Annotated in this window: 41 protein-coding genes and 2 pseudogenes; 13 read left to right on the top strand and 30 right to left on the bottom strand. The window is 38.1% G+C overall.

From position 1 onward, the window contains the following. Nucleotides 1–307, top strand: a 307-nt coding sequence (locus PLA12_05340; GenBank protein HOQ31921.1) for a phosphohydrolase, incomplete at its 5' end; no start/stop codon positions are given. 5 nt (nucleotides 308–312) lie between these two features. Here the strand turns inward: PLA12_05340 and PLA12_05335 are convergent. Then, entirely contained in the window at nucleotides 313–2679 is a 2367-nt protein-coding gene (locus PLA12_05335; protein ID HOQ31920.1) for a LysM peptidoglycan-binding domain-containing protein, read from the bottom strand. A gap of 123 nt (nucleotides 2680–2802) precedes the next feature. Here PLA12_05335 and PLA12_05330 point away from each other — a divergent pair, with 123 nt between their 5' ends. Beyond that, the gene (locus PLA12_05330) at nucleotides 2803–4977 is read left to right on the top strand and encodes an ATP cone domain-containing protein (protein HOQ31919.1); all 2175 of its coding nucleotides are present in this window, start codon (nucleotides 2803–2805) and stop codon (nucleotides 4975–4977) included. A 37-nt stretch (nucleotides 4978–5014) separates the two neighbouring features. On the opposite strand, the gene guaA is transcribed toward PLA12_05330, so the two are convergent. From guaA to PLA12_05295, 7 genes are all read right to left on the bottom strand, one after another. Further along, nucleotides 5015–6562 (bottom strand): glutamine-hydrolyzing GMP synthase, encoded by a 1548-nt coding sequence (gene guaA / locus PLA12_05325; GenBank protein HOQ31918.1) that lies wholly within the window; start codon nucleotides 6560–6562, stop codon nucleotides 5015–5017. A 6-nt stretch (nucleotides 6563–6568) separates the two neighbouring features. Continuing rightward, entirely contained in the window at nucleotides 6569–8041 is a 1473-nt protein-coding gene (guaB, locus tag PLA12_05320) for an IMP dehydrogenase (GenBank protein HOQ31917.1), read from the bottom strand. Nucleotides 8042–8206: 165 nt separating this feature from the next. Next, nucleotides 8207–9142 (bottom strand): thermonuclease family protein, encoded by a 936-nt coding sequence (locus tag PLA12_05315; protein HOQ31916.1) that lies wholly within the window; start codon nucleotides 9140–9142, stop codon nucleotides 8207–8209. A 150-nt stretch (nucleotides 9143–9292) separates the two neighbouring features. After that, nucleotides 9293–11308 (bottom strand): glycoside hydrolase family 3 N-terminal domain-containing protein, encoded by a 2016-nt coding sequence (locus PLA12_05310; GenBank protein HOQ31915.1) that lies wholly within the window; start codon nucleotides 11306–11308, stop codon nucleotides 9293–9295. A gap of 381 nt (nucleotides 11309–11689) precedes the next feature. Further along, the gene (locus tag PLA12_05305) at nucleotides 11690–12301 is read right to left on the bottom strand and encodes an anaerobic ribonucleoside-triphosphate reductase activating protein (GenBank protein ID HOQ31914.1); all 612 of its coding nucleotides are present in this window, start codon (nucleotides 12299–12301) and stop codon (nucleotides 11690–11692) included. 39 nt (nucleotides 12302–12340) lie between these two features. After that, complete coding sequence (locus tag PLA12_05300; GenBank protein HOQ31913.1) at nucleotides 12341–14479, bottom strand: ribonucleoside triphosphate reductase; 2139 nt, start codon at nucleotides 14477–14479, stop codon at nucleotides 12341–12343. Nucleotides 14480–15116: 637 nt separating this feature from the next. Beyond that, on the bottom strand, nucleotides 15117–15797 hold the full coding sequence (locus PLA12_05295; GenBank protein HOQ31912.1) for a hypothetical protein: 681 nt from the start codon (nucleotides 15795–15797) through the stop codon (nucleotides 15117–15119). Nucleotides 15798–15916: 119 nt separating this feature from the next. On the opposite strand from PLA12_05295, the gene xseA reads away from it, so the two are divergent. From xseA to PLA12_05275, 4 genes are read left to right on the top strand one after another with little or no spacing between them, the layout of a single operon-like run. Beyond that, nucleotides 15917–17287: an exodeoxyribonuclease VII large subunit gene (gene xseA / locus PLA12_05290; protein HOQ31911.1), complete on the top strand. Its 1371-nt coding sequence runs from the start codon at nucleotides 15917–15919 to the stop codon at nucleotides 17285–17287. Between the two features lie 2 nt (nucleotides 17288–17289). After that, on the top strand, nucleotides 17290–17667 hold the full coding sequence (locus tag PLA12_05285; GenBank protein ID HOQ31910.1) for an exodeoxyribonuclease VII small subunit: 378 nt from the start codon (nucleotides 17290–17292) through the stop codon (nucleotides 17665–17667). Continuing rightward, complete coding sequence (locus PLA12_05280; GenBank protein ID HOQ31909.1) at nucleotides 17667–18569, top strand: polyprenyl synthetase family protein; 903 nt, start codon at nucleotides 17667–17669, stop codon at nucleotides 18567–18569. Before PLA12_05285 ends, PLA12_05280 begins: the two co-directional genes overlap by 1 nt. Nucleotides 18570–18596: 27 nt before the next feature. Continuing rightward, complete coding sequence (locus PLA12_05275) at nucleotides 18597–20306, top strand: hypothetical protein (GenBank protein ID HOQ31908.1); 1710 nt, start codon at nucleotides 18597–18599, stop codon at nucleotides 20304–20306. A gap of 2 nt (nucleotides 20307–20308) precedes the next feature. On the opposite strand, the gene PLA12_05270 is transcribed toward PLA12_05275, so the two are convergent. Genes PLA12_05270 through PLA12_05240 form a run of 7 tightly spaced genes read right to left on the bottom strand, consistent with a single transcriptional unit; the run spans nucleotide 20309 to nucleotide 30577 of the window. Next, a complete protein-coding gene (locus PLA12_05270) occupies nucleotides 20309–22534 on the bottom strand; it encodes a hypothetical protein (GenBank protein HOQ31907.1) in 2226 nt (741 codons plus the stop codon). Between the two features lie 7 nt (nucleotides 22535–22541). After that, nucleotides 22542–24740 carry a hypothetical protein gene (locus tag PLA12_05265; protein HOQ31906.1) on the bottom strand — a complete coding sequence of 733 codons (2199 nt, stop codon included), beginning with the start codon at nucleotides 24738–24740 and terminating at the stop codon, nucleotides 22542–22544. After that, nucleotides 24733–26304 carry a hypothetical protein gene (locus PLA12_05260; protein HOQ31905.1) on the bottom strand — a complete coding sequence of 524 codons (1572 nt, stop codon included), beginning with the start codon at nucleotides 26302–26304 and terminating at the stop codon, nucleotides 24733–24735. The genes PLA12_05265 and PLA12_05260 overlap by 8 nt, the downstream gene beginning before the upstream one ends. Before the next feature lie 39 nt (nucleotides 26305–26343). Further along, the gene (locus tag PLA12_05255) at nucleotides 26344–27333 is read right to left on the bottom strand and encodes a glycosyltransferase family 2 protein (protein ID HOQ31904.1); all 990 of its coding nucleotides are present in this window, start codon (nucleotides 27331–27333) and stop codon (nucleotides 26344–26346) included. Beyond that, nucleotides 27302–28066 (bottom strand): class I SAM-dependent methyltransferase, encoded by a 765-nt coding sequence (locus tag PLA12_05250; protein ID HOQ31903.1) that lies wholly within the window; start codon nucleotides 28064–28066, stop codon nucleotides 27302–27304. Before PLA12_05250 ends, PLA12_05255 begins: the two co-directional genes overlap by 32 nt. Continuing rightward, a complete protein-coding gene (locus PLA12_05245) occupies nucleotides 28059–29417 on the bottom strand; it encodes an ATP-grasp domain-containing protein (protein HOQ31902.1) in 1359 nt (452 codons plus the stop codon). Before PLA12_05245 ends, PLA12_05250 begins: the two co-directional genes overlap by 8 nt. Beyond that, on the bottom strand, nucleotides 29414–30577 hold the full coding sequence (locus PLA12_05240) for a DegT/DnrJ/EryC1/StrS family aminotransferase (GenBank protein HOQ31901.1): 1164 nt from the start codon (nucleotides 30575–30577) through the stop codon (nucleotides 29414–29416). The genes PLA12_05245 and PLA12_05240 overlap by 4 nt, the downstream gene beginning before the upstream one ends. A 93-nt stretch (nucleotides 30578–30670) precedes the next feature. Here PLA12_05240 and PLA12_05235 point away from each other — a divergent pair, with 93 nt between their 5' ends. After that, complete coding sequence (locus PLA12_05235; GenBank protein ID HOQ31900.1) at nucleotides 30671–31720, top strand: SGNH/GDSL hydrolase family protein; 1050 nt, start codon at nucleotides 30671–30673, stop codon at nucleotides 31718–31720. A gap of 43 nt (nucleotides 31721–31763) precedes the next feature. Here the strand turns inward: PLA12_05235 and rfaE2 are convergent, their stop codons facing one another. After that, nucleotides 31764–33233 (bottom strand): D-glycero-beta-D-manno-heptose 1-phosphate adenylyltransferase, encoded by a 1470-nt coding sequence (rfaE2, locus tag PLA12_05230; protein HOQ31899.1) that lies wholly within the window; start codon nucleotides 33231–33233, stop codon nucleotides 31764–31766. A 285-nt stretch (nucleotides 33234–33518) separates the two neighbouring features. Between rfaE2 and groL the strand changes: the two genes are divergently transcribed. Continuing rightward, the gene (gene groL / locus PLA12_05225; GenBank protein HOQ31898.1) at nucleotides 33519–35135 is read left to right on the top strand and encodes a chaperonin GroEL; all 1617 of its coding nucleotides are present in this window, start codon (nucleotides 33519–33521) and stop codon (nucleotides 35133–35135) included. 222 nt (nucleotides 35136–35357) lie between these two features. Here groL and PLA12_05220 read toward each other — a convergent pair whose 3' ends face one another. Continuing rightward, nucleotides 35358–36695, bottom strand: a complete 1338-nt coding sequence (locus tag PLA12_05220) for a serpin family protein (protein ID HOQ31897.1) — start codon at nucleotides 36693–36695, stop codon at nucleotides 35358–35360. A 34-nt stretch (nucleotides 36696–36729) separates the two neighbouring features. After that, entirely contained in the window at nucleotides 36730–37884 is a 1155-nt protein-coding gene (locus tag PLA12_05215; GenBank protein ID HOQ31896.1) for a uroporphyrinogen decarboxylase family protein, read from the bottom strand. 383 nt (nucleotides 37885–38267) lie between these two features. Here PLA12_05215 and PLA12_05210 point away from each other — a divergent pair, with 383 nt between their 5' ends. After that, on the top strand, nucleotides 38268–39548 hold the full coding sequence (locus tag PLA12_05210; protein ID HOQ31895.1) for a Gfo/Idh/MocA family oxidoreductase: 1281 nt from the start codon (nucleotides 38268–38270) through the stop codon (nucleotides 39546–39548). 26 nt (nucleotides 39549–39574) lie between these two features. On the opposite strand, the gene PLA12_05205 is transcribed toward PLA12_05210, so the two are convergent. Together PLA12_05205 and PLA12_05200 are read right to left on the bottom strand one after the other, a co-directional pair. Continuing rightward, entirely contained in the window at nucleotides 39575–40966 is a 1392-nt protein-coding gene (locus tag PLA12_05205) for a C45 family autoproteolytic acyltransferase/hydrolase (protein ID HOQ31894.1), read from the bottom strand. Nucleotides 40967–41095: 129 nt separating this feature from the next. Further along, nucleotides 41096–41241 (bottom strand): annotated as a pseudogene (locus PLA12_05200) (transposase). A 162-nt stretch (nucleotides 41242–41403) separates the two neighbouring features. Here PLA12_05200 and PLA12_05195 point away from each other — a divergent pair. Next, nucleotides 41404–41637, top strand: coding sequence for a hypothetical protein (locus PLA12_05195; GenBank protein HOQ31893.1), 234 nt, complete (start codon nucleotides 41404–41406; stop codon nucleotides 41635–41637). A gap of 454 nt (nucleotides 41638–42091) precedes the next feature. Here PLA12_05195 and coaD read toward each other — a convergent pair whose 3' ends face one another. From coaD to PLA12_05150, 9 genes are all read right to left on the bottom strand, one after another. Further along, on the bottom strand, nucleotides 42092–42580 hold the full coding sequence (coaD, locus tag PLA12_05190) for a pantetheine-phosphate adenylyltransferase (GenBank protein HOQ31892.1): 489 nt from the start codon (nucleotides 42578–42580) through the stop codon (nucleotides 42092–42094). A gap of 160 nt (nucleotides 42581–42740) precedes the next feature. Then, complete coding sequence (locus PLA12_05185) at nucleotides 42741–43136, bottom strand: zf-TFIIB domain-containing protein (protein ID HOQ31891.1); 396 nt, start codon at nucleotides 43134–43136, stop codon at nucleotides 42741–42743. 125 nt (nucleotides 43137–43261) lie between these two features. Beyond that, nucleotides 43262–44779: a hypothetical protein gene (locus PLA12_05180; GenBank protein ID HOQ31890.1), complete on the bottom strand. Its 1518-nt coding sequence runs from the start codon at nucleotides 44777–44779 to the stop codon at nucleotides 43262–43264. Nucleotides 44780–45170: 391 nt separating this feature from the next. Beyond that, nucleotides 45171–45806 (bottom strand): hypothetical protein, encoded by a 636-nt coding sequence (locus tag PLA12_05175; GenBank protein HOQ31889.1) that lies wholly within the window; start codon nucleotides 45804–45806, stop codon nucleotides 45171–45173. After that, a complete protein-coding gene (locus tag PLA12_05170; protein ID HOQ31888.1) occupies nucleotides 45800–46144 on the bottom strand; it encodes a hypothetical protein in 345 nt (114 codons plus the stop codon). Before PLA12_05170 ends, PLA12_05175 begins: the two co-directional genes overlap by 7 nt. A gap of 1069 nt (nucleotides 46145–47213) precedes the next feature. Beyond that, nucleotides 47214–47591 carry a hypothetical protein gene (locus PLA12_05165; protein ID HOQ31887.1) on the bottom strand — a complete coding sequence of 126 codons (378 nt, stop codon included), beginning with the start codon at nucleotides 47589–47591 and terminating at the stop codon, nucleotides 47214–47216. Nucleotides 47592–47768: 177 nt separating this feature from the next. Further along, nucleotides 47769–49328 carry a hypothetical protein gene (locus PLA12_05160; GenBank protein HOQ31886.1) on the bottom strand — a complete coding sequence of 520 codons (1560 nt, stop codon included), beginning with the start codon at nucleotides 49326–49328 and terminating at the stop codon, nucleotides 47769–47771. Nucleotides 49329–49336: 8 nt separating this feature from the next. Beyond that, nucleotides 49337–51712, bottom strand: a complete 2376-nt coding sequence (locus PLA12_05155) for a neutral/alkaline non-lysosomal ceramidase N-terminal domain-containing protein (GenBank protein ID HOQ31885.1) — start codon at nucleotides 51710–51712, stop codon at nucleotides 49337–49339. Between the two features lie 714 nt (nucleotides 51713–52426). After that, nucleotides 52427–53521: a trypsin-like peptidase domain-containing protein gene (locus tag PLA12_05150; protein HOQ31884.1), complete on the bottom strand. Its 1095-nt coding sequence runs from the start codon at nucleotides 53519–53521 to the stop codon at nucleotides 52427–52429. A 74-nt stretch (nucleotides 53522–53595) separates the two neighbouring features. Here PLA12_05150 and thiS point away from each other — a divergent pair. The 3 genes and pseudogenes from thiS (at nucleotide 53596) to PLA12_05135 (ending at nucleotide 56922) form a co-directional block, all read left to right on the top strand. After that, nucleotides 53596–53811: pseudogene (gene thiS, locus PLA12_05145) on the top strand (sulfur carrier protein ThiS). A 2-nt stretch (nucleotides 53812–53813) separates the two neighbouring features. Beyond that, entirely contained in the window at nucleotides 53814–54479 is a 666-nt protein-coding gene (thiE, locus tag PLA12_05140; protein HOQ31883.1) for a thiamine phosphate synthase, read from the top strand. A gap of 184 nt (nucleotides 54480–54663) precedes the next feature. Beyond that, nucleotides 54664–56922 (top strand): PEP/pyruvate-binding domain-containing protein, encoded by a 2259-nt coding sequence (locus PLA12_05135; protein ID HOQ31882.1) that lies wholly within the window; start codon nucleotides 54664–54666, stop codon nucleotides 56920–56922. A 4-nt stretch (nucleotides 56923–56926) separates the two neighbouring features. Here the strand turns inward: PLA12_05135 and PLA12_05130 are convergent. Then, nucleotides 56927–57242: hypothetical protein (locus PLA12_05130; protein ID HOQ31881.1), on the bottom strand; the 316-nt coding region annotated here is incomplete at its 5' end.

Genomic DNA, 57242 nt, shown 5'->3' with positions numbered 1-57242 from the left:
GCAATGTTCCGATTCCTTTACCTACCCTAAAAAACCTTGGAAGCAAAGGAAAGAGGATTTTATTGCCCGTTGTTATTCAATGTCAACAGATGTAAAACTTATTGTTGCATGTGATAAATGGCACAATTTGTATTCACTGTATCATGATTATTGCAGAGAGGGTGATAATATCTGGTCGCGTTTCAACGGGAAAAAAGAAGGGTCTCTCTGGTATTATCGGGAAATTATTCAAGCGTTGAAAAAAGACTGGCAACACTCCATCCTTTCCGAGTTGGAATTTTACCTTATGCGTTTATTAGAAAAATAAAATGTTTAGTTAAATCCTATTTTAGGGACATGCGGAACTTTCAATTTTCTACCTGCGGGCAGGAGATACGGTTTCTTTAAGTTATTGAGTTGGATAATTTCTTCTTTGGTTACACGCATATCCCGTGCTATGGAATCCAGGGTATCGCCATATTTCACTGTGTATATAATAGTTTCTTTTGTAGGAGACGAATCTTTGGGTGCCTCCTGTGTAGCCGTTTCTTCGCTCTTCGGTTTTTCCTCTGTATCTGTAGTTACAGGTATTGTTTGTGTCGCGGGGGTGTTTTCTTCATTTTTCGCCTCAGGTAAAGTTAAAGGAGCGACTGATTTGTCAGTAGGGGAGGTTTTCGGTTTTTCCTGTGTATCGGGTGCTTTCTGTTGGGGTGGTTTTTCCTCTGTCCCTTGAGCCACATACACAACTAAATTTAATCCATACTTAATCAAGTTGGGGTCCTGTATCCCGTTCCAAGCCATAAGGTCTTTGGGCTTTACTTGATACTTTTGGGCGATATTATATAAAGTTTCTCCCCGTGCAATTTTATGATTTATTGCTTTGGTTCCCGGTGGTTGAGGTGCTTTTCCAATAGATTTCGTTTCAGTCCCTGCTTTTGGCGGAGTAGAGGGTTGTTGCTCTGTTTTTACCTCTTCTTTTGGTGGTTCTGCTTTTGCAGTTTCCACAGATTTTTCTTCTTGTTTAGGTTTTGTTTCTGTAACTATTTGTGTTAAATCTTGAGCAACGGTTGTTTCTTTAGGTGGGGTAGTATTTATAGGAGTTGTTGCTGTGGGAGATGATGTATTTTCTGCAGGAGAGGTCTCAGTTGTTGCAGCTGGGGTTGGTGTGCTTTCCGTAGGTGTAGCTGGAGTTTCTTGATTAGGAGCAGGAGTAGTCTCAGTTGCCGCAGATGGAGGAGCTTCTACTGTGGGAGGATTCATTGTCTCTGTGCTGGGAACGGGAGTTTGTGTTTGCTGGGCTATTAAAGTAGCCTCTGTTGGAGGAGTAGTTTCTTGTTTTTCTTTTTTCGGAAGGGGACGAACTACAGAGAATAACTGAGCCAATCGCATACACCGTTCTTCTTTGGCTTCTTTTGAAACATTTTGTTCGATGATTTGCACCATCTTTGCCATTTCATTTACATCTCCCAAGGAAGAACAAATTAGGTCAATGCCTACGCCGGTCATTTGCAAAGCGACATCCGCATAAGTTGCCGTTCCCTCTAAAGGATACTCTGCTATATCATCAGCGATAATAACCCCTTTATAACCCCATTTGCCGCGGATTAAACCATAGATAATTTTCTGAGATACAGAAGCAGGCAAATAGGGATTTTCATCGTCTAACAGTGGAATGGATACATGAGATACTAACAATGCAGGCAGGTTCTGATGAACTGCTTCAGAAAATGGGAATAACCAGGTAGCCAATTGGGATATGGCTTGATTCATATTTTCTTCGGCTTTGTCAACTTCGAGTGCAAAACATACTTTCCCATTTACCTCTTTTTTTACTGCAAGTGTTTTGCTGGGGAAACTTTTTATTACAGGGATAACCTTCCCCTGCCAAATCCCTTGACTAAAAGATAAACCTACCCATTGTATCGCCTCCGTTGTATCACCGATATAATTTCCCCGTTCTGTTTCCGGTGCCCTTCCTGCTACATAAATTTCTATCATAGGTCCGAACAACATAGAAATACCCCATTCACGAATTTTTTGAGCATATAAATTGCCCGCTCCCACTATTTTTTGCGTGTCTGTACTCGTATTAAAATCAGCAAGTTTGGGTAATTCCTGAAACTCAGGTAAAGACTGCAGAAAATGAAAGTCAAGGTCCATTGCCAGTAATGGCAAATCGGAAACATTGCTTTTTACTTTATCACGAATAGTTTGTAATAGATTTAAATATTTGTCTTTGTCTATGTTTCCGGGTGATGGTTTTACAACTACCGCGAAAGGATGTATCTGGTTCAGCAAATCTATTGTTGAATCAGAATATTTATCCTCATTTACAATGTATATAATAGGAGAAATTGTTTCTAAATCAGAGAGTAATTTTTGTTCCTCATTCACCGGAGGTGGTTCTTCTTGTTTTTGTGGTTTTTCCTTAGGTATTTCAGCCATTGGGCTTGGAGGAGGTGTTTCCTTCGGAGGAGGATTTAATTGTAAATACATATAGGATAGAGCAATTCCAACGAGCACGCCCAGAACAAAAATAAGCACACTACCGAAAGGGGATTGTTTCTTATACGCTTTTACATTCAAATCAATAACTTCCACTTTTTTACCCTCCAGTGTTGGGTTTAATGATTGTATTAAATCAACATTATAAGCATAATAAATGAGAATCCCATCCCATTTCAATAAATCGAACAGCATCTTTTAGAAATCTTATCCTTCCAAAAAATCAATGATGGTATAGATATAGAGTTCATTTTTATTGCTGTTTATTGTTAAAATATATAGCCTTGAAAAGAAGTAAATTAATAAGAAGACGAAAGTATGAAATCACCTCAAAAACCTAATAAAAATAACTTTTTATTTGATTTGTTCGGATTTCCCATACTTCCTGTATATGGGGCACTTCGAGTAAAGAAGAAGGATGGACATATTGAGCCCTTTAGCCTACAGAAATTGTCGGAATCCATAAGAAAAGCTCTTCAATCGGCGGGTGTTGAAGAAAACGGGCTGGATTATAGTCTTGCAACGGCTGTAAAAACCTACCTACGGGAATGTCATGGACTTGAGGCTATTATTTCTACCCGCGAAATTAATACTATAACTGTGCAAGTGCTTCAAGAAATGGGACAGACACGAACAGCTCGTCATTATAAGGAATTTTCACGACAAAAACATCTTCAACAACGCCTTATTGCAAACACTAAAATTCCTCCTAACCGTGCTAAGAAGTCCACAGAAGAAACCTCTCAGGATGCTCTTTCTCTCTTCCAAAAAGATATTGATAGGATTACAGAAGAGATAGAACATTTATTAGAACCGTTGAAATTAAAAAAAGATATTCAGGGAAAAATTATTCAGCAGGTATTAGAGATACTTAATGGAATTCAATGTCAGCGACCTTCTTTGAACTTTCTTAGCGAGTTATGTTCAATTTTGCTGAATAAAGAAAAGATTTTAAGCCCTTATAAACATCTTTCACTCAATCTCCCTACGAACGACTGTATTGAAATTATAAAAAGTATCCATTCAAACGAAATAACGCCTGTGGATACAGATATTATTTTAGGCAAAAAAGTTAAAGAGCAGGTATCCCGTTCATTGATATTTTCTTCGGATGTTATGGATGCCCATGATAATGGATTTATTCACATAAATGCCTTAGACCAACCCGATAAATTATGGAATCTTCATCAGTCCACACTTTTTTTATGGTTATGTCATAGGAAAAAGAATTCTGCTATTTGTACCCCGCAAGACCTCTGGAATATTCTTAAAAACTCCTGCTTACAATGGAAAGATTTTTTCGTAAACCCGATAAGTTTCTGGGGATTGAATTGGGCTATTGCACCCCTGTTAAAAGGACTGGAAGGGAACGATTATAAAAACTGGTTGTTTCAATGGGTGGAAGAGTGCGAACAAATGACTGAAGAAAATTCAGGAATGCAGATAGTTTTTGATTGGGCCGTGCCGGAGAAATGGGCCAATGCGTATGCCTTGGGTAATCGAGGAAAAAATCTGGGAACGAGCTATTCTGCCTATCAGCAGACGGCACAAGAGATGATGACGGATATTTTAGAATGTATCAGTAAAAGAGAAAAAAGTTTGTCCCTTTCACATCCTTTTGTGTGGCGGTTTAATCTTCCTTTACAAATTGCACCATCTCATGTTTTTTTACCTTTACTGGTTTCCTGTGTAGAAGATAAGGAAATACCGATAACAGTTATCTTCACCCCTCTTGATTCTGTAGATATTTCTCCTCAAATTAGTCTCGGAGGAATTACCATAAATCTTGTTCGCCTTGCTTATAAAAATCCGACAGGAGATAGTTTTTATACGGCTGTTTTTCAAACGATTCTGTTAGCCGTTCATGCTTATGAAGAAATGTTGAATTTTTTATCCGGATATTATGGGGACGCCAATGGGAGTATCTGGAAGTCGCTATTCGAGCAAATTTACAAAACTCCCGGGGATATCCCCTCTTTTGCATCTTTCCCTTTCCATTTATTTTTTAGTGGAATTAAAGAGGCTTTACAAATACTAAATGATGATAAAGAAATGAAGAATATTGAAGTATGGACAGGAGCAGAAAATCTACTGAAAAAGATTCGAGGGATGGTTTCAAGTTGTATTAAAGATAAGAATTTAAAAATACGGTTAGGTTTAGAAACAAATACGGATATATTAAAGAGATTAGCTCAAAAAGATATGGACGAATTGCATGACCTGTTTGTTACATTAAAGCGTGAAGAACCTTTTCAATTTATACCGCAGTATGCAGATGAAATTGCACCCCTTTCGTTTTATCATCCGGAAGAACTTACTCCCCAATTTAAGAAACTATTCAGTATTGCCCAATTATTAGATGTTCCTGTTCCAACTCATTTTGCCCCTAAACGCGTTTGGGATAGCCTGGTTCTGGGAGAAGTGATGCAATTATTCGCTCAAACGAATAAAGAAAATGCCCCCGTTTTACTACGGTTTATACCCTCCGAATGAAGTCCGTATGTCTAACACATCCGACAATAATTATTATTTATTCCCATTCGATTGTGGCGGGGGGTTTTGAAGTGATATCGGTTAGCACGCGGTTAATTCCTGAAACTTCATTACAAATACGGCTGGCAGTTCTTTGAAGGATATCCGGTGAGAAACGGAACCAATCCGCAGTCATGGCATCTTCAGATGTAACGGCACGAAGGACACATACTTCTTTGTAGGTTCGTTCATCACCTTGCACACCCACACTTTTAACAGGAAGTAAACAAACGAAAGCCTGCCAGATTTGATTGTATAAGCCGGCTTTCTGGATTTCTTCAATGAATATAGCATCGGCTTCTCGTAGGGTATCCAGTCTTTCTGCTGTTACTTCGCCAATGCAGCGAACGGCAAGACCGGGACCCGGAAAAGGATGGCGATGTATAATTTCATCCGGTATCCCTAATTGTTTGCCTACATCTCGAACCTCATCTTTGAATAATTCTCGGAGCGGTTCTATTAATTGCAGATTCATCTTTTCAGGAAGTCCGCCAACATTATGATGACTCTTGATGGTAGAGGAAGGACCTCCTGTAGCAGATATGGATTCAATAACATCCGGGTATAATGTTCCCTGGGCAAGAAAAGACAGGTCTCCTAACTTTTTGGCTTCCTCTTCAAATATTTCAATAAATAATGAGCCGATAATTTTTCGCTTTTGTTCCGGGTCTGTTATGCCTTTAAGGGCAGATAGAAACCGTTCTTGTGCTTTAACACAATGCAGATTTATATGAAAATTATCACGAAATACCTTTTCCACCATTTCAGGTTCACCTTTTCGCAATAGCCCGTTATCTACGAATACGCAGTGGAGATTATCTCCAATAGCACGATGTAATAGAACTGCGGTAACACTGGAATCCACACCGCCGCTAAGGGCACATAAAACTTTTTTCCCGTTAATTTTTCCACGCAATTCCTGAATTGTCTGTGTTATAAAATTGCCCATAGTCCATGTTGAGTCAGTCTGGCAAATGGTATGGACGAAGTTGGATATGATTTTTTGCCCTTCCGGTGTATGCACTACTTCCGGGTGAAACTGCACGCCGTAGAATTTCCGTTCTGGATTGCCAATTACCGCATAGGGGCAGTTTTCCGTTGCCCCCATCGTGATAAAACCCGGGGGAATTGCTGTTACCTGGTCACCATGGCTCATCCAAACAGGAGTTTCTTTATGGACTCCGTTTAGCAACTCAGAATTTCCTTTGTGTTTTAGATAGGCGATGCCATATTCTTTTTGGTGAGCAGGTTCTACCTTTCCACCGAGCAGTTGAGCGAATATCTGAACACCATAACAGATACCCAATATAGGAACCTGTAAATCAAAAATTTCCATTTTGGGCAAAGGGGCATGAGGTTGATGAACACTGGCAGGTCCACCGCTTAATACAATGCCTGCTAAATTGGGAGTTTTAATCTTTTCCAGAGGCACATTGTAAGGAAGAATAATACTGTAAACACCGGCCTCTCGAATGCGTCGTGCTATGAGTTTGCTATATTGAGCACCAAAATCAAGAACAACAATAACAGGTCCTTTGTATTCCATAATGGGTTACCTCGGTATCTGATAATTGGGGGCATCTTCTGTAATGGTTACATCATACGGATGACTTTCTTTAATCCCTGCGGATGTAATTCGCACTAATTTTGTATTTTCTTGTAATGATTTTATATTGGGACAGCCGCAATAGCCCATTGCGGCACGAAGACCACCTACTAATTGATGAATTACATCTGCCAATGCTCCGCGATAAGGAACACGCCCTTCAATTCCTTCTGGTACAAGTTTGGTCGGTTCTGTATCAAAATGCATATACCGTGTTTTGCTGCCCTTTTGCATGGCTTTGATGGAACCCATACCTCGAACCAACTTGTAGGTTCGTCCTTCATACAATATCCGTTCGCCAGGACTTTCCTCTGTTCCAGCGAACAAACTACCTATCATCACGGTATCTGCACCGGCAGCGATGGCTTTGGCAATATCTCCGGAGTATTTAATACCTCCATCGGAAATAACGGGGATATTTTTCGGTTTACACACACGCACCACATTTAAAACCGCTGTTATCTGGGGAACGCCAACACCTGTAACGACGCGAGTTGTGCATATTGCACCGGGTCCTACACCTACCTTGACGGCATCCACACCGGCGTCTATTAATGCCATAGCCCCTTCACCTGTAACAACATTACCGGCGATAACCGGAATATGGGGGTGTTGCTTTTTTACTGCCGAGACCATTTCAATAACAAGGGCAGAATGTCCATGAGCGGAATCAATGACAAGGACATCTGTGCCAGCTTCAATCAATGCATCGGCTCGTTTTAATTCTTCCTCTCCCACACCAATTGCAGAGCCAACCCGTAGCCGACCCATATCATCAACGCAACGATTTGGGAAATCCCGTGCTTTAATAATATCTTTTACAGTGAGCAATCCAATAAGCCTTCCACGGTCATCTACTACGGGCAATTTTTCGATACGATGTTTATGTAAAATTCGTTTTGCCTCTTCTAAAGTGGTTCCCGGTGGCACAGTTACAATTCGTTCCTTAGGGGTCATTATTTCAGATATTTTTCTTGTGAAATCTTCTTCAAAACGTAAATCGCGGTTGGTAAGTATCCCAACTAAAATTCCTTTTTCATCTGTAATCGGGACACCAGAGATTCTGTATCGTGACATCAAGGATTCTGCATCGGCAAGGGTTTTATCAGGCGATAGAGTAAAAGGATGAGAAATTACTCCGGATTGAGACCTCTTTACACGGTCAACTTCCGTTGCCTGTTCCTCAATGGTTAAATTTTTATGAATAATGCCAATACCACCTTCTCTTGCAACAGCAATAGCGAGACGGGACTCCGTTACGGTATCCATAGCGGCACTTATGATAGGAATATTTAACTTAATATTTCCAGCCAGTCTTGTGCTTACATCTGTATCACGGGGTAATACAGCCGAATAAGCAGGTTCTAATAATATATCGTCAAACGATAAACCTTCGGTAATGCGTTCCTCTTCTTGCATAGACAAATATCCCAATATAAGAATTAATAAAGAATTATATTTTTAAACCCCGCAGACTTCCCACGGGAATATAATTATAAAGAAAAAAATGTAAAATTGCAAAAATTTTGTTTGTCTTATGTGATTAATGCGTTTGGATTATCCAGCCCGTCTGACCTGTTATATTTATGGCAGGCGTATAGGAATATTTATGGGTTTTCCTCCTCGTATGACTTGAACATTGAGTTCTTTTACCCCTTTGAGTTTTTCATACAAAGGCATTGCTTGTGAAAAATCTGTAATCGGGTAGCCGTTTACAGAGGAGATAATATCTCCATCCTGAAAGCCAAGAGCGTTTGCATACGGTATTTGATTGATATTGGGAATGGCAAGCCCGATAGGTTTCCCTGATTCATCAAGGGCAACTGTCGGTGTGTGTTTCATCAGTAGTTGTTGGGGGTCTATCTTTGTTTCATTAAAATTAATTTTTGAGGCATCAATAACGGGAACATTAGAAGAGAAAGTCCCTTTATAAACTTCATTCCCTTTTGCTTTTAAGACCGTTTTTTCTTTCTCCTCTTCTTTTTTCTCCTCAACCTTCTTTTCTATCTTATAGGAAATTTGGGTTAATCCCTTACTTTTACGATAATCACGGGGTGCTAATGGAGAAATGTCTGCCCACAATCCCTTTTTTTCTCGGATAGCCTCTGCACAAAGTTTTTTAAGTGTTAGGGCATCTTTAGCGTTTTCATCGTCCCACCATGCATACCCCTCTTTTATTAAAACTTCACTTATATTTTCCCCTTCCTCCGTTAGAACATTACACACGAGATAATCCAAATTGTCTGTTGTCAAAATTTCTATGTCCACTCCCTTGTCCCCAATTTTTTCTTTGAGAAATTGTTTTGCTTCTGTGTAGAAATTCTGTCCTTCCTCAGGGCTGTCTACTCCATATATACGAATCTTCATCGTTTGAGAGTTGTCTCCGATTGTTTGTGCAACAAAAGAATCCCCTTCTAATACTTCCGTAACCTTACACTTTGCTTTTTCTTCCGATTGTGCAGCATTGACAATTGAAAATATAAACAAAACAACAATGACAAATATAGTAGACTTTTTCATGACCCAAAAACCTATTTTGTTGTGTTATATATATTCTACAACAAATCCTTTTTAAAATAAAGAGGTTAAAGAGATTAAAATCTTTGTAAAACAGTAACAATATATAAACGAATAGCCAATGATGTTTTTTATATGAAAAAAGTCAATTTTTTATTTTACCGTTAATGCATAGGTTTTTGTCTGAACTTGTTTGTCGGGTCCCTGTACTTGTAAATCAACAGTATATTCGCCTGGTGAAGGGAAAGTAAATGTAAAAGAAGGTTCTTTGAATTTATCTTTTCCCTGTATAGTCCACTCGCATTTTTTAATCATAGTGTCTACCGGAAAACTTAAACTGGCTCCTTCGGGGAAATCTTCACCTACGGAGAGAGGCAACTTCCCCGGAGGTATGGCGATAAGTTCTTTCAAAGAAAATGTATAGGGTTGATTAGGTTTCAGGGATATATCGTGCATTATCGAGCGAAAACGAAAAGCAGGAAAGCCTACAAGGGTTTCCGATATAGCCTTTATGGCGATTTGATAAGCAGGAGGTTCTGCATAAGCAATTAAAATAGCATCTGCTTTTTTGGCACAGGAAAGAGCCTTCGGATGCCCTAAAACAATGGCTACTACTTTTGACCCTTTTTCCTTCAGTCGGTTAATTAATTCTTCTTGTTCCAATAACCGTAAAGTTGAAACAACGATGCATATTACTATCGGGGCTTTACCTATATTTTTCTCGGCTCGCTCTATCTCAAAATTCTGTAAATAACCCAGTCGGAGGGATGAAGGCATCGGTTGTAAGCCTATATTTTTATGGTATTTTCGCAGGTATTCATCCAATTCCTTAACACCTACGGCTCCTGTGATACCTATACCGGCGACAGAACCTTTTGTCAATGGCAAAACATTCCCGTTATTTCTTACCAGTGTTATTGAATTTTTTAAGATGTAATACGAATTATCAAAAATATCGCCACCTGTTTTTGTCAATTCTGTAGGTTTGATTTCCTTTTCCCCTTTTGTAGAAGTATCTTGTGTAGAGAACTGAATGTCTTTCAATGTTTTGATGTGCGTATAGGCTTCCTCAATCTGTGATGTTGAAATTTCTTGATGTTGAACGGCATAGTAAACGCGGTCAATAGCACGCCCAGCAGTATTTGAAGGTCCACGATAATATAAAACATCAGCACCGTTTCGTAATGCTTCCAGAGCCGATTCCGAAGGGTCCATAAACTGTAAGACTTCTGGTGCATCTAAGGGTCCGGCAATAATTACCCCCTTAAAATTCAGTTTGCTGCGAAGCCAATCGTGTATTACTGCCTTCGAAATACAAGCCGGTTTCCCTTGCGGGTCTAATGTTGGAACTAATGTTGTTCCCACATGAATAATAGGACAACCTTTATCAATAAGTAGTTTATAGGGCAAAATGTCATTATCTATCAGGTACTGTTCAGGTGTGAGTAATACGGCTGGCTGGATACCTTCCCGATTTGTTTGACCACCGGGAAAGTCCATAGGGACCATAAGTATTTTAGGTAAATTCCAGAGCTTAAACATTTGAACAGCCACTTCGGATGCTGTCTGAGCATTCGAACCCAGAGAGTGCAGATTACTATGGGCTTTCGGTAATAAAGATGCCAGACTTAAATGGGGACCTAACATCATGTTTAATTTTAATCCCTGAATATAACTCTTCCATAGGCGGATAATTTTTTCTATGTTCGTAGGGTCCGGATTTGCAGAAAGAGCCAGTAAAGGTGGCAGATTAATATAAGGAGATGGGGCTCCCCGTTCACGTTCAATCACATCATATAAATCGCCTGCCAACCACAATGGCAACCCTTCATTCCGAACAGAAAACCTTAACCCTGCAATATATTCCTCTGCTCGTTTGGGTTCAATAATCTGAGGAATCACAACCCCTGCGGGTGTATATTGAGATAAGAAATTACGGTCTCCGAGTAATGTCCCATGGGTCCCTTGTAATGTAATTAGGAACAATTGACTGATTTTTAATCGCAGTTCATCTTCCGCCTTTTTCTCTTTTGAAGGGCTCTCGTTATCCGTGTCTTTTGTCTTTTCCTTTTCATGAATTTGAATTTCATCACTCTTTATGGCTTCTGGCAGAGGTGCTTCGTTATCAGCACCTAATATTCCCATTAAAAAAATAAAATAAAGAAACATATTTTTCTCCAAAATCAATATGGTGAATATTAATTATAGTATTCCAGTCCCATCTATGGAAACAATTTAAGATTAAACATTGCTTATACCTTAAAATGATAAAAGGACATGGCATGCCATGCCGCTACTTCGTTGTAAGTTTTCGTGGTAAAAAATATTTAACCACAGAGGACACGAAGAAAATTTCATACAAAGGACACAGAAGAGGTGAGGGTAGTTAGCCAATCGCCCCTACAATACAATTCCTTTTTACAAGGGCGTGAAAATGAAAACCAAAAGCGAGGACGCTTCTGATACAGAAGAGCAATGATTTTTTTGTTATGAGAATAAACTATAGAGGATAGGAAGCCATTATGAGAATTTAAATTTGTAGGGTATTTTTTATATGAAAAGGTTGGGATTTAATACATTTTTGGGGATAAATTTTTGAATGGTTAATGAACGGTTTGGTGGCAGATAGGATTGAACCTCTTCAATGTCTTCGTCGTTCAATAATGGTTTTGCATAGGTTAAACGAAAATCGCAAGGGATAGAAGTCTGTAATAATATGGTCATCGTTTTTTTTATTGTTTCAATATCTGTTTCTACTCCTGTTAGATGTGTATATTTATACCATGGTGCTTTGATGTCCATAGCAAAGTAATCAATGAGATTATCATAAATCAATTTTTCTACTACTTCGGGGTTTGAGCCGTTTGTATCAAGTTTTACTTTATAACCTAATTCCTTGATTTTTCTCACAAACTCCCATAAATCTGATTGTATTGTGGGTTCTCCGCCTGTAATTACTACCCCGTCTAACTTGTTTTTCCGTTCGTTTAAGAATGTAAATAGAGATTCTTCAGGAATAGGTGGCAGAAATAACTCAGGAAGCACTAAGGATGGGTTGTGACAGAAAGGACAACGAAAATTGCAACCTTGTGTAAACACAATTGCAGAAACGCAATTGGGGAAATCTGATAAGGAAAAAGGCTGGAAACCACCAATCTTCATAAGGATAATGGCTCTATTTTGGATTATTGTTTTAGAGGATTAATCAATTTTATATCTTGCACGTAGTTCAAATTCTGCCCGTTTCCCTTCATTCCATTGGCTTACAGGCCGCAAATAGCCGACGACACGAGAATATACCTCTGTTTCTTTTCCACATTTGGGACATGACGGAAATTCTCCACGAATATATCCATCCTGTGGGCAGACGGTAAAACTGGGGCTTAAAGTAAAATAAGGAAGTTTGTATCCTTCACATACTTTTTTCACAAAGGCTTTTACCGAATTGGGGTTGGCTACTGCTTCACCTAAAAAGATGTGCAGAACCGTTCCGCCTGTATATCGGGTCTGTAGAGGGTCCTGCAAATCAAGCACTTTAAAAATATCATCCGTATAATTCACGGGTAATTGTGTGGAGTTGGTATAAAATGGGACGCTACCGTTCTTCAGTTGTTCCATATTTGCGAAATGGGCATCGGGATAGCGTTCGTAATCCAGCCGAGCAAGGCGGTAACTGGTTCCTTCTGCGGGAGTTGCTTCGAGGTTGTATAGATTGCCCGTTTCCTGCTGAAATTCTCTCAATCGGTTTCGGGCATGGTCTAACACACGGATGGCAAATTCAGAACCTTCAGGTGTGCCAATGTCTTTTCCAAGAAGGTTCAGACATGCTTCATTCATTCCAACCAAGCCGATTGTAGAGAAATGGTTGTTCCAATAATGATTGTATCGTTGGTATACATTCCGCAAATAAAATTTTGTGTAAGGATATAAATCGTTATCGGTCAATTGTTCTAAAACCTTCCGCTTTGTTTCAAGGCTGGTGCGGGCAATATTCATTAAATTATCCAATCGGTCGAAAAATTCATCCTCATCCGCAGACAAATATCCAATTCGTGGCATATTGATGGTAACCACACCGATAGACCCTGTTAACGGATTTGCCCCGAAAAGTCCACCTCCTCTCCGTTCCAATGCACGCAAATCCAGACGCAAACGACAACACATCGAACGAGCATCACAGGGGGACATGTCGGAATGAATAAAATTAGCAAAATAGGGGATACCGTATTTCGCGGTTACTTCCCATAAACGGATTAAATCGGGGTCGTCCCAATTAAAATCTTTGGTAATGTTGTAAGTAGGTATTGGGAAACTGAATACCCGTCCTTTGGCATCTCCTTCGGAAAGAACCTCAAGGAACGTAGAATTGAATATCTTCATCTCCTCTGCGAATTCACCATAAGTAGCATCTTGATATTCGCCACCAATAATAACAGGCTGATTGGCTAAATTGGCTGGCGGTTGAAGGTCTAATGTTACATTGGTAAATGGGGTCTGGAAACCGACACGGGTGGCTACATTCAAATTAAAAATAAATTCTTGTAATGCTTGTTTTACCTCACGATAGTCCAATCCATCATAACGGATAAAAGGGGCTAATAAGGTGTCGAAATTACTGAAAGCCTGTGCTCCTGCTGCTTCACCCTGTAAAGTATAAAAGAAATTAACCACCTGCCCTAACGCTGTGTGAAAATGTTTTGCCGGTTTGCTTTCTGCTTTGCCCGGGGCTCCTTGAAAACCACTCATCAACAAATCTTGTAAATCCCAGCCTACACAATAGACCGATAATAAACCGAGGTCGTGCAGATGTAAATCCCCGGAACGGTGTGCTTCCCGGACCTCCGGTGTATAAATTTTGTTGAGCCAATATACCTTGCTAATTTCACTGGAAATATAATTGTTCAAACCTTGTAGAGAATACGCCATATTGCTGTTTTCCTGAACTTTCCAGTCCATCTTTTCCAGGTAACGGTCAATCAAATCTACATCCGCTTTATTGACCATCTCACGGATACGTGCATGCTGGTCTCGATAAAGAATGTATGCCTTAGCTGTTTTCTTAAAAGGCGACATTAGTAAAATTTCTTCCACGGCATCCTGAATTTCTTCAACAGTGGGATGTCCATCTAACGGCATCGTTTGCAAAAGAGCCAATACACGAAGAGTTAATCGACGAGCAATATCTATCCCAAATTCTCCAGTAGCTTTCCCTGCCTTTAATATGGCTTGGGTTATTTTTCCTGCCGAGAAAGGAACCTTTCGCCCATCTCTCTTCAATACATGCGTAAAAGGAACCAAGTCTGTAAAAACTTCAGCCGAACTTATTTCCCAATTCTGCATAGCCTACGCTCCCTAAATTAAATTTTTATTTATTTAAAAACTTTAATTTCATCACCCCAATATAATCTGCCCGAAAAGAAGGTTATTTTTATGCCTTCGGGGAAGATTTAGGAGGGCTAATTACTGTTTGATTAAATTTTCATAGAAAATAAAAAAAAGATAAAAATATTTTATAATAAAAAATACACAATGTCAAGTAGAATTTTATTCCCAATATACAATATATAGTGATATTGAGTGAATAATCTGTGGAAAAACTGTTCAGAATCCTGTGGATAACAATGTTGATAACCTGTGGATAAATAGGGGAAAAGTTACAAAAAAATGGGTGATTTTACCTAAAATTGTGTTTTATTTTTGTTAAAAAAAGAATGTGTAAAACGGGCTTTTTATACACCATTATTATCGGAATAATTCTTGTGCAAAACTTTAAAGATATGAGATAAAAATTCTTTTCAAGGCGAAAAATATAAAGGGAACAATCCTATTTTTAATGGGGAATTATAAAGATAAAAGGGTTATTTGCTGTATAAAATAAAGAGGGTGTAGAGAATTCGCAAAGGGGGTAGTAAGAAAGGAAAAAAATAGGGAATGATTTATTATCGTTTTTCATGAAGGGGTCGTGATTATTAACAACTTAAAATTTTGGACATTCTACATCAAAAAACATGCCTTCAATGGGGATGTATTCAAAACGGACTACATTTTTATAAGGGATAATTTCCACTACACGGATATTTTCAAATTCATCGCCGACGCGTGCAGCGACCCGTTTTTTTTCTCCCGTGATACGATTGATAACTTCAACGAAAATGGTTGTTTGCCCTGTCTCTTTATCTTCGAGTAAACCGCGAACAAAAACTTTCGGTTGTGCAATGAGTTGTTCTCCCCGTGTTCTTAATCGTCTTAACGCCTCACTTTTTGCTCCTAAAGTTTCATATACATCAATACATACTAATGCCAGAACCCAGCGGTTATTTTCTTTGGCAATTTTCGCCCACTGGGCAACTTCTTTAGCCACTTCTTTGCAGGCTTCCTGTGCTAAAGGATTATCAGCATTTTTTTGGACAAAATTGAAAACATCATTCATTACCTGCAATCTTACATCTTCCCGAATATAGGGATAGTTTCCATCGGAAGAGAATGGTATATACATCTGAAGTGGAGATAGTATTTCCTTTATTTGTTTTACGAAGTCTTCCTTGGTTTGAGGGACTTCTGCTGGTTTTTTTGTTTCTTTGGGGCGACATGCACTAATCAGGGTTATGATAAGCAAACAACCGATGAGTGCTAATGTATAATTTTTGTTAAATTTCATAAGAACCTTTTCTTTGTATTGCAAAAGATTGCAATTGTTTATTTTTGGTAATTATTTGTATAAACACATTATAATTAAATTTCTTTCAATTAAAAAACGAAAGAAAAGGTAAAATTCGGGTGACATCAGAAATTTTAAATAATATAGAACAAAGGCATATCTGGTCAGTATCGGAATTGAACCGAAAAATCCGTGATTTGCTGGAAGAAGAGATAGGCTATATCTGGCTTAGTGGAGAGATTTCGAACTGGCGGGTGGCACCTTCTGGTCATGCGTATTTTACCTTGAAAGATGCGGATAGCGAACTTACTTCGGTAATGTTTCGGGGTTATCTTCAGAACATAAAATTTCAGCCCGAAAATGGTATGGAAGTGCTTGTTTTTGGGCAGATTACAGTATATGAAAAGCGAGGAGCCCACCAAATCGTTGTGGAACAGATGGAGCCGAAAGGTATTGGCGCCCTTCAATTAGCATTTGAACAATTGAAAAAGAAGTTAGAAGCGGAAGGATTGTTTGACCCTGCTCATAAAAAGAAATTACCTCTATTGCCTAAAAAAATTGGAATAGTAACTTCTCCATCGGGTGCGGCAATACGGGATATATTAAAAGTATTATCGCGTCGTTTTGCAAATATCCATGTAATTCTTTACCCAGCACGAGTACAGGGGGAAGAGGCAAGCATGGAAATTGTTGCTGGAATTCGATATCTGGACCAATATGGTGTAGATGTTATTATTGTCGGTAGAGGAGGGGGTTCCATAGAAGATCTCTGGCCCTTTAATGAGGAAATAGTTGTCCGTGCAGTATTTGAGGCAAAAACGCCCATTATTTCTGCAGTAGGGCATGAAATTGATTTTACACTAACGGATTTTTCTGCCGATGTTCGTGCTCCGACCCCATCTGCAGCGGCAGAAATGGTTATTCAGGACCAGACCATTTTATGGGATAAGATACAAACACAAAAACAAAAATTGGTTCGAGCCGTTAAACAAATTTCGAATCAATATTGCCATCGGCTTGAATTGGCTCAACAGCATAGGGGTTTTCAAAGTGTCCGTAGTATAATTCGTGATAATATGTTCCGATTGTTGGACTGCAGAAAGCAACTGGAGGATTGGTGGGAATGGGAAAAAGAGGCATTACATTCGCGAATCCGAAAGGCGATGTATGCTTTGCAAATGATGTCTCCTCAATCAAGAGTTCAATCTCAAAAAGAGAAACTGGATTATATTAAGAAACAGTTAGAACAAAAAATAAAGGGTACCTTTCAAGGAAGAAAATCAAAATTTATGTATCATACTGCTAAATTAGATGCACTGAGCCCGCTAAAGGTGTTGGGTCGAGGATATGCTCTTGTATGGCTTGAGCCCGAGCATAAATTGGTCCGATGTGTGGAACAATTGGATGTAGGTAATTTTGTTAAAATGCAATTTTTAGATGGCACAGCAGATGCCATTGTTAAAAACAGAGAATATAAAAAGGATGAATAACTATGAAAGAAAAGCAAGAGAAACCTACTTATGGGAATTTTGAAAAAGACTTGGAAAAATTAGAACAGATTGTCCAAAATTTAGAGAAAGGCGAATTGACATTAGAAGAAGCCCTTAAACAATTTGAGGAGGGAATTCGTCTGGCAAGGCAATGTGAAAAGGCTCTTTCCGAAGCGGAACGGAAAATAGAGATACTTTTAAAAAATGAGGAGGGTGAGATTGAAGCGAGACCGTTTGACCTTGCTGATACAGATAATGGAGAAGGAACATCATCCAATAAATTAGTAAATTCGGAAAAGGTGGCTCAACCGCGGATAAAGAAGACAAGTAGTAAAGAAAATGTGTCAGAACCTGATATTAATGAGGATTTACCTTTCTAATGGATATTTTTAATAATTTGAGGAATGAATTTCATAAAGAGAAAGTAGAACAATTTCTTCTGGATAAAGGCAAACAAACCGAAGAAGCCCTTCATAGATATTTATCTCAATTGCAATGCCCTATTCCGGGACTTATTGAAGCCATGGAATACAGTCTATTTGCAGGAGGGAAACGGCTTCGTCCCGCATTGGTTTTAGGTTCTGCGGAACTATTTGATGGAAATATACAAAAGGTGATGCCCTCTGCATGTGCCATCGAGATGATACATACCTATTCCCTAATTCATGATGATTTGCCCGCATTGGACAATGATGATTTTCGACGAGGCAAACCGACCTTGCATAAAGTTTATGGTGAAGCAATAGCCCTGCTGGCGAGTGATGGATTGCTGACGTTGGCGTTTGAATTATTGGCAAGCACAGGGAATGCAGAGGTTGTGGTGGAAGTTGCCCGTTCTGCGGGTGTTAATGGTATGGTAGGTGGGCAATATATGGATATAATAGCGGAAGGGAAACTTGTGCCAATGGAAACATTGCAGGAAATACACCGAAAAAAGACGGGTGCCTTGATTTGTGCCTCATTACGATGTGGTGCGTTGCTTTCAAATGCCTTTTCTAAAGGTTTACAAGCAATAACCGAATACGGAAAACATTTGGGGCTTGCCTTCCAGATTGTAGATGATATTTTAAATGTAACCGGGGATGAAAAAACTTTAGGAAAACCTGTCGGAAGTGATAAAGAACATAAGAAGTCTACCTATCCCGCTTTGTTAGGTTTACAACAGTCTCAGGAATTAGCATTGGAACATACTCATAAAGCCATTTCAGCCCTGACCTGTTTTGGTGAGAAGGCAGAGGTATTCCGTCAATTGGCTCTGTATATGCTATTACGCAATCATTAAACATTAGGGATTAATGTTATTTAAAACATGAGTACTCACATTGAAGAAGTTAAACAAATTGTTTCAAAGAACGAATGTAAAAATAATCCACAAAATATTTCATTACAAAATCTCGTTTCCATAGATATTACAGACAGATTAATTGCTTTTACCTTATGTTTTATATTTCTTGCTTTTGCTTTGTGGATAGGAATTGTCAGTTCACGCCCTTTCCAATGGCCCTTTAATTGGGATACCCTTCGCGATATAGGAATTGCTCAAACCTTGCTTGATAAAACCTATCCCGAGGACCCCATATTAAAAGGTGAGGTTAATTGGTATAACCCGCTGACCGGAGCCGTAATTGCCCTGTTCAGTAAAATACTTAACAAATCATTACCCGAAACCTGTATGCACATAGGTCCTTTTTTACAGTTATTATTGCCTATTGCGGTGATGTTATTGGCATGGAACCGTTGGGGACCCTGGGCAGGTTTTTTATCTCTAACCTACTTTATTTTTGCAAGAAACCCTTTTTTAGCGGAATGGTTATATTCCACTTATTCACCGTGGCTATTAGCACCTCAATGGGGCAAGACATTTTTTTTCTTAACAATTCTTATGTTTATTCTCTATGTGGAAAAAAAGAAATTTCTCTTTGCTGTTTTTTGTGGTCTATTTTTAGGGTTAGGTTTTCTAACACACACCGCCATTTTAATAGAAGCCGGGTTATTTATTGCCCTATATTCCTTTATCCAAATTGCCCAATTATATGGCTCTTCTCAGAGACAGGAACTGATACGATATCTCAAAAGAATAGGTATAATTTTAGGCATAGCACTTCTGTTGAGCAGTCCTTATTGGTTACCTATTTTTATTAAATATCAATTTATTATTCGCCATCCCTATCCATCCCTTTATTTAACCCCGGCCCTTGAATTAAAAAACCTCCCGACAACTCTCTTAAAAAGTGCCAATGGCTTTACTGGAATAGGTGTTCTATCGCTTTCATTTTTCTTTATCCACAGGAAAAAACAGGAATTGTGGTGGTTAAGGCTATGGACAGTGGTTGTTCTTCTTTTAGCCGTTCAACAGATAATATGCCAATCCTTGAATTATTATGGTTATATAATTCCTGCATTTTTTCCACCGCATCATAACTTTATGTCTGTTCATGCCTTGATAGGATTTTGGTTTGTTTATGGCTCCCTCCAATTAGCAGGTGAAATTGGTTCCTTTTTACAACGCAGAAATATCCATTGCTGGCTTCAGAAGGGGATTTATCTGGTTACTTTATCTTTGATATTCCTAATAGGTATAACTACTCTGGTAAGACCTATTTCACCATTACATGAAATCTACCGTGGGACAGAAGAGAATAATCTGGTGCATGATGTTGTCCGATTTGATACCGTTTATAGATGGATATTGAACAATACCTCTCCTCAGGATATATTTTTATGTGATGAAGTTACCGGAATTTGGACAGTTATGCCAGCAGCCCGAAAACTGGTTTATACCTTAATGTTATACATGAATCCTTATAGTAATATAGTCCCTTCTATAGAATATTACAATTACCTATGGAATTCCCTGAGGGAAAAGAGGTTCAGCGATTTTGTTGCTTTATGTCAGCAAAAGAATGTGAAATATATTCTTCTATTACATACCGATAAAAATAAGCCCCTTCTGGATAAAATGCAAAAAATACATCGCTGTTATGAAGACCATCAGGTTGTGGTATACAAAATCCCATGATTTTATTTTAGCAAGGAATAATCAATATCTTTATTTAAATGTTCTGTGAGAATTTGCAATTCTTCTGCTCTATGAAAAGCCTTTTCTACGGCATTTTTATCGCATATAATTGCAGAAGGAAGGTAAATAAAGTGCCAGCCTATTGGCAAAACAGGTTGAAGATGAAATAGCAGGGACCAAATCCAATCAGCACTTTTATAATCGGACAAATTATCACAGGTCTGAGCCCGAAACCACCAGAATAAGGGTTCTTCACTGCATTCTTCGGTCAATTTAGAAAAATAGGATAAAGCACCTTCATAATCATGCTCTGAAAAGCATTTTACTCCATTCCAGAAAATGGCGGATATATTCTTTTTTGCAGTACCGTAATTTAATAATCTGCATTCCTGCTCAAAATCTATTTTTTCAGAAAATTTTTCATAAATCTGGACTATCAGGTTTGGGTTTTGTTCCCATGCGTAATATAATAAATAGGCCGCCTGTTTATATTTTTTTAATTTTGCCAGTTGCAGAGCACACCGAATAAAATGGGAACCTGTGCGGTCATGGTCATAACGATGTTGCCTATAAAATGTGTCTGTTAATAAACTTGCCTCTTTAAAAAATTTTTTTGTTAATTTTTTTGTATCTACATTTATTGTAAATATGTTTTTATATATTCTTTCCCGTGAAGGTGAGATTTGAAACAGATATATTTTCTGTTCCCCAGGTAAAGCGTGAACAAAGTAAGAAAAGCCATATTGGTTCAACACAGAGGGGAAGGTATTTAATGCAGTTCCGTATATATCAGGGATAACAATCCATGCCTTTGTTTTTTTGTCCTGGTTTGGACCTAAACTATCAAAATAAACTTGAGCTATATCTGCCAATCCTTCCTCCGTATATGCATCTGTTGCAGGAATAGAAATATCTTTATTGTTAAGTTTAAAAATTGGCATCCAGAACGGGTCATGAATAATTACAATATCCTGCGTTCCTTGATTTTTAGAAATAATTTTTCCTACTCCTTTCCAATCCATCCGCCAGGTGCTTTGCGACATAATTCCAATTGGATAAAGAAGCACAATTATAAGAAGGATAATTAAAATTCGAGAAACAAATTTTCTTGTATGTGAAAGAAAATAGGTAAGCCCTAAAAAATGTAATGGAATGAGAAAAACAATATATCTTATTACAAATACAGGGGGTCCAAACCTTGCTAAAAGAAATAATAAAAGGAGCGGGATAACAAATAAGGATAAAAGGAAAAAAGGGACCCGCAGTGTGTCTTTTTTGTATATCCAACTTTGAATATTTTCATACAACAAACCCAGCAAACTCAATACAGAAAAAAGGATAAGAGCAAGTTCAAATCCTTTTTGTGAATGATGTAGAAAAGCCCCGAAAATGGATGAAGAACACTGCCACGGATGGGATATGCCTATCGGGCAAATCCCTCCTTTTCCGACGATATTAAGAGCAAAAGGAAAGGATAATAATTCCTGTAATGAAGGTTTTAGGTAATATCGGTGTAGTTGCGCAGGTTGAGGAGGAATGGTTAAAATCCATGCAAACCAGGGGATTAAAAAGAACGAATATATAACAACAATAGAAAGCACTTTTTTTATATGATTTTTTTTCTTATATTGCACAGCAATTAAGAGTAGAAACTCCGTAGCCCATATAACTATCCCGATATGATGTGTCCATAATAGCATTTGATTAACAATAATCCAGAAAACAATGGTTCGGTTATTGGAAATGTCTTCAATTACCTTCATAAACAGGAAAAACGAACCCCATATCAGAAAGAGATATGCCATATACATCCGTGCTTCCTGTCCAATAAAAATAAGAGCAGGAGAAAGTGTTATCCCTATGCTGACAATAAATTTTGTTCCATCAGGTAACTTCCCTTGCCGCTCCAATTTGTTCAATACAAACCAGAACATAAGATAAAAACCTATCCATATACAGACACTGAACAATCGTAGAGAAACAATCTCTGTCCCAAAGCATTTCCCCCAGAAATATTGAAGTAAAGGGAATAAAATCCCCCCGTAAGGATAGGTGTTCCTTTGCTCGCTTAGGAAGTGGAAAATGGAATTAAGATTTAGGTTGGCTATGCACGCATATTCCTCCAGCGAAATAGACTCTTGAGAAATTCGATACAAACGAAGGAATAGCCCAACAATTAGAAGTAGAAGACAGAAAAAGATGTCCGGATTAATTTTGATGTTTGACAATATGTTCTTACTTGTATTGGTCATATATTTTGTATCGTTCTATATTGTCTCGAACATTTCTAAAATCCCATGCGTATTTCCAGTGTTTATAGTAACCCTTGATAGAATTATTTTCAGGGGCAACCAGAGTTATCAAAAAAGGTTCCGCAGATGGGTTTTTTGCTCGATATAAGCCTCGAAATGATGTTTTAAACTCTTTCGGTATTTCAACCCCTTTCCATGTACCACGAACCCATATAATCGGTTCCCGATTGTTAAATATCGGTTCATTTCTTGGTTTTATGGTAGAAGCAGAGTATACTAAAAAATAAATACTTATTCGAAGGGGTTTATTTTCCTTGGGGGCATAAAAATGGAGAAGTGGATTTAAGGGTTCCGAGAAATCAACGGCGTAATAGGTATTATCATATAGCGAATAAATAGGGAAAATTTCTGTTAATTCGAAATCCGCCCGCAGAAATTCAAACGGTGTTTCCATAGGAGGTAGTTCAGATACTTTTTCAAAAGCGGGTAAGGTCTTTGAAGGTTGAAATAAGATGTTGGCTCCATTATCAACATGATTAAGACTTACTTCTTCCCAATTTAATTGACGATAAGAGGAAACAAGGTTTAACAGTTGATATTTTTGCCATAGAATTAATAACGAATAAAGCAATGTGCAGGAACATAGGACAAATAGCAGGACAATAACACCGTTACGCAGTCCAACAAAAATAGTTTTCGCTGACAATTTTTTTCGATACAAATAATAAAGAGTATGAATAAAACCTGCACTCAATTCATATATAAACACAATGATAATCCCGTATAAGATAGGTGTCAGATGGACCACATGCCGATATTCAAATAAGATAGAAGGATAACCTAATAAATAAACCAAAACCCCAGCAATTAATATCCCTTTCCAGATATTTTTCATACCTGTAATAAAGACTATTCCCAATAATGCCCACGGTCCGATATAAGCCAGAAAGATGTCCCAGTAGTAAAGACAGTCGGTGAAGAATAAAAAATGAGATGGGCGATTAAATTCTTGATGATTTTGCTTTTGTTCCTTTGTAAAATTATAGATTGTTGAGAAGCAATTACTACAGGAGGACAGGACCCTACCCCATAAATCCGCAGGCAAGTGCCATACAACAGACCTAAAATAAGCCCTACCTGCGGAACCGTATGCCGGTGACAGATAATTATCAAAAGACTCCTTAAAACCTGTGCGTCGTGCAAAGGAGGCAATTGTTGAATGAACAAGCATATCATTGGGTTCATAAACGAGCCGATAGGAAGCCGTGCCACCCATTGAGGTTTGTTCTACGGTGCTTGCAAGACCCTGCACCAATGAATGGCTGGATACGGCTCCTTTATCTTCAGCAATTGCCAGCAATATTGGATAACCCGTTGCAAGAAAGGACAACAGGTAAAGGACAAAGCAATTTATGCTGGCAATGATTTTCTTCTGATAAAAAAATTTTCCTCCAATAATAGCGATAAACGACAGCCCTAAAAAGAATAATATAAGTACATCTTGACGAAACCCCAATCCAATGCCTATTGCAAACCCTAATAGAGAAGAGAAGATAGCAGTTCTCCATACACATTTATTTGCAAAGTAAAACAAAATGGTAGATATTGCGAGAAATAACATGAAGAAAGTAGTTTTTGAATAGTCACGAATGGAAGGCAGCAGAAAAAGAAGGGATGGGGCATTCATAACGAGGCAGGTTGTTATAAAGGCAGTTATTCTCCCGCTGAACATATACAAAGGGATATATGTCGCTAATACGGTAATGACGAACACTATCCCCGCATATAATTTTAATACATCCCAATTTATTCCGAACCATCGCCACAGAATACCTATCGTATATATCAAATAATAATGTGTTCTTACAAAGCGACTATTGTCCCATCTTCCCCAATCTTTAGGCAGGTCAGAGAATTGCATGGAACTTGTTTTCTGTTCCAGAAACAGTCGCATATTTTCAGGATAAGGGGCTACGGGTGTAGTGAAGCCCTGTCCACATGCAATAGATATGGCATTGACCAGCCAGTCCTGTTCAAAACGATAATCTCTTCCAATCGTTTTCACACGGATTGTTAAATGTTCATAAACAATCACGGAAGACAAAACAGCGATAAGTAAAAAAAGGAGTAAATCAGCAATAATTCTTTTCATTGTGCTGTTTTTGTCTTTTTGTTTACTCATGGGCTGAATTATCACGGGTATTGTTGTATTTTAACATAATGTTCAAACTATTCTGTGCCAGTCCATCATAAGGGAAATATCGCAAACATTCTCGATACATTTCAATACTTTTTCTTATCTCTCCCCTATTGGCGTATACATTCCCTAACAACCGCATAGCAATTCGGGAGTAAGGATATTTTTTCAGAAATTCCTGAGCCACTACCTCTGCCTGAAGGATATTTTTTGTCTTTAATAACCATTCAATTAACTGCATACAAATTTTTTCATCGTCTTGATTTAGTTTATAGGCATTTGAATATCCTTCGACTACGGTTTCTTCTATCTTTTTTCCGAGTTCTTCATCGAATTGTTTTTCCTTTTCAGAAATAATTTCCAGAGAAATAGGGTCAATAATCACAGCCTTTTGCATCCGTAATTGTAGCAATTCTGTAGCATGGTTCCAGCCTAAATAACGGGCACAATCTTCCATACTCATCAAAGGGATTTCTCCTTTTTCCGTGATAATTTTGCGTTCTTTTAAGATATTTGAAATGGCTCGAAACCACTCACAAGCAAGCAAGTAATTTCCCTCAAAAGTAAAATGGATATTGTCGCAGAAATATTCGTAACCGGGAATGCCCCCGGGACTATTTTTTGAAAGCATTTCATCCACATCAACCAGATGGACATTTTGAGGGAATTTGTTACAGGTGTCTGCAATACATCGGTTCATTTCTGTTGGCTCAAAACGGATAGAGCCCCATTCTTCTTTTTTCTTGCCATATTTTCTATTATAGGATAAGGTTCCTACAATTACATCGGCATGAGCGAAAATTCCCGTCTGTATCATATCCCTGAGATTTTTTTCATATATTTGTAGGGTTCTTTTTTCCTGTCCTTGTTTGGGGAGAAAAGGGAATAAATCTTTCGGTTTCTGTTCACGCCAATTTGTATTTTCTTTTCGTTCTATTAATTGTACCATTCGTAGTGAATTTACATAGGTATGTAGTCGAATAATGCTATTCTTTCTTAAGAAAGGGTATGAATAAAGCCAAGAATGTTCACCATAAGGACCTATTGTTTCGTTGTTCCCCATGTAAATAATAAAGAAATCGGGAGATAATTTTGAGCAGGCTTTAGCCAGAAAATAAAGCACATGGGAATTAATACCCGGACATGATACATTATATATTTCCCACTTTTTTACGGGAATGGAATGTTTTAACATAACTCCTAATTGCCGTGCAGAAGATTCCAGCCCATACATTGCAGATTCCCCGAAAACAAATATTCGAATAGTATCTTTATCCTTTTGTTCAGGAACATAAAAATCAAGATGGTCCCAATTTACAAAGTCGTGTAGAAGGATATTAAAAAATTGTTGGTAAAAATTAGGGTTCGGGATGGATACCGTTAGTGTATTAAAATGTTTTTGGATAATTGGGTGTCGGTCTTCTCCTTTGTTTAAGAACCGTAGAGTATATTCAAAAGAGAAAAGAAGAAAAAAAGGAAGTAGACATAGCAAAAGTTGAAGGGATATAAACCGTATTTTTCCCCAGAACAATTTTTGTTGTGTTTTCATGAGACTGACTTTTCCCGATATAGATAAAATGAAGTAATCCTATTCTTTATTCCGTATCCATTTTTCACGGACTATAAACGCAGGAATACGGTATAAAGCGAGGAAAGAACGCATTGCAAATTCACCGATAATAGAAAGTATCCCTACAATAATCAGCAATGAGAAAATAATAACATTCAAAATTAGTCCCGGGGTAATCTCATTCATAATGTGATAATCCCAAAAAAGAGCGGAGAAAATTCGCAGAAAGAATAAGAAGCCAAATATAAGGCAGAATATCGCCAGCCATTGAAACAAACGAGGAGATAAACGCACCAGATTGTCCATATTGTATTGCCAGAGGCGCCAGAAGGTATATCCGGATTTCCCATAGGGTCGTGGGAAATGCTGAACGGGAACCTCTACACATTTTCCTGCACGGGAAACTACATCTGCGGTGCGGAATATATTGAAAGGACCGTATTCGAATGCATGTATGAGGTCTGCACGATAGATTTTATAAGTGCAACCGAAATCGGTCAAAGACATACCCGAAGATTTTCGCATAATCCAATTGGCAATTTTTGATGGAATTTTGCGAAGGGGGCTATCCTGCCGCTGAATACGATATCCACTGACAATGTCAAAACCCTCATCGTATTTCTCTATTAATTTAGGCAAATCCTCCGGGGCTAATTGTAAATCACTATCTATAAGGACAATCGCCTTACCGCGTGCCTCCATAATACCTGCGGTTACTCCTGCCTGTTGTCCCGAATTGCGATATAAATTAATTATAGAAAAAACCCGTTCATCTTCTTTGTAGATTTCTTTCAATATTTCCCATGTTTTGTCGGTACTCCCATCGTTTACAAAGATGATTTCGTAGGACCTGCCTATTTTTTCTAAGGTTTCCTTCAAACGACGGTGAAATTCACGAATACTTTTCTCTTCATAATAACAACTAATAACTATGGAAAACTCTATATCGGAATGGTTCACATCTTTGCTCATTTCTTCATGCTTCTCCTCCTGAGGTAAATAATTCATCTCTCTTTGCAATGGAAAAAATAGAGCCGCACAGGTCGGGGTATTCCAGTCCTAACAGATATAATCCGTCAATTTGAGAAGGTCCTAATATGCCTGAACGATATAATTGGTTTAATTGGAAATCCGCCAATATTTTCAGAAAAATACCCCCTTGATGAATTATCTTAAACCCTTCATGAGTTAGGTCTCGGTTAAGTCGCACTCGGTCATAAATTCTTCGATGTCCATGCTGAAGGTCATGAGGAGTAAAATCATCTAATTCTTCCAATATACCCATGTGCCGAGCTAATTGACGGGACAAGGCACGCGCATTAGGCACAACGGCATAGAAGATACCTTCAGGTAATAACAACCTTCGAATCCTGTTTAACACTACCGAAGTATCCTGAACATGTTCCATTACATATATGGCAAAGATAACATCATATTGTCGTCCTGTCTTTTCAAGGGTTAATTCTTCAAAAAGAGAGGAAATAAAACGGACATTGGGGATATTCTTCTTTTTCCCTTCCCAGATAAAAGCGGCATTTCCTTCTACTACATCCAACTCTGCCAATAAGGGAGCCAGCATTGCTGTATCTACGCCTTCTGCATATCCTAACTGAAGTCCTATCATCTGCGGGTTTAGGTAAGGTTTAATGGTGCGAACAATAAGTTCCCTTATAACACGGTCCTGCATAGCCCCCTTTGTATATGTTTTTCCTACATATTCAATAAATTCATGCTCATCCATACCACAAACTCCAGTCTATCAAACTTTCTATCATATCCATACTAAACACCGGTATCTTTAATGTATCATATACTTCCTTGCGTTCCTGATAAGAATCGTCAATGAATATAGGTTTTTTTGATTGAATATAGGCCGATTTCTTTTCTCCTTTATGTAACTCAATGAATGCACTTATTAGTTTATCTAATCCGAGTGCGTGTAATGAAATTTTATAGGGTCCCTTATGCCGTGTAAGCACGGTTATTGGGATATGGGCTTCTTTACATTGTATTAAAAATAAAATCAATGGATAATTCAACTTTCCGTGAAGGAACAGACAGTCATCATAATCAATATAAACATGGTCAAAGAAGTAGGGTTGTTTTTTATAAGTCTGCGGTGGTGATGAAACAAATGTTTTCGGGTAATAATTGAACAAACATCGCTGCATTTCTTCGGGAAAGGTCTGTTCCATAATTTCGACGGGTATACGCAGGGCATCGTAAACGGTTAGTAAGGGTAAATTAACCCCACGATTGCGAAATAAACCCATTCCTCCGCTAACCCGTGGAGCAATTTCAAGCAAAACCAATTCGCCATTGGCTCGTTCTTTCATTTGAAAAAACCAAGCACCTCGAAATTTCAGATGTCCATTAATTGTTTCTGCAAACTGTGTGAATTTACTACAATTTGTGACCCGTGTATCCACGCTAATCCCATTGGATACGCGAATACGCTCTCTGGCCCCAAAAAAGATTAGTTTCCCTTCGTAATTTGTAAAGCAATCAAGGGTATATTCTTTTCCGGGCAGGTATTCTAAAATTAAAAGATTTGACTTGTTTTCCAGTATTCCTTCCAATTCGTTCTTTGTTTCTACACGAAATACCCCTTTTGAACCTTCACCTATTTTGGGCTTCAGAAATACAGGAAAATGGGGGATTTGATAAGTATTTTCAAAAACTTTCGGAACAGGAAGTATCCCCTCGAAATATTTATAAGTTTTTTGTTTATCTCGACAAATTCGACATGTTTTTATCGGGGAGATTAGAACTTTACCAGGCAAATCGCGTTGATGTTCTGCTAAAAATAATCCTACTGTATCGTGAGCAGGAAAAATAAAGTCAATTTTTAATTTTTTCAATAACGGACAGAACTTTTTCAGGAAGGTCTTTTCATTTACAAAGGGTAATCCTGTGTAGTAGTGTTTGAATAGCAAACAACCCACATCATTTTCAAGGCTGGTCGCTCCAAATAATTCTATATGTCTCGAATAAGATAGAGAGCGGAATATTTCAAGACCTATTTCCGTTCCTCCCGGGAAGATCATTACACGGACAGGTTTTTCTAATTTTGAAACGTTCCTTCTTTTCATGCATCAGCCCATTTCGGGAAAGTTTTTATCATCTCACAAATTTTTATAACATACTCATGGGGTAAACTCCCATACATAGGTAAGCATAGAACTTGTTCTGCGGTTTTATCTGCATTAGGCGTTGGAATTTTTGGAATATCTGTCCTTTGAGCATAATAGGGGATACGATTGCATAAGGGATAAAAATATTTTCGTGCAATTACATTACACAGGCGAAGCCTTTTATATAATTCGTCTCTCGAAATGCCATATTCTGCTTTATTTACTTCAATAGGAAAGTAAGCATAATTCCAATCACAGTCTTTGGGTTCTGAAACCGTTTGAATCCCCATACAATCATTTAACTGTTCACAATATAATTTATATAAAGATTTTCTTTTACTTATTTCCTCTGTTACTTTGGGCAATGAGGCAAGACCGAAAGCAGAAGAAAGTTCGTTCATTTTCCCATTTATACCAACACCAACTACCGTTTCTTCATCGGCAATACCAAAATTTTTCATAAAATATGCCATTTGTGCCTGTTCTGGCTTATGACAAATCAAAGCACCACCTTCCGCAGTGGTAAATAACTTGGTGGCATGAAAACTTAATACAGATAGGTCTCCATAATCACATAAAGAACGGCCTCGATACCAACACCCAAAAGTATGTGCGGAATCGTATATTATCGGAATGGAATATTTTCTTGATAATGCGGAGAAACCGTCTACATCGCAAGGTATTCCATAAACATGCACCGGTAAAATAGCCTTTGTATTCGGAGTAATATATTCTTCCACCTTTTGTGGGTCCAAATTATATCCACCTGCTTGAATATCGCAAAACACGGGTTTCAAACCGTTCCAGCAAATAATGTGAGGTGTTGCCGGGAAGGTAAAAGGGGTCGTGATAACCTCTCCCTCCTCTATATCCAGTATCTTCAATGCTATTAATAAGGCTATAGTTCCATTGCAAAAAAGAACTAATTCCGACACATTCAAATATTTTTTCAGTGCCGATGTAAATTGCTGATGCCAATGGGCTTCATTGGTAAGCCAGAGTGTTTCCCAAATTTTTGAAAGAAAAGAATGATACTCTACCTGTGTGGGCATCATGGGTCGTGTTATATATACTGCCTCCGAAAATCGTTCTCGCTCCATATATTCGTTCAAATCCATATTTTTAATAACCTTATTTCGAAGATGATACCCGAAATTAATTACAATAATACAACAAATTTTATTTAGTTTAACACAATCCGTATCACTATCATGAATGAACAAAAATGTCCTGAAATACAATCAAAAGAATACCTACGAAAGAGTAAGAGAATAAATATTCTTATAAATGTGGGTTTACTTCTTGCAAGTCTTCTTCTCTGTCTTACGATTGCAGAAATGTTCTTTGCCTATTGGGAGATGAAACTTGTTAAATCCATGGGGGTGTTTGTTCCTGTAGACCCGCGTTATGATAGTGCTGCCTGGGAAGTAGACCCTATGCAAGCGAGTCGCTTCACATGGCAATCGGATGGGAATAGTATTGTCCACATCCGCTCTAAAAATAAAAAACTAATGTATGAACTACGACCCAATGCAGAAATATCCGGCATGATAAAAATAAATTCCGATGGATTTCGCGACCGTGAATTTTCTCGGGAAAAACCGTCCCATGTTTTTCGTATTGCCGTAGTTGGGGATTCAGTTACTTTTGGCTGGCGACAAAGATTGGAAGACACCTATCCGAAAAAATTAGAGCAACTCCTACATGGGAACAATACCACAAATATACAATTCGAAGTGTTAAATTTCGGAATAGGTGGTTATAATGCAGAACAGGAAATTGAACTTATAAAAACGAAAGTGCTTTATTATAATCCAGACCTTATAATCATGGGTTATTGCCCGAATGATGGACAAATTGGTTTCGATGGGGGGCTCTGGTGGCATTTTTTTCGCGGTCCTTCTCGAACAATTTCTTTCCTTAAATTATTGTATATATACAATGAGTATAAACAGGATGAATTAGCGTTATTAAAAAATCCTTATTCCGAATTGGCACAAATATCCCGACAAAGAAACATACCTGTTTTGGTTTGTATTTTCCCTATGCGGCAAGGCGATAAACTCTGGTGTCAACCCCGTTTTATTCCTTTGTTGGAAGAATTGAAAATTCCCTATTTCAATCTTATCCCTGAATTTGAAAAGAATAATATCCAAGAACTTTTATTGGACACGGTGCACTTTACGGTTGACGGTCATAATTTTGTAGCACAACAGATATACCGTTACCTTACAGAGAATAAAATAATCCCCTTAAGATGATAAATCAGGCCTATCGGTCTTATGGTTCGGATTTAACGAGACTTTATGCGTTCCCTTTGACTTTATGGATAATATTTGTCGTTGATTGACCTTCCACACCGGGGATAAGAGCAATTCTTCCGCCATAACTTTCTACAAACCGTCGTTCGGGCTGAACTAATGTATCGATTGTATAATCTCCGCCTTTGGCATAGACATCCGGCTTTAACTGTTTAATTATTGAGAGAGGAGATTTTTCATCAAATACAACAATATAGTCCACACATTCCAGAGCCGACAACACCAGAGCACGATTGTGTTCGTTAATAACCGGTCTGCCTTCCCCTTTTATTTGACGCACAGAGCGGTCACTGTTCAAACCTACAACCAACACATCCCCTTCTTTCTTTGCACGCATGAGATAGGTAATATGTCCCACATGTAAAATATCAAAACAACCATTTGTCCACACAATCTTTTTATTTTGTTCTTTCAATTGCTGGACAATCTTTTTTAATTGAGGTAATGTCTTTAATTTCGAAGGACCGCCGGCACTTAACAGGGCTTGTTCCACTTCCTCACAGGAAACGGTAACAACTCCATGCTGGGCTACGGCTACACCCGCAGCTGTATTTCCCAATACAGCACATTCATAAAGGTTCGCTCCCGCAACTAAGGCGATAGCAACGGTTGCCGTTACAGTATCGCCAGCTCCTGTTACATCAATTACCTGAACGGGGGCAATCGGCACATCTTCAATCTTACCGTCTTGATAAAAAATAGTTATACCATCGGGTCCACGCGTTATCATTGCATTCTTGGCTGATTTAAGTAAAGCCTTCCCTGCTTTTTTCAATGTTTCATAGTCTACAACATTAATCCCTGTTGCAATCCCTGCTTCCTTGTCGTTCGGAAGTATAACATCAAAACCCTGAAAAATGTTAGCCCGTGCACGAGAATCTGCAACGGTAATCAAATGATATTTTTTAGCACATTCTGTTAAGGCGGATAAGACATTGGGCGTTATCACAGAAGATACCTGGTCTCCCACCATAATAACATCTACCTTTTTAGCCACCTTCCATATGTTTTTGATTAATTGCTCCTCTACCTTGCCTGAGATAGGCTTGGGACGCGGAGTATCTGTGCGAAGAACTTCCTGGGTTGGGATATTATGTCCACCAGCACGAAGTTTCCCATAGGTGTTTGTAGGTCGTAACGGGTCAACCACAAGATAATCTATGGTTACATTCCGTTTCAGAAATTCATTTCTTAAAATCTCTGCATTAGAATCTGCACCTACAACACCTAACATATATACCTTTGCTCCGAGTGCAGAAGCATTGCAAGCAGCATTACCTGCGGCACCTGGATTATATCTACGCTCCAATACCTCTAAAACAGGAATGGGTGCTTCTAAACTTACTTCTGTAACCTTGCCGTAAACATTTTCATCTAAATAAATATCACCAATAGCAAGAACACGCACTTTATCAAATTTTGATAGTATAGAAAAAAGTCGTTTTGTATCCATATTTTTACCCTTATCCCAGTTGGTTTGTTTAAAACTTAATCCATTTTATTTCAAAATAAATAAGTAGTTCAATATTTTACAAAATACAGAGTTGAAAATACGACTGTGTTTTTTGGAATAAAAAATTTAGTTGATTTTGTCAGTAAAGATTATTTGCAAAACGATTATATATATGGTATTATATTAGCACTCACTACGGGTGAGTGCTAACAGAAAATCAAAACTATAAATATTACTTTCCTTGAATGTAACTTTATTTAACCATTTAAGGAGGAGGAATTTCTTATGGCAAAACAGATTGTTTTCAGTGAAGAAGCCCGCGAAAAATTGATTAAAGGCGTTGATGTCTTAGCAGATGCAGTAAAGGCAACTTTAGGTCCGCGTGGTCGCAATGTATTATTAGAGAAAACCTATGGTTCTCCGACCATCACAAAAGATGGTGTAACGGTCGCAAAAGAAATTGATTTGAAAGACCCGTTTGAGAACATGGGTGCAAGGATGTTGCGTGAAGCAGCAAGCAAAACCAATGATACCGCAGGTGACGGAACAACTACGGCAACTGTATTGGCTCAAGCCATGGTTCACGAAGGTATCCGACTGGTAACCGCAGGAGCCAATCCGATGGCTATTAAACGCGGAATGGACAAAGCACTGGCAGAAGTAGTGAAAGCCATCGCTAATATGAGTAAAAAAGTTCGCAATTCTGATGAAATACGGCAGGTTGCCACTGTCTCCGCCAATGGAGATAAGGAAATTGGGCAATTCATATCGGAAGCCATTGATAAAGTCGGGAATGATGGGGTTATTACGGTTGAAAAAGGAAAAGGATTAAAAACGGAAGTAGAAATTGTAGATGGTATGCAATTTGACCGTGGTTATCTATCACCCTATTTTGTAACAGACCCGAACAATATGACCGCAGTTCTTGAAGAATGTTATGTCCTTTGTTATGAAAAGAAAATCAGCAGTATTCACGATTTGCTACCGCTTCTCCAGAAAATTGCCCAGACCGGAAAGCCTATGATAATTATTGCAGAGGACATCGAAGGGGAAGCATTAGCCACTCTTGTTGTTAATAAAATTCGTGGAATACTCAAAGTCTGTGCCGTAAAAGCACCTGCTTTTGGTGACCGCAGAAAAGAAATACTGAGAGATATATCTATCTTAACGGGTGGACAATTCTTCTCCGAAGATTTGGGTATTAAATTAGAGAATGTAACCCTTGACCAATTAGGTAGAGCCAAACGCATTGAAGTTACAAAAGATTACACAACTATTATTGAAGGTGCCGGTAAAAAGAAAGATATTCAAGCACGGTGCGAACAAATTCGCCGACAAATCGAAGAAACCACCTCCGATTATGACCGTGAAAAATTACAGGAACGCCTTGCCAAATTGGCAGGTGGTGTTGCTGTTATTCGCGTAGGTGCTCCCACAGAATCAGAATTGAAGGAAAAGAAAGACAGAACGGATGATGCCTTGAATGCAACCCGTGCTGCCATTGAGGAAGGATTTGTTCCAGGTGGTGGTGTTGCGTTGCTTCGTGCCCGTAAGGTATTGGACAACTTAAAACTGGAAGGTGATGAAGGTCTGGGCGTTGCATTAATGAAGAAAACTATGGCTATCCCCTTAATTCAAATAGCCAATAATGCCGGACTAAATGGCGAATTGATTTCTGCTAAATTGGAAGAAGAAAAAGAAAATGTAGGATTAAATGCAGATACAGGAAATATTGAAGATTTAATTAAAGCGGGTATCATTGACCCGGCGAAGGTTATTCGTTGTGCCTTACAAAATGCAGTTAGCGTTGCCAGCATGATTATCACAACCGAATGTCTTGTTGCAGATATTCCTGAAAAGAAAGAAGATAAAGGCGGTGCCCACAATCATCCCCACTACTAATCAAAATATTTAATATAGAAATATTTAAGAGGGAAGCCCAAGCTTCCCTCTTTTTTTATCCACAGATACTAAAAATTACATCAAAAAATTGCTATCTTCGACACGGAGTATATCAATATACCATTATCACTCCTGTTTATAGAATAAGGTAAATTGGGGGGTGTTTCCAGATATTAGAGATATTTCTTCTGGGGGATAATCATCAAAGTAAAATCGTTTAATTTAGACAGAATTAGAAACAGGATTAACAATTCTTCCCAGGAATAAGATTGCATTGGTTTGGTTATCCTGTATTATAAAGATAAAAGGATGGTCTGCAATGAAATTAATCTTTTTTGGTGAATCAATATCCTCGCCTAATTTTAATAAAAGAACAGTTGCTGCGGAAGCAACTGTTCCTTTTTCATCAACTTTTATATATGCTTTATGTTTACTTTCGTCTAAAAATATTCCCATATCCGTTGCATTTGAAAAATCTGCACCAGCAGAATAAGCAGAAGTTATTCCCAATTTCTTAAAAGCAGCATCTAAAAGATAGTTTGTTTCTATTTCAAATTTTGGGATAGAAATTAGATAAACACTACGGGGTTGCATTTTTTGCTTCAACTCTGGAAATTCTCTCAATATTTTCTCCTCCTGTTCTTCCAAATTGCCTTGCTTAGGCAAAATAATCAACATGGATATTTTGCGTTCCTTGTAGGGTAATTCTAAGATCTCTAATTCAGGGGTATCTATATACAAAAATTCTTGTTCTGGATTTATAAAATTCATAAATGGGACATTAATTGTCTTATTAGCATTAATCTTGAATTCCCTATCCCTTGTGTTTTGTTTATCAAATTCATAGAGCCATACTCCTTTGAAATATATGGAATTAGTTAAAACCATAACAGTGAAATCATCAATCTCATTTGGCAAAATAAGATCTTTTATAGTTCCTTGAGTTTTTTCTTCAACAAAATTATTAATAGTTTGGGCTGATTTAGACGGGTTGCCTGAAAAATCTAAGTTTTCAACTAATCCAAAGTAATATTGCTTGATAATATTTTTATAATTTTCTTTTACAGGGAAAGTCTTATTTATCCATAAAGCATTTGCCAGTAGAATTTCGTAATTTTTCTCATCGGATTTGTTCGTAGTATTTTCTTTTTTAAATTGAGTGTCGAACATTCTATATATATACGATATATTAGGTCGTATCACATCTATATCAGGGAAAGAACATGCTTTTTGAATTTCCTCTGCCGTTTTACCCTTTGCCATTTCATATAACATTGCCATTGCCATGGATATACTGAACGGTGAAATAAAGTGGTTTTTATCTGCTTTCTCTGTTGCCAATTCTAAATAAAGGTCAATGCCGAACTTATTATTTGCCTCGACTACCTGTTGAATTCCTTCTTTCGTATAATTGAGAGGAAATTCTTTTGGTGGTTGTTCTTTCTCCGTTTTAACAACTACTGAATTCGTTTTGTAGATATAGACGGGGACAAAAATTAAAAGTAGTATAAATGTGGTAGTTATAAAATATAAAAATCGGTTTTTATTAAAGAGTTTCATAACTAAATTCCTTTTTTTATTTTTGCTATAGACTTTACCCGAATACCTGTCGCATGCGGTCGCAATAATAACGGATGTTATCCCATTTCGCATCCGGGGGAATACGATGGTCAGGACAGGGGATAAAACCTCCTAAGTCAACCAAAGGTTTAAGCCGTTCTATTTCACGATCAACAGCATCTCTGTCATGAAGAAATACCACTTTATTCATTCCTCCGACACCGCGTAAGCCTTTGCCATATTTTTCCCTCCATGGGGCAATGCTTGCGTTCCATGTGCCCACCTCTATCGGAAACATGGTATTCACGCCATTATGAAACCATGTCGGAATAAGGGCATCAATGCAGCCATCGCAATCCAGCGAAACGATGTCCAGTCTATAACTATTGCATAACTCTGTAATCCTCTTATAATGAGGTCCGACCCATTCATCAAAAACAGAAGGAATTACCAGCGGTCCATTTTTAAAGCAGATGTCTTCCCAAAAATGGGCAAAATCATACCTGGCTCCATTTTGCAAGGCTCGCTTTGTATTCTGGTAGCAAAGTTCACCGTATGTATCAATCATTTCCTTGAACAAATCAGGGTCATCGGCATAAATATAACTTAATCCCACTACCCCTGTAACATTTCGCAAAGAGCCTAATAAACTTCCGCAATGTAATCCATAAAGATAATCCCGTTCATTGGTTTTGAGAAATTCCTCTCCACCTTCTCCAAAAGGTATCATTTTATCATTTACACGAACAAGTGTTTTTAGTATTCTATTCTCATTATATTGAAGTCTCGGCAAGTAGTGTTCTTCCCAATCTTTACGGGTTTTTAAAAGGTGGTCAAACTCTGCTGGGATAGAAACAGCTCCCGGTTTTTCGAGAACAATAACGCCATCTTCATTCTGCACTTTCCTGGAACCATCAGATAACTCTTCAATCGTTTTTCGCTCAAATAAAGGGTCTAAATGGGCGTTGGGCTTAAATACCGAATAATAATTAAAATCAAAACCCAACTTTTCACTTATTATGGCATCCACAGGATTTCCATCTACCCATTCTTTCGCTTCTTCCTTTGTGATGTATCCTTCTTCTGCCCATTTTGTTAAAGTCTCATTCCAAAAACCAAAATGAACTATTGGCAAACGGTCATACGGTTCATATCTTAAAACGGCAAGAGCCCTTTCCCTATGTGTCATGTCTATCCTCCTGAGTATATTCTCTTTTATAAATTAAGATTTCTGGATAAAGGTTTAATTTTTTAATTATTGTAATACAGAGGGAGTTTCGAGGGAAAATGAAACGAAAGAGAGCAGGAGTGGCATTAATAATATCGGTAAGCAATAGCGAGATAATAAACTTTAGTAAAAGAAGATAAAAAAGAGGAAAAAAGAACAAAAAATCAATACAATTATTATTGGTTATCGAAAAGATATTTTCCTTTCCCAAAGCGATTTTTCTTCTCCAAAAACGGTATAATCATTTTGCAGATTAACCCAAAACTAAAAATCCTATTTGTTCAGAGGTTTTGTATATTAATAAGAACATTATTACCAAATAAAAATCAAAAGGAGATTTATTCATGGAAAATCAATCATTTAATCATGGCGGTCATTCAACCCCTTCCCGTAGAGATTTCATAAAGACAAGTGCTATTACGGGTGCATCTTTCTTTATAGCCCGTTATGCCTTCTCCGAAACGGCTCCATTGAAAGTAGGTATTATCGGTTGTGGCAGACGCGGAACAGGAGCCGGGATTGACTGTGTTCGTTCTTCCCCAAACATTAAAATAACGGCTATCGGAGACCTTTTCCCGGATGCTATTCAGAAATGTAAGGCAAAATTAGCACAATTAGGCGATGCGTTTCAGGTAGAGGATAAAAATTGCTTCACGGGCTGGGATAATTACAAAGGTGTTCTGGATACAGATATAGATATTGCAATTCTTGCTGCACCACCAGCGTTTCGTCCCCAACATTTTCAATATGCTGTTGAAAGGAATAAACATGTTTTCATGGAAAAACCTGTTGCGGTTGATCCTGTTGGAATTCGCTCCATCTTAGCCACAGGCGAGAAAGCCACGGAAAAGAAACTCAATGTGGTTGCAGGAACGCAACGCCGCCATCAAAAGCCTTATCTCTCTTTGATAGAGAAAATTCATGAAGGAGCCATAGGTGACATCGTTTCCGCTTCGTGCTATTGGATTGGTGATTATGATTACTATACCCCTGTTCCACGCGACCCATCCTGGTCTGATATGGAATACCAACTCCGCAACTGGAACTACTACACATGGATTTCGGGCGACCACATTGTAGAGCAACATGTACATAACATTGATGTGATTAATTGGGTATTAAAAACACACCCTATACGCGCTATTGGTATGGGCGGAAGACAACAGAGAACGGGTCCCGAATTTGGTCATATCTACGACCATTTCTTTGTTGAATTTGAATATCCCGGCGGTATCCGTGTAACCAGTGCTTGCAGACAAAACAAAGATACATACAAACGCGTTGGAGAATATGTTGTCGGCACACATGGTAAAGCAGAACCCGGAAAATATATCTTCACAGATAAAGAATATCCGTATACAGGTGAGCAAAATAACCCGTATGAGCAAGAACACGCTGACCTTATCTCTGCTATTCGAAATGGCACATATATCAATGAAACACAAGCCATTGCGGAAAGCACTTTAACAGCGATTATGGGACGCATGTCGGCTTACACAGGTGAAGAAGTAACCTGGGATTGGGTAATTAACGAATCCAAGTTAAACCTCTTCCCTGAGAAATTAGACTTCGGACCTATGCCCGTTCCTCCTGTTGCAATACCAGGTGAAACTAAACTTATATAAGTATCCGACAGAAAAAACGCTTCTACCTATTTAAACCATTGTTTTAAGTCTACTTTTGTAAAAGGTCTACGCGTCGCAGTAACAGGAGGGTTATTCCCTGCGACGGAGACATACGCTACCTGTTCCTTCGGGTCAAACACAAAGGAATGCAGTGTATCATCGCCAAATACGGGTCCATTGGCAAGAATATCAATAGCACGGCGTATATCTACGGATTTCTCTGCTTTTGTTATCTGCTTGCCTAACCAGTCATAACGTTGAAAAGAATCCTGTGATTTTAACAATGGAAGGATAAGTTTCAATTCTTCCCATGTTTTTACATTAATATTAAACCGTGGCCCATAATGCTGTGCCAGGTCTAACAAACCCTCTTTATTAATCGGGTGATTGGTTCTGCGAACTGCATCCGGAATGCTCCAATGAGCCGTCTCTTCGGACTCCTTGGGGTCATTATCCGTATACACGACGACTCGTTTCGCATCGGATTCAAAAGCACGCCCGGAAGGAATTTTTCCATCTCCAACAATAAAATTCCAACCCGATGTTTGCGGCCCTTTCACCAGCACATCAACTGCCTGTTCCAGGGTCTCCTGCTCCAAAACTCTACGCATAATAACCAATAAGGGCATACCGTCGAATGTTGCATTAGGACTGGGCAAAGTCATTTCTCCAATGGTTAATCCACTGGCACTCATGCCACTAACGCTACCAATGGCTCCTGCCCAACTTAACATCATATACGGCTTCTTCCCCTTTGGACGCCATACAAGCAATACAGAGTCATCCTGAGCATCCGCACTTACTGTCCAATCTAAATTCCTACCATGAATCAAACGCCCATCCGGTGTCCACTTGCCCCAACATGCAAAATTGGAACAGCTCTTAGGCATAGCCGCTGGCATAGACGGGGGTTGATTGGGAGGAAAATGCAAAATCTCTGGAACCGTTGCACCTAAAAGCACCTCATCATAAGTAATGTCCTTCTTCCCTGCAGCCTGGACGCCCTCGTAAATCCCTTGAACCTCTTCTAAATATTCCGACGGGATATATTTCGCCATTCGCTTCGACTGTTCAAAGGCATATTCGCGTGTATATCCTCTATTCCAGAGTGCTTTAACAAAATATCCAACCTTCATTATATGTTCTATCTTATCCGCCAATAATTTCCCGTGCTGGAACCCCATTTCCTTATAAGTCCCTTCCATCACACACAATAAATGCTCACCCACTTTATACAACTTCCCGGCTCCCTCTTTTGCCAGTAATTTCACTTCCGGATTATCAATGATTTCCGGCTGATACCATTGTGCTTCCTCTTTTGGGGCTTCTGCATTCTGTGCAAAAACAGGAACAACAATCCCTAATAAACAAACAAAGAACAATAAAAATAATTTTTGAAGGCTTAAAGAATATCGCATTTAAAAATCTCCTCTGTTATATAATTTTATAATACAGACTTCCTGCCTACTTCCTTTGTTTCATATACCTATATAAAAAAATGACTATCCACTTCACTCCACCAAGAGGATGGAGGTTAAAATGAATGTTTATAAATCTTCCTCACAATGATTGTAACGAAATTCTAATTCTTTCAGGTAATATTCAAAATACATTGCACTCACTCCATGAAATTTCTGCAACCGCTCCTTCGCATAACTCCAAAGCTCTCTATCCCATTTATATACACCCGACCATTTTCAAATCGCTGACTCTTATCTATCCGTAAATGCTTAAAATAATCCCGATATATTACTAAAGCATCATACATTTTATATTTCAGAAACTATAGGACATAGGTAACACCTGAGTTAGTGTATTATATAACTAAACCATAAGCACCGAGGAAGTGCTACCTATGAACCGATACCTACAAGAACCATTTATTCATCAGAAACTGAATATGATTGTGGAATATCAGAAAGTAAAAAACCAAGAAAGTAAATACTTTAAGACGGTTGAAGATTTGTGCTATTTCTGTCATATCTTTCGCAAGACCTTTTATAAATACTTGAAGCAATTTAAAAATAGTCCCCAGAATTCGGAAAGTTTATCACCTCAGTCCAGAAGACCCAGAAAGAATTCGGAATAGTCTTTTCCAAGAGCTGGAATGTCTTATCGCTAAGATAAGAAAGAAATTAGGCTATTCTGCCCTTGTCATCAGCATAATCCTTCGGAAAAGAAGAATCCGTCGAATAAGTGAATTTGGAGTATATCAGGTATTCAAGAGATATCGCATCGGTTCTCAGTATGAAAAGAAATATAAAAAGAAGATTCCTCAACGGTATGAGAAGGAACAACCCTGGGAATAGATTCATACAGATGATAAGAGAGTCCCGAATGTGAAAAAAGAAGAGCCGGAGCAAAAACGATATTCATTTTAAGGGAGGTAGATGACTGCACCCGTTTTAAGGTTATTAAAGAGCATCCGGATAAAACGGCTCAGTCTGACTATGATTTTTTGCCGTAGGTCGTTCATGAGATAAAAAAACTCGCCCGCTAAATTTATTCCCCTGTTACCTATGTCCTAAAGGTTATCATACTACTTACTTATTGAGTAGGCGTTCGCGGAGTTTTTGTTCGATTTTTGGGGAGACATAATGGGAAACACTTCCGCCGAAACGGACAATTTCTTTGACTTGACGCGAACTTAAGAATAAGTAAGGTTCGCTGGGCATTAAGCATACGGTGTCAATTGTGGGGTCCAATTTTTGGTTATTTATAGCGAGGCTCAGTTCAAATTCGAAATCGGAGACTACACGAAGTCCGCGAATCAATGCCTGGGCACCGCACTTTTTTGCGAATTCTACGGACAGTCCGACAAAACTTGTTACTTCAATATCGGGTGAACTGTTGATTTCTTCTTTCAACATCTGTATCCGCTCTTCTACTGTGAATAAAGCAGTTTTGGCTTCATTGATAGCCACAGCAACAATAACTCGGTCGAAAATACGGCGGGCACGATGGATTAAGTCAATGTGTCCTAATGTAGGCGGGTCAAAACTGCCCGGATATAATGCAATGCGTTCTGACATGATGAAAAACCCTATCCATAGTTTTTGAAATTGGTTTGTTTTTCATTTTGACTATGATTATGCCAGAAGAGTTTTAACAAATGGAAATCATCAGGACGGATTTTGGATGTGGATTTTATTTATTCTTTGGCTTTTATGGACACATAGTAATGACTATCAATTATTCTTCGGGATTGTTCTGATAGTGGAATATGGTTTGGAGCCATTGGAGGAAGGAATGGGTGCCAGGGTATTCAGGTAGATTTTGAATTAAATTCTCTAATTCTCCGCGGTCGAACCATATACCGTGATTTTCAGGACAGATATCATACACGATTTTATCATTCTGGGGAAGGGATACTTTTTGCATATAAGTTCGGCAGCGTGGGCATTTTTTCTTTGTCTCGTCTACGACAGCTTTTATGAATATGCTCTGTTCATCGAATTGAGATTCTAATATCCATTGGAGTTCTTCTGCATCCAGCCAGACACCTAAACAATTCGGGCAAAAGTCAAGTTCGATGTTCTCATATTCCATAATAAGTAATATGTTTTTTTTACAGTTAGGACAGAACATTTTATCCCTTATCTTTTCTTTTGTATTTTGTTATGTTCCTATAATATCAAAAAGGATAGATTTACAAGAAATTTAATTTTTTTGAGGATAAGGAATCTGTGGTGGCATAAAATTTTTCATCCTGATTATTGGAGAAACCCCTTTTCTTTAATCCATTGGGCGATATATGAGCCGATAATCTCGGTTTTTGTCTCCATTCCTAATGGGGTCATGTGGCATATATCAAAAAAGTGGTCCATACCTGCGTTGAATTCTTCGGCTACCGGGATATACAGAATGTGTTCCCTTTCGCAAAAGTTTTTTAACTCCTGATTATAGATGTGAATAATTTTCAGGTAAGTATCAAAGGTAATCATCACATCCTCTAATGAGACCCAAACATTGCGTATATTAAAATCGCAATAGGATTTCGGAACAAACTCATACCATTTGAGTTTAGGATAGGCGAAACTGCAAATAGCCATTTGAACCCCTTTGTTCTTGCAGGCGCAGTTCATGGCCCCTAAATGACGCAAAATATTGTCTCGAAAATATTCGGCGATGTAATCATCTGATGGCAGGAGTTTCCGATTGAACAGGCGATTTAGAAATACGGAGTGTTGAAGTATTTTTTTATATGGATTGGGCAGAGTTAACCAGTAGGGGATGTAGTGATAACATATATCGTTGATGGCGTTGTAATATACAAGTAAATTCGGGTCCAATTGCAGATAATCATTAATTCGGCGAACTTCCCCAAAAGAGCGAATACCACAAATCCCACAATTAATTACTTCGATTTTGTCTGTGTTAAAGTGGCTACGAAGTTTCTTTTCCATAATGTTTGGATAAGTCAGTTCATTTGAGTTGCCCTCTTCTGTGGTTGAACCACCTACACAAACAATACGAAAATACCCTTCAGGTTTGGGCATTATAATATCATCATCACGAAATCCAAAGTTATTATATTTAGCTATATTCCCAGCCTTTTCCCAGTTAGGTTTATATGAATAAAAAGGAACAAGCCAGGGACTATCTTCATTGGTAATTGAATTCAGAGACTTCAGAGAAAATGGGTAAGCGTCCCGAATTTCTCTTGTGCGTAATAAAACCCCATCTTGATTTGGGCTGGATTGAATTTCATATTGGAGGATATAAAAATATTCATATCTCAAACGAATAGGATTGACTGGGAAGCGATTATTCTTTATATCCTCAATAAAGTTATTCCAATCCGGATTGTAATAACCATATCGTTTGCCCTGAAGTAATGATTGAATATAGTTTCCTATCAGAGGGTCTCCATACCACTTCGTTAATTTGCCATTTCTATCAAAATAGAATTCTGCCATTCCTTCAAGGGTTAATTCGTAGTTCTTATCACAAGGCGTATTGTTCCTTTGAAGAGTTGTAGTTGGGGTTGATTTTATTGTCTTTTCCCTATTTTGAGGTATTTCCTGAATAGGTTTATATCGTCTTGCCTGTTCAGAAGCAGAAACCATTCCGTAAACTTTTCGATTTTGAGCCTCAAAATAGGGCTTGTATAAAAAGTTACCGACGCGAAGCAAGATACGGGTACTAAATTCAACGGATAAAGCAATTACGATTCCCCAGATTAAACAGAGGAACAAAATATAAACCCAATATCCAATTTTCCTTTTCATTTGCTCTCTACATCTTGTTTATCTACTTATTTTTTGCAGTAAGTGTATAAATTCTTTGCGGATTCCTTATCTTAATCCTTCTGAAGATAGTTAGGGCCTTATCTTCTACCTTGTCCCTGTTATTATATCTAAATTCAACCTCTTTTAAAAGGATACGATTTGAAGGATTTTAATATACTTTTAGTTTTAATAATTCTTGGGATTTTCTTTTTTAAAAAACAAAGGGAACCATTTCGTTAAGTTTGTTATACACATCCTGGTTTAACAGTATTCCATGTAGAATATTTTGAGCAATTAACTTTTCTTTAAATACAAGAATACAAGTTTTCATTATTCATGAAGGTAATAATTAGACAGTAAGGTATATTGATGGTCGGAGATATAGTCCTGATTAAGGAAGAGATATGCGATTACCTCTAATAAAGGAAAGTATTGCAGTTATGGAAATGAAGATTATAAGGATAACCAATGAGACACGAGAAGTGAGAGATACCTTAAATTCAGGTTCAATGTCGCGTGGATAAAAATGGGCTGTAAGGTAGGTATCCTTTTCTATTACAAGTTGAATAGTTCTTGATGATGAAACATAATCGCCACTCCAACCCGTGAAGATATAGCCTGGTTCCTCTACTGCTGTGATTTTTACTTTTTCTCCTTTCCGATAATGGTTATTACTTGTGGGTTCTATGTTGACTCTTCCGCCGGTTTCTTCTTCAATTCTTATATTCAATTGATAATCTCGATATAATTCATATCGAACTATGCGAGGCACTAACCCACGAGCAAGGCTGTAACCAATATAACAATTTTTTTGATTATCCCAATACGCCCGTTTGCTCGCAATTGAAGAGGAAAAATAACCTGTAATGTCCTGTAATTTACCAAAGGGGATAATGTGAAAGTCATTTATTACAAAAGTCGTTTCTATATAAGACAGCCCTGTTTTATCTTCGGTAATTAATAACCAACCGATGCCAGGAAATTCAATACTGCTACGGACATGGTTATAAGAGACCGTCCCTAACACATGAATATCAAGGGGTTCAGTCGTGGGCTTATAACAAGTTTTGCACCCGTGCCGTTAATTCGGTCATCTGTTGCCCAGCAGATATATTGAGGTGTAAACCACATTGTTGTGAGACGGAACAATGCCTGTGTTCTTACTTTAGGTTCTGTGGTAGGGTCAAAATCATAATCGGTAACATCCGTCCAGGTAGTTCCGTCATCTTTACTAATCCAGACCATGCATTCAGGCGGTCTATCACCGGAGGATAAATACCAATAGCCGGTGTAAGGGTCTACGGTAACGGTATGGAAATGACGAATTTCAGGGGATGTAGACCCGTAAGCCTGTTTTACGAACACGGTTGACCAGGTCAGGCCATCATCTGTAGAGCGTATAACGCGAGCATAGGGGGAAGTATCATCACAATATTCTGCAGATAAAATGGTTCCATTCTTTTCATCTATGCTCCATGTTCTTAACCAAGTAAATTGTACCCCTGTATTTCTCCAGCCATATTGGGAAGAAGAAAATTGCCAGAGGGTTTTATCCAGCGGATTTATACATAGGATTGCTTTCTTTGATGTTGTAAATATATTGTTAACACTATGAAAGGGAACATACAGATTTATTTGTTGCCTTAATTCGCGGTCGAGAACAATAATTCTGGAATTATATGGATAGTTAGCTATCGCAAGAGAATTATCAGCACGATGTTCTAAAAATTGGCAGCCTCTAAATTTTTTTGGTTGATTACCAATGTATAAGAGGCGGAATTTATTGAAAAAGAATATTCACATTGATATTCCCCCATTAAAGCAACTAAAAGCATTGTAGTTAATAACAGCATATGTTGCAATAAAGTTATAAAAATATTTGAGACATCTGAACAAATAGGATTTTTAGGTTTGGGATTAATCTATAAAATAATTATACCTTTTTGGAGAGGAAAAATCAATAATTATACCGTTTTTGGAGAGGAAAAATCGCTTTGGGAAAGGAATATATCTTTTCTATAACCAATAATTGAGTTTTTTCTTGTTGATTTTTTGTTCTTTTTTATCTCCTCTTATTAAATTTCATTATCTCGCTATTGCTTACCGATATTATTAATACCACTCCTGCTCTCTTTCGTTTCATTTTCCCTCGAAACTCCCTCTGTATTACAATGATTAAAAAATTAAACCTTTATTCAGAGATCTCATATATATGTTTTTCTTTAAGATTAGGAGGGGTGAGGGGATTTTATATTTAGTTTTACGAAGGACTAATTACCGTTCGGTATTTGTTGGATAATTTGTTATAGTAAAATTCTTTCGAAAAAATGGATTGTTTTGATGGGGTTGGTTAGTCATTGGGCAAGTTCGTTTCTGATACTGAAACGGTTTCCGAAAAAATGCGTTCTTTTGTGTAATCAGTCAGAGAATTTGATTATTTGGCAAACTGCATATCTGAATATGATTTATCGTATAGGTTGCTTTGGAACTTGTTCCCATATTCCTTCTCATACCAGGAGTTGAATACATGGGCGTATCGGATTATCCAATCGTATGTGGCTTCGGTTCTAACATTTCTACCTTGCTTCTCGGATTCAATCCACACATGCTTTTCTATTTCTATTTTCTGAAGGATGTTTTTGTGTAGGACTTTGATATGGTTTGGTGAAAACTCACACAGGCACCGTATCATTTCATCAATTATGTAGTTGTCGAGGGGAAAATCTACATGCTTGCGAAGATTATATAAGAAAAGTTCACGGTCACAACCTACGGATAAGAATGCTTTACCGTAGCAACATTCACTATCCATAAAACCCTTTCTCCTTAATAAAAGATAACATTATAAAAACATGATAATAATCTATCAAATTTTTATATGAATTTCAACATATTTTGTAAATAATTTCTAAAAAATTTTACCATATTTTTGAATGATTATGTTTTATTTCTTTAAGTTATTGCTATACAATATATTACGATATTTTTATTATTGGGCTGTTTTTATAGTTTTACTGTTAAATTCTGCTATCCCTGCAATTTTTAATTGTCCTTTATTGAGACTTATTTTAATTTTAATTTCTTTGAATAACTTAATTTTATTGAATAAATCATTAATTTTTTTCGGGTCGTTAAATTGTAATATATTTGATTCTGTAAGAACTGTAATTGCGTTGTTAATTTCTGAAATAAGTTTTTCGGGTTTCATCTGTAGTATCAGAGAATAATTCCCTTCATTGGAAGCGGGTTTATTTTTTATATGCTCTATTACTTGATTTTGTAAGTCTTTGTTATTAGCAAATAGTAATGAACCTTCTGCACATTGGATATGTAAATCTGTCTGGGAACTACCAATGAGAGGGATTATATATTCATTTGAATTGGAAGCAGGCAAAGCCTTATTTTTCTCTCCCATTATAATAATGGTAGGGTCCATAATTGTCTGAACGATGTTTTCGCAGATATTGGGGTTTGTTTTTGCAATCACACAATATTTAGGTATAAAAGGAATAATTTCGTCGGTATAGAAAGTATCCAATGCAATATGAAATTCATTGTTAACAAAGGGCGAAAAGGATTTTATCCATTCTATAAAAGGAATTTCTGTTGGATTGGCAGAGGGCAAGTTAATACTGGCTTTGGGTATAGTTTCAAAAGCACGAACCCATGTTTTAAGAGGTACCCCTGTATTGATAGAACAAGAAAAAAGTGTATCTACAGGTTCCTGCAAGGGAGATGAAACAACTTCCGCAAGTAAAATTGTCCATGGGGTTTCCATATCCGGGGTTATTTGTGTTTCACATTTTAGTCCTAATTGATTTTGCATTAGGGCAAGATAGAAATGGATTTGAGAGAATAGCCCTTGAAAATCCTGCTGTTGAGGGGTAAAAGTTCCCCATGCTAAATGTTTTTCCTGATTTTTCATAAGTTCAGCCGCAAGGACTGTCTCTGTTTTTTTATCGCCCTTTTGTGTAATGGATTGAACCAATGTCTCACGATTGGGTGAAAGGATTAAGACCCTTCCTTTACGAGCATAATACAATTTTTGTTTCGGTAGATACCGTAAGTTTAATCCACCTGCCCAATCTATTTCTATAGGTTGTGTCAAGGAATATAAATTTTCAATAACGCAACCAATGCGTGATAGACGAACGATTAATAAGGCATCTTCAAATGTTTTCAGGTTGTTTACCGAGAAATAGAAAAAGTCATAGATAAGATGTTTTATTACCCATAAAGGCACAGTTTGCTGGTCGGATAGTAATTTTTTTACTTCAAGAACCATCGAAGAAGGCTCTGCCAATTCCCAGAGAGGAGATTCGATAAGGGTTGGGTAATTTTGCATAAGTTGTGGGCTGAAAACTTGAAAGGCAGGTGCCGTAGGGATAAACCGTTCCACAGGATATAAATCCCTCGTTGTCCATACGAACCCAATGAAGAGAAGAAGAACAATCAGAAAAACCAACTTAAATAAAAACTTTAAAAAACCACTTTTGTGTCTTCGCTTCTGCGTTCCGAATCCACTATATACACGCATGGTTTCACTCATAAGAAAAATCAATTCCCTGATTCTATAGGTATAAATTCTGAAGGATTTCCATCGCTATTCCTGACAGATAACCAGATTTTTTTCTCTGTCGGTTCAAAGATTACACTTAAACGGCTATTTTCGTTCCATATTTGAGCAGGAGAAGTATCCTGATTATCGGAAGAGGTCATAATTGTTTTGAGTTCTTCCGGACTGATAATTCGTTCCTCTTCCAATTTTTTTAATAGATTTGAATATCTTCTCACCGTAGATTCCGATGCATTTGCAATTGAACCGCAACCTAATAAGATGCCCTGTTGATAGAGATTTTGAGCAATGGTATCTTCTGGTTTTGGTGCTGGGAATAGGAGAGTAGCCCATTTTCCTTTATTATTCTTGCCTGCCAGGAGTATATGGTATGCTTGTGAGATAGTTATTTTGGATATTTCTTCCATAGCCGCTTCGATGGTGCTGCATGTGGATAAAATATGCTTCGCTGTAAACTCTGGACCCGGCGTATCTTCCAATAGATTTGTTTTTATAGAGGCATCACGGGTTATAGACAATACAATACCTGCTTGATTCATTCCACATATTGTTCCATCAAACCAAGGGAAACCAATCTCAATGAAATTTATTCCATTAGCCGTCTGATTTCGAAATATTACCGGGGACTCATTGATTGCCCAGTCAATTGTATGAGCAATAAGGACATCCTTTGCTCCTGCCCGTTCCCCGTAAATAGCAATAGCAGTACATAAAGGTGTATCAAATAACAGATTATATGATTGAGCATTCTGTATATTTATGGCATTTTGTAAGAGCCAGATTTTATCAAATGGCATTTCTACACCATCCGAAATACCTATGAGTTCATCAATCACTTCCGAATGTAATTTCTTTGCCCATGGACGAATACTAATTGCCATAGCAGGTAAAATTAAAGAACTTATATTTATCCAGGATGAAGGGATGGAAGAAAAGAAACCTTGTTCGGGTAGGTATCGTCCTTCTAATATAGGTTTTTGTATCAATTCTTCAAATCGTTTCTGAATTTGTTCCTTTGAAAATTGTCCTCGTGCATACCCTCTTTCATAAGAAGTCCCTGTCAGATTTACAATAGAAACCCTTTGATTTGTCTTGTCTATTTGAGGAAAATCAACGGCTGGTTTTTGTAATTCGGGTTTTTCTATCCCTAATAAAGATAAACAGGTATTTAATACCCATTTCTCGGCTTGAGGTCCAAAGAAATTAGCCCCTGCCTCGTATGTTTTATCGAAAAGAAGATGTTTGGGGACAAAATACAAAAGATAATCATTAGCCAAACCTACTGTAAAATGGGTCTTATATCCTGCTTCTAATGCATACTCGCGAAGACGAAGGGCATATTCCACACATAATTCCCCCGGGAAAAAAGAAATAGCCAATCCATTTATATGCAGCGAATGGAACAGCACCTTTTCCGGGAAAAAGGTCGCAATGCTCATTGGCAAAAGGATTTCTTGTGCCGTTAATTTTAACTTTACATCGGATAGGGTTACATTTTTTTGTGCTTCATAAACACGCTGTGCTAAAAGTCTTCCTACTTTTTCAGTTCGAGCCCAGCCAGAGGTTTGTTCAGGGGATTGAATGGTTTGATTTCCTTCGGCACCGTTCAGGAAAAAAGGGACACAACCCGGCGAAGCAAGTTTCTCTATTTCAAGATAATAGTATCCCGGATAATCGGAAGAGAAAGAATAAAAATCTTCATCCCCTATAGATGTAGGATGTCCTGCCATATTAGCAATAATCGCAATCTCATTCCCGTTTGCATCTTCAATTACAATAAAACCGATTTGGGGGTCCATCGGACCGCCGGGATAACGACGATTACAGGTTAAATCGTTCTGCTGAATACTGCCATAGCCTAATACAGCATTTTTTGCTTTTTCCTTTGCATCGCGAAGAGCCTGACTAATAATCCGTGCCGTGCGTTCTACAAGTTCAGGGATATACCTTCCAGAAACAAAACGGATAGGATAATTTTTACACATTCCCCCGAAACCATTGTGCGTATGCGTTGCTGTCATGATAATATTTTGAGGCGGGAAATTCTCAGGTGCCATTGCAATAACTTTTTCTCTCAGTTCTCGGTCAACAACGCACAAATCCAAACTGACAAGAAATACTTCGGTTTCATCATCAGCGAGATAAAGGACATGCGCCCATAAAGGGTCATGAACTGCCCTTGCTCCTTTGCCCAATCTTGCTCCATAACCATTCAAAGGCACACCTAAATCTGGAGTAATTTCCGCCTTAACCGCTCCTGCCTTTAAAGCCACCGCATGGAAAGGATACAGGAATAATGAAGAAAAAACGAAACATAGAATAAAGACTTTATGTAAAAAGATATTTTGATTTCCCATAATTATTGCTCATCTTTATAATCCTTTTTATTCTATCACTAACGATAAACAATAAGCGACTGTAGTAAGGATATACAACGGAATATTTACCAATATAATACTCCAAAGGACATAGAGGAGATAGAGGCAAAAGATTTTTCGCCCCTACCTTGTATAAGGTCCTTGTGCCCTTTGTGGTAAAAAATAAACATTTAAAGCATCAGAAACGGGGAATGTTTCAGTTACTATAATGGCGATGTTTTAAATATTTGGGGGCGATTATCCAATTGCCCCTATTGTGTTTTTATTCGTGGCAATGGGTGCTATTCGTAGTAGTAAAGTCATTAACGCAAATTATCACGAATACCTATAAGGTCTCCTATATCCCATTCGTCCTATTTGTCCCATAAATCTACCAAGGGACTGGCAATGCGGGCAAGGTTTTTACGAAATAAAAATCTGCTCACCTGGCAAGATTTCAACAAATACACGAATATATGACGAATTTTATGTTTACAGATTTATATTTCTATCCAGGATTTGGTGGTCTTACTCACTGTAAGAAGTAAGGTTAATAATTTTACCGAATTACTTCTACTGGGTTTATCAGAGCACATAAAGAGCAAGAACTAAGTATTCCCTACCTCCTGTATTTTTCGAATTAAGAATATTTTCAGTCAATACCTACAAAGATTGTAAAGATAGAACAGAAAGTGCTGAAGTTATTTCGTAATTTTATTTTCTACCGACTTCGCGAATAGTAAATTGCATATTCAGGATTTTGCCCTCTCGAAAAACTTTCATTTCCACAGGGTCACCAATAAATAAATCCCAATTTATAAAATCAACATCTAACGGGTCTTCGACAGGTTGTTTGTTTATCTCTATAATTACATCACCGGGACGCAATCCTGCCTGATATGCTGGACTCTCCTTTAATATGCGTGTTACAAATACTCCTTTGTCCACCTGAATGCCCAATTCCTTTAGAAGTCGGGAGTCAATAGAATCGAGTGATTCTGCGTTAAATCCAAACCAGGGGTCACGGCGTTTTCCAAATTTAATCAATTCTTCAGCGACACGACGAGCACGATTGATAGGTATGGCGAAACTTAATCCCTGATACCCTCCCGTTTTAGAGAAAATCATGGTGTTAATCCCAATCACTTCACCTTTGCTGTTAACCAGAGGTCCACCACTGTTACCGGGATTTATTGCCGCATCGGTTTGAATAAGGTCTTGATATAATCGAGTGTCCCCGGAAACATTTCTGTTTACTTTACGATGTACAGCGGAAACAACACCTACACTAACGGTAGGACGAGGGTCTTTCATCAGTGAGCCAAAGGGGTTTCCTATAGCAATAACCCATTCGCCTATATATAGGTTATCCGAGTCGCCTAAGGGGATGTAGGGAAAGGTCTTTCCATTTGCTTTTAATACAGCAATATCTGTTCGTGGGTCAGCACCGACAAATTCCACATCCAATTTTTCACCGTTTGAAAGTGTTACTGAATTAATCTTACTGGCATTTTCTAATACATGATAATTGGTTAAAATATATCCCGCCTGATGGAAGATAAATCCGCTACCGATGGAAGAAATCTGTTGGCGGCGTATAGGAAAACCAAATAACTCAAAGAAAGGGTCTAAATCATCTGCTTGATATTCTGCTACATTGATAGTTACCACAGCAGGTGAAGCCATTTCCACGGCGGTTACTATTGCGTTGCGACGCGAATCCGATATATTGTCCTGTGAAACCGCAAAGGATATGGGAAATGTTGAAATAACAAGTAGTGTTATAATAATTAAAAAGTTTTTCCACATAAACAAACCCTTTTGTTTTTAAGATTAAAATATGACTATTATTTTACAATAATACGCGGTTCAAATACTTTAAGGAAATGCGGACTATGATTAAGGTTGTAGTAAACGATGAAGAAAAACAGATTTCAGAGAATTCTTCTATAGAACTTTTATTGAAAGAAATGAATTTAGATGGGAAAACAATGGTTGTTGTCGTAAATGATGAGATTGTAGAGCATACACAATATTCAAAAATAATTTTACATGATGGCGACCGTATAGAATTGGTTCGCATTGTTGGAGGAGGATAGTAATGACTCACGATGAGTGTATTAAAAAGTTTCACGAGACGGATTTGTATGTAGTTATCACAGAGAAAATGTGTAAGGGAAAACCTTCGGAATTTGTGTTAGAAGAATGCTTGAAAGCAGGTGTGCGATTGGTGCAGTTTCGTGAAAAAGAGGGTGATGATAGAATGAAATATAACAAAGCGGTTCAATTCCGTAAAATTACCCGTGATTATAATGCCCTGCTTATCATAGATGACCGCATAGACCTTGCTTTAATAGTAGATGCTGATGGTGTTCATTTGGGACAGAACGATTTACCTATACATGAAGCACGAAAAATAGCACCGAACCTGATTATCGGAGCTTCCACACATAACCTGGAGCAGGCTTTGAAAGCACAGGAAGAAGGGGCAAGTTATGTAAATATAGGTCCTCTTTTCCCCACGCAGACAAAGACAACATCCGTTTCTCCCTTAGGTGTAGAGGCTTTGGAAAAAATATCGCCCCATTTAAGTATCCCTTTTACCTGTATGGGTGGAATTAAATTAGAAAATATTGATGAGGTCTTAAAACGCGGAGCACGGCATATTGCTGTTGTAACTGCGGTAACGGAGGCGGACAATATCCAGCAATCTGTAAAGCAGTTAAGGGAAAGAATTCTTTTGTATAAAGACAAGGAAATTGTATAAAAAGAATTATTGATGTAGGCCATACAAAAATTTGATAGGCAATTTAGTGGATATATAAAAAAGAGCGGCTGTTATTACTATGAGGCAATGCGTTTTTAATTATCCTCATTGAATTCATAAAATAAGCATTGATTTCTTCCTATCTTATCGGGTGTTATATGAAAGAAGAATAATTTTATTTTCTATGCGTTTCTTTTTGATTGACAATGAGGTTTTATTAAAATCCTCCCGTTCAGAAATTGGCGGGAAAGGATGGGGTCTGGTTCGATTAAAAAAGCAGGGATTAAATGTGCCATCTTTCGGGATAATTAGCACAGAAGGGGTGAGAGAGAAACTCTGGAATACGGATACAGATTTTCGGGATACCATAATAACCTGGTGTAGGGAAATATTAACTTACTCCCCAAGTAAAAAAATAACCGTTCGTTCTTCCGCATGTGAGGAAGATAATCGTTATCATTCTTTTGCGGGAAAGTTTTTAACTGAGGTTATAACAAATACAGAGGAACTTATTCCGACACTGGATAAGATAGCCGAACAGTATATCTCAACAATGGACAAGGAAGAGGAAACAATATCTGTAGGTCTTCATGGACTTGCCATTATTCTTCAGGAGTTTGTCGCAGGGGAAATATCCGGCGTATGTTTTTCTACAAAGCCTATGAACGCCAATCCTCAGCAGGGATATTGCGAAATGGTGATAGGCGAAAACAAGTTGCTGGTTGATGGAGAAACACAACCTACAAGGGTTCTGTTTAATCCTTCCACAGGAGAAATCGTAGATTATCAAGAAGGGCACAATGGACCCCAATCACTACCTGAACAATTATTAGCAGAGTTATCGAAGGGTTTATTGAAGATGGAATGGGACTATCGCACGGCAGTAGATATGGAATGGACATGGGATGGCGAAAAAATATGGTTCCTGCAAGTTCGACCCATTACGAAAGTAACACCTTCGATGGATTTATACCCCAAAGAATGCATGACTTGCTGGTTCTTTGACCAGAGATTTATTGAACCGATTACACCTATTACACGGACTACACTTATCCCACTAATCTTCCGTAAAGCAATCGTAGAAAGCATGAACATGCGTGGCAAAACAGCAACCTTTGAACCGTATTACTTCGGCGGACAGGTATATATTCCCCATCGGGCTTATTTTGATTTATTGGAAGGTTGTCCAAAATGGTGGCTCTCATCTGATTTAAAATTGTTATTTCCGGATAACTGTGGTTGTCCTCCCAAACAGATGAAACTACTGGGGATACATTTCTGGCTGGATGCTTTCCGTTCCTTATTGACACACTGGCAAGATTCTATTTTTGTATTATGTCGCTGGGAACAATGGAAGAAAAAATTATTAAAGAAGTTAAGCCTTTGGAACGAGGCGGAATTATCAAAACTCACAAAAGAGGATTGGCTCAAGCAATGGGAACAATGGCAGGAGTTATCCGAAGAATTTTTGGGAATACATCGCTGGGCAATACTCTGGTCAAGTTATGTATATCGTTTAGGAGGAAAGTATATTGTTCGTGGTAAAGAAGGACAGTATCCTTCCATAACAACATGGGCAAATTATATATTAACATCATACCTATCCACCCGAGACTTGAAATTATTGACCCTTCTTCGCACAGAATATTCACACCGAACAGAAAGCCTCGATTTTATATCGCCTCGTTGGGAAGAGTGGCTTTCCGGTGAAGCACAAAACGAATTGTTTGAAAGGCAATTGCTGGAAGAGAAAAGAGATATATCTCCACCCCCATTGCAAAAAAGAAGCAACGCAGGTCTCTTATACCGTATTGTCGCAAAGTTTATACATCTGCGGGAAGAGCAACGATTTGAATGGGAAAAGATTTTAAATGTGCAAAAAAAATTATTAAAGGAAGCAGGCAAACGATTGGTAGAAAAGGGTATTTTGGCAGAGATAAGCCAGGTCTGGTTTATAAACTGGCAGGAATTGATAGAAGCATTTATTGAAGGGAAGGCTATTCATTTAAAAGAAGTTTCGGAACGCCAACATCAATGGTGCGTGGAACATGTATTTACAAAACCCTCTTTTATCAATGAAGGAAGTTTTATCCTCTCCATTTCCGAAGAGGACAGCAATATATGGTTGGGCTGGGGTGTATCCGGGGGAAGGGTAAAAGGGACTGCTTATGTAACCGATAATCCAACATCACTTCCCTTAAATATCTCCCATCCTCGCATTCTTGTAACACCCTGTTTAAATCCCGGCCAGACATGGTGTCTTCAATACTGGGACGGTGTCCTATTAGAACGAGGTAGTGAGTTATCACACCCTGCAATTATTGCACGGGAGATTAACATTCCTATGATTGCAAATCTACCTCATATCACACAGAAACTTACTACAGGGGATTTTATTCACATGGATGCAACTTATGGGAAGGTTAGCCGTATCTCATCTTAAAGCATTATAGTTTCGACCCATTAGAAGGATACCTTTCTTTCTGCATACCACTCATAGCCAGCATTAACATGCCTACCAAAATAAAATCCAAAAAATATTTCAGCCAGACATCTCCTCCTGTTGATTTGCGATTACATCCACAACCTTTGTCTGTTCCTCCTCCTTCACCTTCTCCTTCGTGAGTACCTTCGTGGGTACCTTCAACAACGCCTTCGTGTGTTCCTTCTCCTTCAGTAATTCCTTCGCCTTCCTGTGTGCCTTCTTGACACGGTCCTGTGGATATGACTAAATTCACAGCACTGCCCGGCGACACTTGTGCT

Origin of the sequence: Candidatus Hydrogenedens sp. (genome assembly GCA_035378955.1) — a bacterium.
In the GTDB taxonomy this organism is placed as follows: domain Bacteria; phylum Hydrogenedentota; class Hydrogenedentia; order Hydrogenedentales; family Hydrogenedentaceae; genus Hydrogenedens.
This window is presented reverse-complemented; position numbering and strand designations above follow the sequence as displayed.

Coding starts and splice junctions, on each gene's coding strand:
- PLA12_05335 (HOQ31920.1), bottom strand. CDS start 2,679: ATGCTGTTCGATTTATTGAAATGGGATGGGATTCTCATTTATTATGCT.
- PLA12_05330 (HOQ31919.1), top strand. CDS start 2,803: ATGAAATCACCTCAAAAACCTAATAAAAATAACTTTTTATTTGATTTG.
- guaA (HOQ31918.1), bottom strand. CDS start 6,562: ATGGAATACAAAGGACCTGTTATTGTTGTTCTTGATTTTGGTGCTCAA.
- guaB (HOQ31917.1), bottom strand. CDS start 8,041: ATGCAAGAAGAGGAACGCATTACCGAAGGTTTATCGTTTGACGATATA.
- PLA12_05315 (HOQ31916.1), bottom strand. CDS start 9,142: ATGAAAAAGTCTACTATATTTGTCATTGTTGTTTTGTTTATATTTTCA.
- PLA12_05310 (HOQ31915.1), bottom strand. CDS start 11,308: ATGTTTCTTTATTTTATTTTTTTAATGGGAATATTAGGTGCTGATAAC.
- PLA12_05305 (HOQ31914.1), bottom strand. CDS start 12,301: ATGAAGATTGGTGGTTTCCAGCCTTTTTCCTTATCAGATTTCCCCAAT.
- PLA12_05300 (HOQ31913.1), bottom strand. CDS start 14,479: ATGCAGAATTGGGAAATAAGTTCGGCTGAAGTTTTTACAGACTTGGTT.
- PLA12_05295 (HOQ31912.1), bottom strand. CDS start 15,797: ATGAAATTTAACAAAAATTATACATTAGCACTCATCGGTTGTTTGCTT.
- PLA12_05285 (HOQ31910.1), top strand. CDS start 17,290: ATGAAAGAAAAGCAAGAGAAACCTACTTATGGGAATTTTGAAAAAGAC.
- PLA12_05280 (HOQ31909.1), top strand. CDS start 17,667: ATGGATATTTTTAATAATTTGAGGAATGAATTTCATAAAGAGAAAGTA.
- PLA12_05275 (HOQ31908.1), top strand. CDS start 18,597: ATGAGTACTCACATTGAAGAAGTTAAACAAATTGTTTCAAAGAACGAA.
- PLA12_05265 (HOQ31906.1), bottom strand. CDS start 24,740: ATGAGTAAACAAAAAGACAAAAACAGCACAATGAAAAGAATTATTGCT.
- PLA12_05260 (HOQ31905.1), bottom strand. CDS start 26,304: ATGAAAACACAACAAAAATTGTTCTGGGGAAAAATACGGTTTATATCC.
- PLA12_05255 (HOQ31904.1), bottom strand. CDS start 27,333: ATGAATTATTTACCTCAGGAGGAGAAGCATGAAGAAATGAGCAAAGAT.
- PLA12_05250 (HOQ31903.1), bottom strand. CDS start 28,066: ATGGATGAGCATGAATTTATTGAATATGTAGGAAAAACATATACAAAG.
- PLA12_05245 (HOQ31902.1), bottom strand. CDS start 29,417: ATGAAAAGAAGGAACGTTTCAAAATTAGAAAAACCTGTCCGTGTAATG.
- PLA12_05240 (HOQ31901.1), bottom strand. CDS start 30,577: ATGGATTTGAACGAATATATGGAGCGAGAACGATTTTCGGAGGCAGTA.
- PLA12_05235 (HOQ31900.1), top strand. CDS start 30,671: ATGAATGAACAAAAATGTCCTGAAATACAATCAAAAGAATACCTACGA.
- rfaE2 (HOQ31899.1), bottom strand. CDS start 33,233: ATGGATACAAAACGACTTTTTTCTATACTATCAAAATTTGATAAAGTG.
- groL (HOQ31898.1), top strand. CDS start 33,519: ATGGCAAAACAGATTGTTTTCAGTGAAGAAGCCCGCGAAAAATTGATT.
- PLA12_05220 (HOQ31897.1), bottom strand. CDS start 36,695: ATGAAACTCTTTAATAAAAACCGATTTTTATATTTTATAACTACCACA.
- PLA12_05215 (HOQ31896.1), bottom strand. CDS start 37,884: ATGACACATAGGGAAAGGGCTCTTGCCGTTTTAAGATATGAACCGTAT.
- PLA12_05210 (HOQ31895.1), top strand. CDS start 38,268: ATGGAAAATCAATCATTTAATCATGGCGGTCATTCAACCCCTTCCCGT.
- PLA12_05205 (HOQ31894.1), bottom strand. CDS start 40,966: ATGCGATATTCTTTAAGCCTTCAAAAATTATTTTTATTGTTCTTTGTT.
- PLA12_05195 (HOQ31893.1), top strand. CDS start 41,404: ATGAACCGATACCTACAAGAACCATTTATTCATCAGAAACTGAATATG.
- coaD (HOQ31892.1), bottom strand. CDS start 42,580: ATGTCAGAACGCATTGCATTATATCCGGGCAGTTTTGACCCGCCTACA.
- PLA12_05185 (HOQ31891.1), bottom strand. CDS start 43,136: ATGTTCTGTCCTAACTGTAAAAAAAACATATTACTTATTATGGAATAT.
- PLA12_05180 (HOQ31890.1), bottom strand. CDS start 44,779: ATGAAAAGGAAAATTGGATATTGGGTTTATATTTTGTTCCTCTGTTTA.
- PLA12_05165 (HOQ31887.1), bottom strand. CDS start 47,591: ATGGATAGTGAATGTTGCTACGGTAAAGCATTCTTATCCGTAGGTTGT.
- PLA12_05160 (HOQ31886.1), bottom strand. CDS start 49,328: ATGAGTGAAACCATGCGTGTATATAGTGGATTCGGAACGCAGAAGCGA.
- PLA12_05155 (HOQ31885.1), bottom strand. CDS start 51,712: ATGGGAAATCAAAATATCTTTTTACATAAAGTCTTTATTCTATGTTTC.
- PLA12_05150 (HOQ31884.1), bottom strand. CDS start 53,521: ATGTGGAAAAACTTTTTAATTATTATAACACTACTTGTTATTTCAACA.
- thiE (HOQ31883.1), top strand. CDS start 53,814: ATGACTCACGATGAGTGTATTAAAAAGTTTCACGAGACGGATTTGTAT.
- PLA12_05135 (HOQ31882.1), top strand. CDS start 54,664: ATGCGTTTCTTTTTGATTGACAATGAGGTTTTATTAAAATCCTCCCGT.